The organism is Pseudomonas poae (genome assembly GCF_001439785.1).
Taxonomy (GTDB): Bacteria; Pseudomonadota; Gammaproteobacteria; order Pseudomonadales; family Pseudomonadaceae; genus Aquipseudomonas; species Aquipseudomonas poae.
Genome location: NZ_JYLI01000020.1, coordinates 1 through 57,501, shown reverse-complemented (window position 1 = coordinate 57,501; position 57,501 = coordinate 1). Strand labels below are relative to the sequence as shown.

The following is a 57,501-nucleotide window of genomic DNA, read 5'->3' as shown; positions in this document are numbered from 1 at the left end:
ACACCACAACGTGCCGGTGATTGGCGTGCGGTTCATGGACATGATTGCCGAAGGCAAGATGCAGCACGAAGAGCTGGAAGACATCGGCAGGATCATCGCTGGCGATGCCCAGGGCCGTCGCAACGATGACGAGATCATCATCATGTCGGTCGGCGGCATGCCGGTCGAGGACGTGGCGTGGGGCACGGTGGTGTACCGCAACGCCATCAAACAGGGCATCGGCGTGAAGCTGAACCTGTGGGAAACCCCTGAGCTGCGCTGAGCCGTTCCTTACCCAACTGAAGAGACCTTCGACATGACCAAGATCATCAAGCTCAAGACCGGTTCGCCGTTCGAAGACCAGGCCAGCTATTCACGCCTGGTGGTGGTGGACAACTGGATCTACGTATCCAATACCGCTGGCCGCAACCCGCAGACCAAACTGATCCCCGAAGACGTTCTGGAGCAGACGCACCAGGTCTTTGCCAACATCGAGTCGGCCTTGAAGGCAGTCGATGCCAGCCTGGCCGACGTGGTGTGCTCGCGGGTGTTCATCCAGAACCCCAGCGACGTGCCAGCGGTGATGGGGCTGATCGGCGAAAAGTTTCGCGGCGTCGACCCTGCCAGTACCGTGACCTGCCCGCCGCTGGGCTCGACGGTCTACAAGGTGGAGCTGGAGGTGACGGCTTACCGCAACGCCTCCAAGGCGCAGGTGGAACTGATTCGCCTGGCGCAGTAATCCGCGACGCGGCCGTGCATTCGTGCGGCCGACTTTCATTGTTTTGCGAGTCTTGATCATGGCCCCGACTATTGCGCCCGTGAACACGTCCACCGAGTTTCCCTCTGCCACGTCCGTCGTCATCATCGGCGGCGGAATCATTGGCTTGACCGCCGCGCTGGCGCTGGCTGAGCGCGATATCCCGGTGGTGGTCCTGGAAAAGGGCCGTATCGCCGGGGAACAGTCCTCGCGCAACCTGGGCTGGGTGCGCAAGACCAGCCGCCACGCTCACGACATTCCGCTGGCCCTGGCCGCCGACCGCCTGTGGGCGCAAATGCCTGAACGGGTCGGCGCGGACGTCGGCTATCGGCAAGAGGGCATTATGTTCGTCGCCCGCAACGAAGCGCAGATGGCGATGCATGAAGGCTGGCTCAAGTCGGTCGAGCATCTGTCCCTGGATTCGCAGTTGCTCAGTAATCGCGAAATCGCGCAGCGCGTGCCCGGTGGCCAGGGCGAGTGGGCCGGCGGGATCTACACCGCGTCCGACGCCCGCGCCGAACCGACCCTGGCCAGCAGCGCGATTGCCAAGGCGGCCATGGCCCTGGGCGTGGTGATTATCGAGCAGTGCGCGGTGCGCACGCTGCAGATGTCGGCCGGCAAGGTAAGCGGCGTGGTCACGGAAAAAGGCGAGATCCGCTGCGACCAGGTCTTGCTCGCCGGTGGCATGTGGTCGCGACGCTTTCTGGGCAACCTCGGCGTGTCATTGCCGACCCTGGCCCTGACCTGCTCGGTGCTGCGCACCCACCCCATGCAAGGCCCCACCGAAATCGCCGTGGGCGCGCCGGATTTTTCGTTTCGCAAACACAAGGACGGCGGCTTCATCATCACCCAGCGCGGCAAGCTGGATGCATTCCTGACCCTTGACCACCTGTTGCTGGCCAGGCAATACATGCCCCAATTTCGTGCGCAGCGCAGCGTGTTGAACGTGTCGTTGGGCAAATACTTCTTCAGCGACCTGGCCCTGTCGCGACGCTGGTCGGCCGACAGCATCAGCCCGTTCGAACGCGTGCGCACCCAGGACCCGGCCGCCAACCCACGGCTGAACGACGACGCGATGAACAACCTCAAAGCCGCCTGGCCGGTGTTCGAGCAAGTCCGAATCGCCCAGACCTGGGCCGGCACCATCGACGTCACACCGGACTCCAACCCGGTCATCGGCCCCGTCGAAAAGATCCCCGGCCTCACCGTCGCCACCGGCTTCTCCGGCCACGGCTTCGGCACCTCACCAGCCGCCGGCCAACTGGCCGCCGACCTCATCAGCGGCCATCCCCCAATCATCGACCCAAGCCCGTACCGCTTCGACCGTTTCTAAAAACGCTTTTGATCTGGCTTTTGATCTGGCTGTTGATCTTGATTTTGATCTCAAGCGCCCCGTCAACCACGCTGGCCGCACGCAGGCTTGAATCCGTGGGTAACCCGGCAGGACGCCGGGTTAGCCGCACTGGGCCAGGGATGGCCCATTGCGGCGGCCCACGGATTCAAGCCTGCGTGCGGGCACACCGAGCGTGAGCGAGGTGCCGAGTGGTGGGGCAAGAGCCCTTTTGGTTACTTTTGGGGCTCTTTTCCAAAAGTGACCCGCCGTAAGGGCGGAACCAATCTCCGCCATCACCGCAGCAACGGATATGTACACAGTCAAACCGCTATCGCAGGCAAGCCAGCTCCCACATTAAAACCGTGCCAACCCCATAACCGTCCCCAAGACACTCGATCACCTCCACTCCGGCGGACCCAACCAATGCCCCCAACCAGCAGCTTCTTCACCAACCGCACCGGCCTCAACCTGCACGTCCTGCGCTGGGGCCACCCAAGCGACACCCCCCTGGTCCTGCTCCACGGCCTGCGCGCCTACGCACAAACCTGGGAATCACTGGTCCAGGCGCTCGGCCCCGGCTTCTGCGTCTACGCCCTGGACCAACGCGGTCGCGGCCTGAGCGACTGGGCACCGCCCACCAGCTACCACACGCAATCCTACGTCGACGACCTGCAAGACTTCGTCGCCCACGCCGGCCTCGAGTACTTCTTCCTGCTGGGCCACTCCCTGGGCGGCGCCAACGCCCTGGAATACGCCCGACAAAACCCCGACCGCCTGCTGGGCCTGATCATCGAAGACATCGGCCCCGGCTCCTCCAGCCAGGGCGACGGCGCCGCGCGCATCCGCCGCGAGATGAACCAGACCCCGCTGAACTTCGAGAGTTGGGACGCTGCCCGCGCGTTCTGGCAGGCCTCACGCCCCGGCTTGTCGGAGCAGGGCCTGGCCTCCCGGCTGGCACACTCGATGAAAGAAAGCGCCGGCGTTATCACCTGGCGCCACGATCAGCAGGGCATCGCCGAGGCACGCCTGAGCATCGAGCCCACCGATTTATGGCCGGCGGTGCGTGCCCTCGATTGCCCGACACTGTTCATACGCGGCGCGCGCTCGGATTTCCTGCCGGCGGCAACGCTGCAAGCCATGCGCGAGAGCAACGCACGGGTGCGCACCGCCGAAGTGGCGGATGCCAGCCATTACGTGCATGACGACCAGGCCGAGACGTTCAACCGGCTGGTCATCGCCTTCCTTGACGAGCTGTTGGACGTCTAGGTTTTCTTGTCCGCCTTCGTCGTCCGGCTGTCGGGCACCGCGCAGCCATCCGCGCCACAGCGAGCGCCGCCGTCAGGATGCGGCAGCCAGGCCAGGTGGGGGCGAAAGCGGCAGAACAGGCGATAGCCGATGTTCAGCAGCGGCCGTGTCAGCCGCCATGACAGCGGCGCGGCCCAGACACCCAAGCCAGCTGCCCGCCAGCTCCAGAGTGTTGCGTCCAGGCCGGTGACCCAGGTGCCATCGTCAAACCTGGCATGCAGCGATGAGGCCATGTCCGCCGCAGTGAACCCCAGGGGCGTCGCGTCGAATGCCTCAGCGCTGATGTCAACGAACAGCAGGCGGTCCGGCGCGGCATGGGCGCTGAGCAGCTTGATCTCGCGTGCGCAAAGTGGGCAATCGCCATCAAAGTAGAGCGTCAAAGGCCATTGGGCGTTCTTGTACAATGCAATTCACCTTGTATAAGTTATTGGTCACGATAGGCGCAAAGAATCGCCGTTGCAACGTGCGCCGACATTCCATCAGCCGCTTTGCACGGGGCCTCAATAAGCCGTTGGCCTTGCCGATAGCCTGAGTATGACCCCAGAGGCGCTGCCCCATGTTTAACTCCAAAATCAAGCAACAGCTCAATGTTCAGGCTGCCGAGCTGGCGCAACTGCGCCAACTGCGCGACGGTCTGGACCGCGAAATGCTGACGTTGAGCATTGATCCGACGCTGAATATAACGGCCTGCAACGACAACTTCGCCAACGCCCTGGGCTACACCCAGGAGCAGCTTCTGGGGCGGGCAATGGCCGATATCGTTCCGCAGTACGTCGCCAGGCTGCCGTGCTATCAGAACTTTCGCGCCGCCGTCAGCGCCGGGAGGTCAATCACTGACGAGTACCGCTACCTGCATGCGGACGGCTCGCTGGTGTGGATTCACGCCCACTGGCAGCCCATCACCGATACCAGTGGCAGTTTGAGCCACATCACCTGTTACGCCACCAACATCACTTCGCGTCTGGAAAAAGCTTCGGAAAACACCTCCTTCATCGATGCCTTGCTGCGTTCGACGGCGGTGATCGAGTTTGACCTTTCCGGGCATGTGCTGATGGCCAACGATCAGTTCCTAAAGGCGATGGGCTACAACCTGGCCCAGGCCAAAGGCAGTCATCACCGTATTTTCTGCAAGCCGGAAGAAGTCGCGTCACACCACTACAAGGATTTTTGGGCCACTCTGAACAAGGGCGAGTTTGTCGGCGGGCGCTTTGAACGCATCGACAGTCGCGGTGAAACGGTATGGCTGGAAGCGACCTACAACCCGGTGTATGACACCGAAGGCACGCTGTGCAAAGTGGTGAAGTTTGCCACGGTGGTCACCGACCAGGTGGCCCGCGAACAACAGGTCAGTGAGGCTGCGCAGACGGCCTTTGAAATTTCCCGGCAGACCGACGTGACGGCCCAGCGCGGCGCCGTGGTGGTCAATGACACGATGCACACCATGCGCAAGGTTTCGGTGGACATGCAGGCGGCTTCCGGCGGCGTCGAAGCCCTGGGCAAACAGTCGCTGTTGATCAGTTCGATCATCCAGACCATCAGCAGCATCGCCCAGCAAACCAACCTGCTGGCCTTGAACGCGGCCATCGAAGCGGCGCGCGCGGGTGAGCAGGGTCGCGGCTTTGCCGTGGTCGCCGATGAGGTTCGCCAGTTGGCCGGTCGCACGAGCACGGCCACCGAAGAGATCGCCTCGGTGGTGTTGCAGAACCAGAAACTGGTGGATGAAACGGTCGCCGAAATGGCCAACAGCAAGTCCCAGGCCGAGCAGGGGCTGGAGCTGGCCACGCAGGCGGGCCAGGTGATTGTCGAAATTCAGGACGGCGCCAAACAGGTGGTGGATGCCGTGGGCAGGTTTGCGACGCAGGTGCGTTAGCCGCCGCGCCAGGCCCTGTAGCCGCCGTTTCGCTTGTTACGGCGGGCTTAACCGCTGGTCGTGAGACTCAGGTTTGTTTTGAAATTTTGCCCTCTCCCGATGCTTCACATGAAGGTAGGCGCGCATTCCAGAATGCCGTCACTTTCAGTAAGCCTGAGGAGATTGTTCATGTTTCTACATAACAAACGACTTCAATACACGGTACGTGTGGCCGAGCCCAATCCGGGCCTGGCGAACCTGTTGCTCGAACAGTTTGGTGGTGCCCAGGGTGAATTGGCGGCTGCGTCCCGCTATTTCACCCAGGCGTTGGCCGAGGACGATCCGGGGCGCAAGGATCTGCTGATGGACATCGCCACCGAAGAGCTCAGCCACCTGGAGATCGTCGGATCGATCATCGTGATGCTCAACAAGGGCGCCAAGGGCCGCATGGCCGAAGGCGTGGAGGAGGAGGGCGAGCTGTATCGCTCACTCAACGGCGCCGGCAATGACTCCCATATCACCAGCCTGTTGTATGGCGCCGGTTCGCCGTTGACCAACTCCGCTGGCGTGCCGTGGACCGCGGCCTACATCGACACGATTGGCGAGCCGACCGCCGACATGCGCTCCAATATCGCGGCCGAAGCCCGCGCCAAGATTGTTTATGAGCGTTTGATGAACGTCACGGACGATCCTGGCGTCAAGGACGCGCTGGGCTTTTTGATGACGCGGGAAATTGCGCATCAACTGTCCTTCGAAAAGGCCCTGCATGCCATTCAGCCCAACTTCCCTCAAGGCAAGTTGCCAGGCATGCCTGAGTTCACTCAGGTGTACTTCAACATGTCGCAAGGCGCGCAGGATGTGCGCGGCCCGTGGAATCAGGGTGAGGAATGGACGTTCGTCGAGGACCCGCAACCGGCGGTCGATGGCGGCGACGGCACCGCCAGCGTGCAGTTGGACGCCAGCGACGAGGCGCAATTGGATGCGATGAAAATTCGCACACTCTCGGATCCTTCCAGCGACCCGATGACCGGCGCTGACCTGGGGTCGGGGCTGCAGCCCAAGCCAGATCTCTGACCTGGAGCAACCGCACGCCTGGCGGCGTGCGGTGCTGCGCTCTGCGCGCGAGCGCAGCACAGGGTCGCACTCCGCGGCGTTTTCACGGTCCATGAAAAACGCACCATTCTCCCGGAGGTGAACCTTGGCACAAAAGAACAAGCCCGTGGTTGAAAGTGCCGATATGGCGACGCTGTCCTCCAACCGCAAAGACCTCTTCCTGGCAGCCATGGAAGCCAGCCACAGCGCGATGATCGTGACTGACCCCGCACAACACGACAATCCGATCATTTTTGCCAACCAGGCCTTCGTGGACCTGACCGGTTTTGAACAGGACGAAATCATCGGCCGCAACTGCAGATTCCTGCAGGGCCCGGAAACCGACAAGTGCGCTCTTGCGCAAGCGCAACAGGCGATCGAGCGCCACCATGAAGTGTGTGTGGAAGTGCTCAATTACCGTAAGGACGGCTCGACGTTCTGGAACGAAATCTTTATCGCGCCGCTGTTCAACGAGGCGGGGCAATTGGTGTACTTCTTCGCCTCGCAGCTGGACGTGAGCCGCCGCCATGATGCCGAGCAGCGGCTGCGCAGCGCCCAGGACATGGAAGCGTTGGGACAACTGACCGGCGGCATTGCCCACGATTTCAATAACCTGCTGCAGGTGATGTTCGGCTATCTCGACGTGATCCAGCAGAGCGCGAAGCGCCCGGACGGCGATCTGCAGCGCATCTTCAAGAGCGCCGCTCGCGCCAGGACGGCAGCGGAGAAGGCGCAGACATTGACGCAACAGTTGCTGGCATTTTCGCGAAAACAGCGGCTCGACAGTCGCGTGATCAATCTGAACGGTCTGCTCACTCGGCCCGATTTCATGCGCCGTGTCGAGCACGATGGCAATGTACAGATGGACCTCGCGCCAGACCTTTGGAACTGCCGCATCGACCCGGCTCAGGCAGAACTGGCGGTGCAGCACCTGTTGTCGAACGCCCTGGATGCGCTGGAGGGCTGCGTCGATCCGAAGGTCACCGTCGAGACGTGCAACGTCGAGTCTCCCGGAAATGGCGTGCCTGAGGGACGCTACGTCAGCCTCTCGGTGACCGATAATGGCAGCGGCATCGCCCCGGACATCCAGGAAAAGGTCATTGAGCCGTTTTTCACCACCAAGGAGGAGGGCAAGGGTTCGGGGCTGGGGCTCTCGATGGTGTACGGGTTCGTCAAGCAATCGGGCGGGACTGCCCGGGTCCGTTCGTCCCCAGGCGTCGGGACGACGATACGCCTCTACTTCCCGGCCGACGACAGCCAGCCCTGGGTCGAGCCACCGCCGTCCGATGCCACCTCACTGCGCGGCAGCGAGCGTATCCTGATCGTGGAGGACCGACCCGAAGTGGCCGAGCTGGCCCAGATGATACTGGCTGACTATGGCTACCGGACCGCGACCGCGACGCATGCCGAGCAGGCGCTGGCGATGCTGGAGAACGCCCGCTACGACCTGGTGTTCAGTGATCTGATCATGCCGGGCGCCATGAACGGTGCGGCACTCGCGTGTGAGGTGTCCCGGCGGTACCCGCACACCCAAGTGCTCCTGACCACGGGCTACGCGAAAGACTCGCTGGAGCGCGCGGATATACAGGTGCATGAGTTCGAGCTGCTGGCCAAGCCGTATCAGCCCCCGGACTTGCCAAGGAAAATCCGCGAGATGCTCGATTCCCGGCGTGCCCACTGATCCCCCAGGCTCATTGGCGGCGTGCCGCCAGGCCGAATGCTGTGGCGGGGGCAACTTAAAAAAAGCCCGTACCAGGTACGGGCAAACAGGAGTTTTACCAAGAGCCAATTGAGTGAACAGGCTCTGTATTAAGAGTTGAAAGAGGCTGTCCCGGTTTATTGTTTATTGCAGGTTGCCGACGAATGGTTGTAAGCGAGAAGATAAGTAACTCGTTGTACATGGCGTTGATTAATGTATAGGAAAAAAATCTGAACCTTCGATCTGGGCGAGTAACAAAAAAGTAACAGACGGAGTCGCCATGAAAAATTCCCTATACATCATCGAGTACGAACTTCATCAACAGCCTAAATCGTTCATTATAAGGGCAGAAGTCATGAATAATGCCGAGGCTTGGCATTGGGCATGTTGTGACGCGGGAATTGGTATTATTCCACGCTCGCGCAATGAGAAAATCAAACGGATCAGCAAACCCCTGGCGGAGCGTTATGGCCTTGAGAAGGTCCGTTGGCGTCCTTCAAGCAGTGTTCCGTTTATTGCAAAACCCTACGTGCCGCCACCGCCTGATTAAGGGCGGTATTGTCAATAAGCACTACTGTTTTCTTCGGCGCTCCTGCAACAAACATAACTTTTGAACGCTGCGCTGAAGTGCATGAGTCAGCACATCGTTTAAATAAGCCTGCCTGCACTTGGAACACAGCAAATCCGCCGCCGTGGACACCAGATAGGTCGGCTCTTCGGCAGCCGGTGTGTAGGGTTGTTTGCAATTAACGCAGCAGCGGTTCGCTTGTAACTCGGGCATCACGGTTCCTCCTTGAATGAATGCACACTCACAATCAAGGAAGACGTGGACGTTTTCAAGCGCAAAAACGAGAGAAATTCAAACGAGCGCTTAGTTGATATTTTAGTGCCACTATTGCAGCGCGCGTTGGCACGCAACACAGACTAACTGTGAATGAAGCTGCTCACACACTCCGTCTGGATCACCGGCGCCTCGATCCCCTGTATCAGCCCGCTGGTCATGGCCTGTTGCGGGTCGAGAATACGCGGCGCGGCGATCAGGTGCTTTTCGGTGTCCAGTGGCTCAAGCGCGTTCTGGGTGCGTTCGGCCACGATGCGTACGTACAGTTGCAAATCATAGTCCAGGCTCATCGCGTATTCGGACATGCGCGAATGGTCCACGGCGCCTTGCACATGCCAGTGAAACGGGTGGAACAGGAATTTGCTGTGGGTGCACGCGGTCCTGCGTTCACCGGCGAGAAAAATGATATTGCCCATCGACTCTACGGTGCCCAGGTTATGGGTATGCACCGGAATGGGCAAAGACAGCAGGAAGTTGTACATCGTGAAGCCGTAGCTGCATTCACCGCCCATGGTCGCCATGTTCAGCACCAGGCGCGAGGCCTGGGCCTGCACGGCCAGGGAGGCTTTTTCGATCAGTTGGCTGCAGGTCGATGCGGTAATCGGCGCAGTGAAATTGATGATGTGTACCGGCATGGTGTCCCTCTTCGATCAAAACAGGGGAGCTGGGCTCCCCTGCGTCAGGCGCGTCAACTGTTGCGACCGCCGCCATGGCTGTTTTCACCGCCTTTGCGGCCCGCTTCGGAGGCTTTTTCACGGTCATTGGCGAAGTTGCCGCCACTGTTGTGGCCCCCTTTGCTCCCGGCCTCGGCGGCGCGCTCGGGATCGTTCTTGAAGTTGCCGCCGCTGTTCTGGCCCCCTTTGCTGCCGGCTTCGGCGGCGCGCTCGGGATCGTTCTTGAAATTCCCGCCGCTGTTCTGACCCCCCTTGCTGCCTATCTCCTGATAGAACTCTTTGTCATGGGAGGCAGAAGTGGCTTCGCCGCCTTTCTTGCCCGCTTCATTGACGCTCATCTGGCCTTGCTTGTCTTGATTGCTCATGTTCGGTTACCTCTTCGTTATGTCGGTTGTGCAACGTTTATTTCGATCTGCACGGCACTTACACATCAGGAGGATGTGCTCACTTACTTATAAGTGCCTTTCACACAGCGGTGGCGTTAGCGATGCGCCAAGAGTGGCGTCGGCGTACTCCGCGACTGGCTGACGTTCAAAGCATGTTTCTGTATTAAAGCGTTTGTTTATATCAGTGTGCGTTTGCACATTGGCACGGGGTTCGCGATGCCGCTCGTGTCGCGAGTAAACAGTTGACGCGCGCATGATTAATGCCTCTTGGTAATAAGGAAGGGGCAGCGATGCCGCCCCCAACTTCATTCGCTATTGAGACTTGCGGCCACCACCGTGGCTGTTCTGGCCACCTTTACGGCCAGCTTCCGATGCTTTTTCACGGTCATTGGCAAAGTTGCCGCCGGACGCCTGCCCACCTTTCTTTCCCGCCTCCGATGCTTTCTGATGATCGTTGGCGAAGTTGCCGGGATTTTTATTACTCGTGGTCATAGTAATTCTCCAAGTAAAATGTCGTTTCGCTAGTTATCCGTTTATGCACCGGACATAGATTCCGATACGTCGGAAACGGCGAATGTTTTGAAAATTTTTCGGTATGGCGATGAACGGTAGTTTGGTGAAAATACTTGTACACGTTGTTCGCTGTGCGCGCCGCTTCGTATAAGTTTTATTAGCGGTTAGCCAAAATTTGATATTGAATTAATGGCATGCGCTGCCGCTTCGCTTAGTTGCTATAAGAGCGCCGAGAAAGGTATCCAGTAAACAGGGTTGTAGCGTGGGTTTCGCTGACCTCGACGACTGATCAGCTCGACCCTGCGAGGGTGCCACCCGTGGCCTATCGCCGGGCATTACGCCAACCACAGCGTGTTTGATGTGCACAGAAGCAGGGCGTCGCTGTGCCTTTTGGTAGCACATGGCCCTATCCGCCTGGGCCAGCGCTCCGGGTATGAAACCGAAGAACGCATCCAAATCAGTCAGTTAACCCAGCAACGCTATTATTGGCACGCACTGTGCTCTGCTGCATCCATGGATAATTGGATACAAAAATACAAAGAGGCTGCCAATGCAATTTGCCCCCGCTTATGGTGATCGCCAGCCTCTCACTGCCGAAGAGGAGGCCTACAACTTTCTTCTCGACGCCATCTGCGGCGGTCGTTTACGCAAAGGTGATCGCCTGATTGCCGAGGATATCGCCGGCGAGATCGGCATGAGCCGCATGCCGGTGCGCGAAGCATTCCGCCGTCTGGATGCCCAGGGCCTGGTGACGCTGCGGCCCAATCGCGGTGCCATCGTCAGCGGCCTGGATATCAATGAGCTGCATGAGGTGTTCGAGATGCGCAGCGCTCTTGAGGGCCTGGCGGTGCGCGTCGCGGTCAGCCGCATCGGTGAGCGCCAGATGGCGGCGCTGGAGCGGCTGCTGGACGAGATGGATGACTACCGCGATGAGAGCGCCGCGTGGGTACGTTGCCACCGTGCCTTTCACGAATACCTGTGCGGGCTCAGCGGCCGGCCGCGCTTGATGAAGCAGATTTCGGCGTTGTATTCGCTGGTGGAAGCGCCCATGCGCTTGTGGCTGCATCACAGCGAAAAACCCCTCAGCGCGCGCCAGGAACACGCGGTGATTCTTGACGCGATTCGCGTCGGTGACGCCGCCCTCGCCGAAGCCGTGGTGCGCGAACACATCGAAAGCACCGTGCCGCTGCTGATTCAATTTCTGCAATTGGAAAAATAACAGAGGCGGGTCCGAACCCGCCCACGTTTAAACGTTGCTTCCTGCCCCTTTCTTCAACGAAGTGGAGTGTCTGGTCATGCATAAACAACACCGCGCCTTGCTGGTGGCTGTCACCCTGGGGCTCTGCACACAGTGGGCCTGCGCTGCAGCCCAGGTGCCTGAGCGCTTGAAGAGCGTCGACAAACTCACCTACTGCTCGGGCATGGATTCTCCGCCCCTGGTGTCCTTCGACGAATCCCAGAAACCACGCGGGCTCACCGTCGACCTGGGCCTGGAAATCGCCAAGCGCCTGGGCAATAAAACCGTGCAATGGCGGGTCATTCCGTTTTCCGGCCTGGTGCCAGCGCTGCTTGCCCAGCAGTGCGACATGATCGTCGACCAGTTGTTCGACAAACCCGAGCGCCGCCAGGTGATCGACATCGTCAACTACATGTATTCCAGCCAGTCGGTGGTGGTCCCCAAGGGCAATCCCAAAGGCATCCAGACCCTGGATGATCTGTCCGGGCACAAGGTCGCCGTGCTCAACGGCTCCACGATCAAGACCCTGCTCGACGCGCAGAACGAAAGCCTGGCCAAGACCGGCAAGCCACCGATGAAACTGGTGGTCTACAACACCGACACCGATGCCTTCCAGGCGCTGCGCATCAGCCAGGTCGACGCCTATGGCACCACCGTGGAAACCGCCGGTTACTACGCGGCGATGGCCCCGGAACTGTTCCAGGAAGGCGTGCCGGCCTTCAGCCGAATCCTCACCGGCCTGGGCATGCGCAAGGACGACCCGCAACTGACCGCCGCCGTGCAGCAGATCATCAGCGACATGCGCAGCGACGGCAGCTATGTGCAATTGCTCGACAAATGGCATGTCAGCAGCGACACACTCGACTGAGGTGCCATATCGATGAATTTCAATTGGGATGTGTTCTGGCAATACCTGCTGCAGCCCAGTGGGGTCTACCTCACCGGGCTGTGGTTGACGTGCCTGATCAGCGTGCTGGCGATGCTGCTCGGCTGTGCGCTGGGCCTGGCGGCGGCCTTGTTACGGTTGTCGAAGAACCCGCTGCTGCACCTGCCGGTACGCCTCTACGTATGGCTGATGCGCGGCACGCCGTTGTTGGTGCAGATCGTGTTTTTGTACACCGCACTGGCAGCGGGTGGGATCTTCCGCTTCGAGGACATCGAGCTGTTCGGGCTGATCATCCCCGGTAATATCCAGGCGGCGATCATCGCCCTGGGCCTGAATGAAGGCGCGTACATGGCCGAAATCATCCGCGCCGGCATCGGCGCGGTGGACAAGGGCCAGTACGAAGCCGGACGCTCCCTGGGCATGGGGTTCGGCAAGCTGATGCGCCGCATCGTGCTGCCCCAGGCGTTTCGGGTGATCGTGCCGCCACTGGGCAATGAGTTCAACGTGATGCTCAAGAACACCACGCTGGTCAGTGTGATCGGCGTGCAGGAATTGTTGCTCAGCACGCAGATGGTGACCTCGGCGACGTTTCGCGTATTCGAGTTGTACCTGGTCGTCGCGATTTACTTCCTGACATTGACCACCCTGTGGGGCTTTTTCCAGCGCTGGCTCGAAAACCGCTTCGGCCAGTCCGATCGACCGTCGGCGCCCCCTCCGGCCGCCAGCCGCATGTTCGGTCGCAGCACCCTGAAACTGCTGAGGGGACGTTAACCATGGCGCACCAAAGTGAAGAGCTGATCATTGAGGCACTGGATGTTCAGAAGTCGTTCGGCGAGTTGCAGATCCTCAAGGGCATCTCCCTGCAAGTGCGACGCGGCGAAGTCGTGGTGCTGATCGGCGCCTCCGGCTCGGGCAAGACCACCTTTATCCGCTGCATCAACCTGCTTGAAGACATTCAGGGCGGGCGCATTCGCGTCAACGGCCGCGCCATGGGCTATCGCGAACGCGCCGATGGCAGCCTGGTGCGCGATTCGGAGCGCAACATCGCCCGCCAGCGCCGCGACATCGGCATGGTGTTCCAGCGCTTCAACCTGTTCCCGCACATGACCGCATTGGAGAACATCATCGAAGCGCCGATCCAGGTGCTCGGCGTGCCGCGTGCCCAGGCGCTGGAGCAGGCCCGAGGCTTGCTGGCGCGGGTCGGCCTGGCGGACAAGGCCGGCCACTACCCGTCAATGCTCTCCGGTGGCCAGCAGCAACGGGTGGCGATTGCCCGTGCGCTGGCGATGAAGCCTCAAGCCATGCTGTTCGACGAACCCACGAGCGCCCTCGACCCGGAAACCGTCGGCGAGGTGCTGCAGGTGATGAAGGAATTGGCGGAGGAGGGCATGACCATGGTGGTGGTCACCCATGAAATGGGCTTTGCCCGTGAAGTGGCCGACCGCGTGGTGGTGCTCGATCAGGGCGAATTGATCGAACAAGGGCCGCCGGAGCAGATTTTCAGCCATCCCAGCCATCCGCGAACCCGGGCGTTTCTCAGTCGCGTGTTATGACCTTTTTGGAAGAGCCTTTGCCATGTTGACATTTTCCGCTCACGAATACCCCTATCCGTCGCAACGCCAAAGTGTGTTCGCCAAGCGCGGCATGGTCGCCGCCTCCCAGCCACTGGCCGCTCAGGCCGGCATCGAAGTCATGCAAAAGGGCGGCAATGCCATCGATGCCGCCATCGCCACCGCGGCCGCGCTGACCGTGGTCGAACCCACCGGTTGCGGCCTGGGCGGCGACGCTTTTGCGCTGGTGTGGTGCAAGGGTCAGTTGCACGGCCTCAATGGCAACGGCCACGCGCCGGCCGCCTTGAGTATCGAGGCGGTCAAGGCGGCGGGGCATCAACAGATGCCGCTGTACGGCTGGACCCCGGTGACGGTGCCCGGTTGCCCGTCGGCGTGGGCCGAATTGTCCAAACGCTTCGGTAAATTACCGTTCACCGATTTGCTGCAGCCGGCCATCAGCCTGGCGCGCGACGGTTTCCCGTTGTCGCCGGTGGTTGCGCATCAATGGCAGATCGCCTTGAACGAATTCGGCCCGCAGCGCGATGACGTGCTGCAAGCCTGGTTCGACACCTTCCTGATCGACGGGCGCGCGCCCCAGGCGGGCGAGATTTTCCGCAACCCGGCCCAGGCCCGCACCCTGGAAGAGCTCGCCGCCACTGGCTGCGAAAGCCTGTATCGCGGCGCTCTGGCCGAGCGCCTGGATGCGCATTCACGCGCCAGCGGCGGCTACCTGCGCGCCAGCGACCTCCAGGATTACCGCGCGCAGTGGGTGGAGCCGATCCACGTCAATTACCGTGGCGTCGACGTATGGGAAATTCCGCCGAGTGGCCAGGGCCTGGTCGCACTGATGGCGCTGAAGATCCTCGAAGGCTTCAGCTTCGATCACCGCGACAGTCAGCAGACCTGGCATCGCCAGTTGGAAGCCATGAAGCTGGCCTACAGCGACGGCCTGCATTACATCACTGACCCTGCGCACATGCGCGTGGCGGTGGCCGACCTGCTCAGTGACGACTACAGCACCCGTCGCCGTGGCCAGATCGGCGAGCAGGCCCAGCCGCCCAAACCCGGCGACCCCCATGCCAGCGGCACGGTGTACCTGGCGACCGCCGACGCCGAAGGCAACATGGTGTCGTTTATCCAGAGCAACTATCACGGCTTCGGCTCCGGCGTGGTGCTGCCCGACAGTGGCATCGCCCTGCAGAACCGCGGGCAGGAGTTCAGCCTCGACCCGACGCATTCCAACTGCCTGGCACCGGGCAAGAAAACCTTCCACACCATCATCCCGGGCTTCCTCACCAAAAACGGCGAGGCCCTTGGCCCGTTCGGCGTGATGGGCGGCTACATGCAGCCCCAGGGCCATGTGCAGATGGTGATGAACCTGGTGGACTTCGGCCTCAACCCCCAGGCGGCATTGGACGCACCGCGCTGGCAATGGCTGGGCGACATGAAGGTCGGCATCGAACACGGTGCCTCCCGCGACCTGGTCAATGCGCTGGCGCGGCGCGGGCACAAGGTGCAGACCGACAGCGACCTCACCGACTACGGGCGAGGGCAGATCATCCTGCGCGACCCGGTCACCGGTGTTCTATGCGGGGGTACTGAGCCACGGGCGGATTCGCATATCGCGGTGTGGTGAGCGGCTACACAAGCGCTGAGCCAGGTGGCTGATAACGATGGGGTTGATGAGTTGTTCGATCTTCGCTGCAACGGGTTGGCGCTCGTTGAAGCAAGGATTGAACCTCACAACCCAGGCCTCTGTTCCATCTGCTATCTGACGCTCGACATCCTTGCTCGTGCAACGCGTCCTAAAGAGCCAGCGTCCATGATCAGAGGAGGCGCTTTATTAACTCGCTGGTAAATACCCTGCCGTTGTCAATTTCTCTGATATTAATCGTCTTTTTTTTATCAGATAAAAGCACCTAAATTCCCAGCTCCACCACGACCAAACCTGGCGAATAGGGTGTAGCCAGCTATCGACGGAGTTACGTATCGATTGTCAGCCGGATCGGGTGGAAATTGCTTGGTCGAGCACAAGGCTCCTTAAGTCTGGATGCATCCCACACGTTCTTAAACTCTATCTTGGCAGGAAGTTCCATGGCCCCTCGAACTGTACTTATCACTGGCGCAGCAGGTGGTGTTGGCCGCGCGTTGGTTGAGCGTTTTTTAAATGAACACTTCAAGGTTTTCGCAACAGATCTGGACGCGAAAAAGCTCGCAGACCTACAGGTTGTATATCGGGTGTCAGGCATTTTTTGCGGTGATATTCGTCAACCCGCTGTGTGTGCTGCGGCCGTTAATGCAGCCGTTATGGCGATGGGCCGGCTGGATGTATTGATCAACGCTGCGGGAGTATGGCGCGAAGGTCCGGTTGAAGCGTTTACCGAAGAGGATTTCGACCTCGTTCTGGACGTGAACCTAAAGGCTACGTTCTTCATGTGCTCAGCCGCTATTCCCCATCTGAAATTATCCGAAGGTTCGATCCTGAATATTTCAAGCGATGCTGGCCGGCAAGGCAATCGAAACGCCGCAGCTTATTGCGCAAGCAAGGGCGGCGTGACTCTGCTGACAAAAACCCTGGCATTGGACCTGGCACCGTTTGGCGTGCGCTGCAACGCTATTTCCCCAGGTGATATCGAAACCCCAATGCTCAAATTTCAAGCCACTCAATATGGACAGGGAAACCCTCAGGCCTACTATCAGGATCTGTTGGACAAGTACCCGCAAGGTGCCCGCGCCCGATTTATCCAGCCGGAAGAAGTTGCCGAGCTGGCGTTTTTCCTATCCCAACCCGGTGCACGATCCATCACTGGTGCGGACATGGCGATTGATTGCGGCGTTTCCGCTGGAAACTGACAGTGGCCCATTGAGGCCTATCTTGGGCGAGGGATTATGATCATGTCGAAAGGCGGAATGGGTGAGTCGGCGGTGGCTGTTTTTACTGCGAGTGGGCGTCGATGCAAGCCTCAATGTGCACGTTTACTCATCAAATACGACGAGGCTCCCCCTCCGTAATTTCGCGTATCAGGCTCAGGTAACGAAGCGCGCCCAGTCCCAGGGGCCGGTTTTTTACCCAGATGATATCGACCCATAGCCGCATCTGACTCGGCATGTAGTCAAACACCACCTCCGTCAATGCGCCTGACGCGATGAGAGGATGTACCAGCGATTTTGGAAGATAGGCCCAACCCAATCCTTGCTGCACCAGGTCCAGCGTGGCCAGATAATTGTCGCTGTGCCAAATCCGCCGCGACAGCACAACACGTGGATCAGAGTCTGCAGGTCCTCCTGTGGCGACGATGATCTGCCGAACGTTTACCAGTTGCTCCTCACTTAAGGGGCTTTTCTTGCCGGCTGCCGCAGGGTGATCTGGAGCAGCAACCGCTACCAACAACTGGCTTCCCGCTTCAAGAAATGTTTCCCGCTCGTCAAGCCCTGGTCGTTCAAATCCAAGCGCCAATTGCACACGCCCTTCATGGAGCATGCGCATTGCTTCCGGATGGGACGCGGAGCGAATCTCGATTTCAAGCGTGGGAAACTCCCTGGCGATAATCGACAGCGGACGATTCCATACGCCTGTTTGCAACTCCGGCGCCATCGCGAAGACCAAGCGCTCCTCCAGCCCCTGATGTAGCTGGAGGGCGTGCGCATCCAGCAGGTTTATCTGGCTCGCGACTTGTCGTGCCTGGGGCTCAAGTGCTTTGGCGGCGGCCGTAGGAATGGCTTTGCGAGTTGATCGGTCAAACAGCAACAAATCCAGCTCTGCTTCAAGCTGCGACACCGCCATGTTGACGGCCGAGGGGACCCGGCCCAATTTTCGCGCCGCCGCCGAAAAGGATCCGCTGTCGATGACCGAAAGGAAAATTTTAAGTGACTCACTGGTAAACGCCATGGGGGTTGTCAGTTTTTCTGATGATGATTGTCTTTGTGTATCAGATTTATTCGCCTAGTTTCTACTCTCTTTCAAACTAAATACGTGGGGCACCCATGTTGGATACGCAATTGAGAGGGCATGTTGCACTCGTCAGTGGTGCCGGGAGTGAATCCGGGATCGGCATGGCTATTGCTCGCAGGCTAGGTGCATCCGGGGCGAAGTTGATCATCACTGCCAGCAGCAACCGCATTGCGGATCGGGTTGAAGAGTTACGTCTTGAGGGATTTGACGTTGAAGGCCGGCCAGCCGACCTCACTGACGAACGTCAGGTGCGCGAATTGAGCCTGTGGGCGGAGTCCGTCTGGGGACGGGTCGATATTCTGGTGAACAACGCCGGCATGGCCATGCAAGGAAGCCCCGAGATGTTCTCGGAATTGGCAACGATGGAACTGCAGGAGTGGAATCTTTCACTGGGCAGAAACCTGACCACGGCCTTTCTTCTGACGCGAGCCGTTCTGGCCGGTATGAGGGCGCGAAATTACGGGCGCATTGTGAATATCAGTTCCATCACAGGCACCCGCTGCAGCAATCCGGGCGAGGCGGCTTATAGCGCCGCCAAGGCCGCGATGGTGGGCATGAGCATGGGGCTTGCACTGGAAGTTGCCAGGCAAGGGATCACCGTCAACAGCATTGCGCCTGGCTGGATCACGACGGGGTCAACCTCACCCGTTGAAGCCGAGGCGGGGCGCTTCACCCCGATGGGCCGGGCAGGCACTCCTCGCGAAGTGGCTGCGGCGGTTGCATTTCTGGCGTCGCCTGAATCCAGTTACATCACCGGTGAAGTCATTGTAGTGGACGGCGGCAACTGCCTGATCGAGAACAAGGCTGCGCGAGCCTGAGGTCAGGAAAAAGGACTGTTGAGTGTTCCTGTCCGAGCGGCCACGACGTTTAACCGATATTTGTCATCAACACAGGGTGTTTGATCATGTCGAAAAGTGGAATTAGTGAATCAGCGATTGCTGCGTTTACCGCCTGCGAGCGTGAGCGTTTCATAGAAAGCAACCCAACGTCGATGGCGCTGGCCAAGCGTGCCAGGGCGAACCTCTTCAACGGTGTGCCCATGCACTGGATGAGCGACTGGTCGATGCCTTCGCCGCTCTTCGTGCAGCGCGCCAAAGGCGCACGCTTCACCGATGTTGATGACCATGAATACATTGACTTTTGCCTGGGTGACACCGGCACGATGTTTGGTCATTCACCTGATCCTGTTGCCCGTGCCATCGCCGAGCAGGCAAATAATGGCCTGACCACCATGCTGCCCGGCGAAGACGCGGTGGTCTGTGGCGAGTTGCTGGCTCAGCGATTTGATTTGCCTTACTGGCAGGTGACGGCCAATGCGACTGACGCCAACCGTTACGTGCTGCGCTGGGCGCGTGCCATCACCAAACGCAATGTCCTGCTGGTGTTCGACGGCTGCTATCACGGCACCGTGGATGACGTGATGGTGCGCTACCGCGACGGCAAGACAGTGCACCGTCCAGGGCTTGTGGGCCAGGCCTACGACTTGAGCCAATACAGTCGATCCATTCCCTTCAACGATGTCGCCGCACTGGAAGCTGCGTTGGCCCAGGGCGATGTGTGCGCGCTGATGTGCGAGCCGGCGATGACGAACATCGGCATGGTCCTGCCTGATCCTGGGTTCATGCAAAAGTGCCGAGAGTTGACCCGTCACTATGGCAGCCTGCTGGTCATTGATGAGACCCACACGATTTCCACCGGCTTGGGTGGATGCACGCGCCAATGGGCGTTGGAACCCGATTTTTTCGTGGTGGGTAAACCCATCGCAGGGGGCGTGCCTTGCGCTGTGTTCGGCGTGACGGAGGACGTTGCCCAGGCCATGCGCGACGTGCAGATGAGCGCAGAGGGCGGCGGCCACGGGCACAGCGGCATGGGCACAACGCTGTCCGCCAACGCGCTGGCGATGCGTTGCATGCGCGCCAGTCTTGAGGAGGTCATGACCGATGCGGCCTACCAGCACATGCTGTCTGTCGCCTCACGACTGGCGCAGGGGTTTCGCGCATTGTTCAAGCGCCATCAACTGAACTGGTCGGTTACCGAGTTGGGCGCTCGTTGTGAGTTTCAATTCTGTGCCACGCCGCCCAGAACCGGTGCGCAAGCCGAGGCGGCTTTTCATGACAGCCTTCAAATGGCGCTGCACCTCTACCTGATCAATCGCGGCATCCTGATCACGCCGTTTCACAACATGACGCTGTGCTGCCCGCAAACCAGTGAGGCGGATATCGACAGGCTGATCGACGAGCTGGATAACGCGCTGACCACGCTGCTTGCCCTGCCGGGAACTCGGTCACCTGCTCATAAGTGAACGGTGACGCCGCGACTTTCTTCAAATACTGCCAAGGCGCTTGAATGAGCGCCAAGAGGTTTGCCATGCAATTTGCTGATAGAAAAGAGGCCGAGGAGTATCTGGCCGCTCACCCTGAAGTGCAGAGCATCGAGTTGTTCCTGATCGACGCGAATGGCGTGCCACGGGGCAAACTGTTGCATCGTAATGAGCTGCTGGCGATCTACGACAATGGGCGGCCGCTGCCGAGTTCCATTCTCGCCTTGACCGTGCAGGGTGAGGACGTGGATGACACTGGTCTGGTCTGGGATGTCGCTGACGCTGATTGCTGGAGCTACCCCTTGCCGGGAAGCCTGACCCTGCAACCCTGGCGCACCCATCCCACCGGTCAAGTGCAGGTCAGCATGCACCCGACCCAAGGTCTTCCCGCCGCACCGGCGGACCCGCGTCATGTGTTGGTGAACACCATCGAGCGGCTCAAAGCCGATGGCTTTCATCCGGTCATGGCTGTGGAGTTGGAGTTTTACCTGCTGGACCAACAGCGCGACGTCAACGGTCGACCGCAGCCGGCGCAGCAAACCAATGGCGTACGTCCGGTTGCTCCGCAGGTGTATGGCGTGTTTGAACTCGAACAGGTTCAACCGTTTCTGGATGACCTCTACGCAGCGTGCGCGCTACAGGGCTTGCCGGTGCGCACGGCGATCTCCGAGTATGCGCCGGGCCAGCTCGAGTTGACGCTGGAGCATCGTTTCGATGCACTCCAGGCCATTGATGAAGGCGTACGTTACAAGCGCCTGGTCAAAGGTGTGGCCAACAAACACGGGTTGCAAGCGTGCTTCATGGCCAAGCCATTCAGCGACCAGGCCGGCAGCGGTCTGCACCTGCACGTCAGCCTGGCCGACGAGCACGGCAACAACCTGTACGCGAGCGAAGACCCACAGGGCACGCCGCTGTTGCGTCACTCCATTGGCGGAATGATGGCAACCTTGTTCGACGCGCTGGCGATCTTTTGCCCCCATGCCAACTCCTATCGCCGCTTCCAGACCGGCAGTTACGCGCCACTGGCCAAAAGCTGGGGCGTCAACAATCGTACGGTGTCATTCCGCGTACCCGGTGGCCCGGCGATCAGTCGGCATATCGAACACCGCATTTGCGGCGCCGATGCCAACCCCTATCTCGCCGCTGCCGCGTTACTGGCGGGCATTCACCATGGCATCACGCATCAGAGCGATCCCGGCGCGGCGATTGTGGGCAATGGCTACGAGCAGGCGACCGATTTTCTACCCACCGACTGGCTGACCGCGTTGCAGGCATTGGAGCGTTCAACCTGGGCACGCGAGGCGCTGGGCGCTGAATTCATGAAGGTGTTCCTGGCGATCAAGTGGCGCGAGTTCCGTACCTTCAATGCCGAGGTCGGAGAGCAGGACTGGCGGTGGTACCTTACTCACGCATGAGTGTTGGCCCGTCAGCGTGTCTTGAAACGGACCGCTGAGGACACCCGTTTCCGAACTATCCAGAGATAAACCATGAACAATGCGCTCAAGTTTTACATTTATGGCCAGTGGGTCGACACCCAGTCTGGCAACACGCTGGAGGTGATCGACCCTTCCACGGAGCAAGCCTTCATCAGTATCGCGGTGGGCAACGCGGCGGACGTGGACAGCGCGGTAGACGCTGCTGCCAGGGCCTTTCCCGCGTTCTCTGTAACCCCCGTCAGCGAGCGGCTGGCACTGCTCAAGGAAATCCTGCGGGTCTACAACCTGCGCTACGAAGACCTGGCCAAGGCCGTCAGCCAGGAGATGGGCGCGCCACTGCATTTTGCCCGTGACTCGCAGGTCTGGAGTGGCCGGGCGCATCTGGAATCGACCATCAGTGCCCTGGAGACATTTCAGTTCAGTGAAGCGCACGGCATCACTCAGGTGATGCGTGAAGCCATCGGCGTCTGCGCCCTGATCACGCCGTGGAACTGGCCCCTGAACCAGATCGTCTGCAAGGTCGCACCCGCCATTGCCGCCGGTTGTACCGTGGTGCTAAAGCCCAGCGAAATCGCACCACTGACCGGCATCATCTTCGCCGAGATCATGCATGAAGCGGGCGTGCCGGCCGGGGTGTTCAACCTGCTTAACGGCACCGGGGCGGATGTAGGCCAACATATGGCCAGCCACCCGAAAGTCGATATGGTCTCGTTCACCGGCTCCACCCGCGCAGGCATTCTGGTCGCCAAGGCGGCGGCCGACACGGTTAAACGCGTGGCTCAGGAGTTGGGCGGTAAATCGGCCAATATCCTGCTGGAAGACGCAGACTTTGACGTGGCGGTGGCCAAGGGTGTGCAGCGCTGCTTTGCCAACTCGGGGCAATCCTGCAATGCGCCGACACGCATGCTGGTACCGCGAGCGCAGCTTGCCCGTGCCCTGGAAATTGCCAAGGCAACCGCCGAGCAGTTGGTGACCGGCAGCCCGCTGGATGCCGGCACGAATCTCGGCCCGGTGATCAGCGACGCACAGTTCGCGAAGATTCAGAGCCTGATCGCCATTGGTATCGAGGAGGGCGCCACTTTGGTGAGCGGCGGCCTGGGCCGTCCCGAAGGCCTGGACAAGGGCTACTACGTGCGACCCACCGTGTTCGGCGACGTGACGGCGCAGATGACCATCGCCCGCGAAGAAATCTTCGGTCCCGTGCTGTCGATCATTGCCTATGACAGCGAAACGCAGGCCATCGAAATGGCCAACGACACCGTGTACGGCCTGGCGGCCTACGTACAGTCCGGTAATATCGAGCGTGCCCGAGCCGTGGCCAAACAGATGCGTGCCGGCTCGGTGTACCTGAACTACCCAAGCTGGGACACGTTCGCGCCGTTTGGTGGCTACAAACAATCCGGCAATGGCCGCGAGTACGCGGGCTGGGGCATTCACGATTTCCTGGAAATCAAGGGCGTGGTTGGTTGGAGCGAGTGACCACTGAGCAGGTAATAGTTTCATTTGCGCCGAGAATGCCGCGAACCGCTATTGCTGCCCCTATGACCACAGCAATAAGCCCTGTCGCCTCTATGGGCGTTGGGAACCTCCCAATAAAGAGCAAACCAAGGACAGCGGCGAACAAAGATTCCAGTGAAATCAACTGACCGGAAAGCACCATCGGCAGCCGTTTTGTCGCCGCGTTCCACATGCTCTGGTCTTTACGGCTGCTGACGAAGTCTTCCCCGTATGCAGTCCGAGTTACCTTGCCACAGGCGAGTTGCTTGGCCCTGAAGCACTTTGTCTGCACAATCTCTTACACTATCGCTCTACGTCCCCTGACTTTATGGTCTGGGAAGAGTGGTTGAAGATGTTTGGAAAGACGATCGCGAATCATGTGCCTGGTACGGTGTTCGATAGCTACCCGCTGATGCTTCAGGCGGCAGTCGCGGGACATGGCATCGCATTGGGATGGCGTCGAACTGCCGGAAAGCTCATTGAGGAGGGCGCTTTGGTGCGACCTTGTGCAGAATATGTTCCTCTGCCCCATGCCATTTCTGTTTATAAAGAAAATGGCGGGGATGAACGGATTGAAGTGCAAGTGCTACTGGCGTGGCTCCAGGAGCAGTTGAGCACCTAGTAGCTAGGCAGTAAATGGGTCAGGTAAATGCCAACCGATGGTGTATGAAAAAACTTGCGACAAGGGCGATAGCGTCAAATGTTTCTGAATCTTGAAGTTCGCAGCTACGAGCGGGAAGCCCCTCATCACCATCACGAGCATGCTCAATTGGTGCTGCCGATTCGTGGCCGAATGGAGATCGATGTAGGGGGGCGCGGTGGCTACATCGATCAGTCACTGGCGGCACTTGTGACACCCGGCGCGGTGCATTCGCAGCATACGCACGCCGATAACCGCTTTCTGGTTCTGGACTGTGCGCCGACGACCCTGGAAACGCTAAAGATCGAGCGTCTGGCTCAGAGAATATACGTGCCTATTCCCGCCGCAACGCGTCGGCTTATGGAGTTCGCCGAGCTGATAGGGAACGCGCAACTGTCCATCGTGGCCTCACAGCTGGGCCCTTTGCTTTTTTCTTCCCTTGGCGCTGGTGCTCCTCGCGTTTCCGATCCCCTGGAGCGATTGATCGTCCGTCTTCGGGCCAATCCTGGCGCGAACTGGAGTAACGAAAGCATGGCTCAGGTCGCCAATATGAGCCTGAGTAAACTGCACCAGCGGTTTCGTCAATTGTTCGAAATGACCCCTCAAGCGTGGTTGACTGAGTTACGCCTGCAGGAAGCTCAACGATGGTTGCGCGCAACTTCGCTACCCATAGCCGAGATTGCCTTGCGGGCAGGTTTTTCCGATCAGGCCTCACTGACCCGTGCCATGCAGCGAATAACCGCCATAACGCCGGCTGCTTATCGTAAAGCGCAGAAACAGCCTGGGTAAAAGACTTCACAGCTACCGACAATAGTTGCCGAATCAGTTGCAGCAGACTTCATCCACTACGTTGTGGAGTACGGGTGAAATGTTTGCTGATCGGTCGTTGCTCAAGGGCATTGTTTACGGCGTGTGCGCAGGACTGTGTTGGGGCGTGATCTTCCTTGGCCCCCAACTGACTCCCGGTTTAAGCGGCCTGGAATTCGCAGTTCTGAGATTTCTTTGTTATGGCGTGGTCTCGGCGGTTTTGCTGATGCCGCGCTGGCGGCGCGTTTGCGCCAATCTGACCGTGGCTGACTGGAAATCATTGTTCTGGCTCAGTCTGATAGGGAACCTCATCTACTACACACTGGTGGGCACCGGTGTGCAGTTGGTTGGCATCGCCACAACGTCGCTGATTGTCGGACTCATCCCGGTGTTCGTCACCCTGGCGGGTCGTCATGACGCCAACGCCGTTTCGTTGTACAAGCTCGTCCCTTCGCTATGCTGCGCGGTGGGAGGGGTCATGCTCATCAGTTGGCATGCCCTGATCAATGGCGACAGGCTGGATACGCTTGCGACCATCGCCGGGATTTCATGCGCGGTGGGTGCTCTTGTCACGTGGAGTTGGTATGCCGTAAGCAACGCTCGGCGGCTGGTTCAGGTAGCCAGCGTCTCCTCCCATGACTGGGCACTGCTGACAGGGGTGATGACGGGCGCTCAGTCACTGCTTGTGGCGGCGCCTGTGCTGGGCTTGCAGGCCGCAACCCATGGCAGCGCCCAATGGCTGCATTTTTTGCTGGTGGCAGGAGGCGTAGCCATCTTGTCTTCAGTGGTGGGTGGCGCATGCTGGAACCAGGCGAGCCGACTCCTACCGTTGGCACTCAGCGGACAAGTGCTCGTGATTGAGACGTTAGCGGCGCTGGTTTTTGGGTTTCTATGGGAGCAGCGGTTGCCCGACGCCTATGAAATAGCGGCGATTGCACTGCTTGTTACCGGTGTCGTCTGGTGTCTGAACTGTCATCGTAATCCGGGCTATTCTGCGGCTGTTTAGTGAGCCTTCACCGTTAAGGAGTCGAATCATGTTTGCCGGTTTCCAGAAAGAACAACGCCAGGTAAACGGCGTGAACATCAGTTACCGCATTGGCGGCAGTGGCCCCGCGCTGCTGCTGTTGCACGGCCATCCGCAGACCCACGTGATCTGGCACAAGGTCGCTGCGCAGCTGGCGGGCGTTTTTACCGTCGTCGCCGCTGATCTGCGCGGCTATGGCGACAGTGACAGGCCGCCTGCCGATGCCGAGCATGCAGGTTATCGCAAGCGTGAAATGTCGCTCGATGCTGTTGAGCTGATGAAATCGCTGGGCTTTGCGCAGTTCAGGGTCCTTGCCCATGACCGCGGTGCGCGCGTGGCCCATCGCCTGGTCCTCGACCATCCGCAGGCGGTGCAGCAGATGGTGCTGCTGGACATCGCGCCGACCCTGTCGATGTACGCGCAAACGGACGAAGCCTTCGCCCGCGCCTATTGGCACTGGTTCTTCCTCATTCGGCCAGCGCCATTGCCGGAGGGGCTCATCGAGGCAGACCCTGAACTCTATTTGCGCAGTGTGATGGGCAGCCGTAGCGCCGGCCTCAAGCCCTTCACCGACGAAGCGTTTGGCGAGTACCTGCGCTGCCTGCAACGTCCGGGCAGTGCGCGGGGCATTTGTGAGGATTATCGCGCGTCGGCCGGTATCGATCTGGAGCACGATCGCGCCGATATCGCGGCGGGTAATCATCTGACGCTGCCGCTGTTGGTGCTCTGGGGCGAGGAGGGTACGGTGGGACGCTGTTTCGACCCGCTGGAAGAGTGGCGCAAGGTCGCCCTGGATGTTCGCGGCAAGGCGCTACCTTGCGGCCATTACATCGCCGAGCAAGTGCCTGATTTGCTGCTCGAAGAAGTGCTGGCGTTTTTTGCTGCACCGCTCTAGGTCAGTGGCCTGACTGGCCAGCACGGCGCACCTCTCGCTGCTCACTTGAGGGCCGCGAACGGCAAGCGTTCCGCCAGCGCCTGGGCAAGGTAACGGGCGAAGACCGAGATGCGCTGGGGGATATGCCGTCGGTGCTGATACACCGCAAAAATATCAGCCTGGGGTGCCTGGTGATCGGTCAGTACCGCCTGCAGGCGGCCACTTTCAAGATGCTGCTGAACATTCCAGCGCGACCGCAGAATCAATCCATGGCCGTCCAGCGCCAGACTTAACGCGACCTCGCCGTCATTGCTCGACAACGTCCCGCTGACCTTGTGCGAGTACTCCTGGCCATCCTTGCTGAAACGCCAGATCGCGTAGTCGCTGCCAAACTGCCGCAGAACAATGCAGTTATGCCGTGCCAGATCCGCCACACGCGTCAGTTCAGGCATACCTTCAAGGTAGCCCGCAGAGGCGCAGAGAATGCGTGGATTCTCCAGCAGACGAATGCCAATCAACCGTGAGTCCGGTGGCTCGCCCATGCACACGCCGATATCGAATTGATCGTCCAGCATGCTCAGGGGCTGGCTGGTCAGCTCAAGAGAAATCTCAAGTTCCGGGTGCAGCCGGGCGAAGCTCGAGACCACGGCGGCGAGGTGTCGCCGCCCGAAACCCAGCGTGCCATTGATCCGCAACCGGCCTTGCAAGGTGGGCTGACGGCTGCCGAGCGCGCTCTCCAGTTCCTCGAGCTGGCGCAGAATCGGGCGACTGCCCTCCAGATACAGCACGCCCTCGGGCGTCAGCGACAATCGACGCGTGGTGCGCTGCAACAACTGCACCCCAAGCCTGGACTCGAGTTGACTCAGCCGCTTGCTCACGGCAGGCAGCGACAGCCCGAGATGGCGTGCCACTTGCGTCAGGCTGGTGCGCGTAGCCACCTGCTGAAAGAAGCTCAGGTCATCGATCATGCTCATGGATTCTTTCCTGAAAACTAAGAATGGCTTTCCATCAAGGCTAATTATTAATTCCAGCACACTGCATACACTGAGAACCCTGCCCCCATCAACCCTGGAGTCGAATCCATGAGCAAAACCCAGTACAAAATTGCAGTGATCCCCGGCGACGGTATTGGCAAGGAAGTGATGCCCGAAGGCGTGCGTGTGCTCGACGCTGTAGCGGCCCGGTTCAACCTGGAGCTGCAATGGGACTGGTTCGACTTCGCCAGTGCCGATTATTACCTGGCGCACGGCAAGATGATGCCGGACGATTGGTTCGACACCCTCAAGGGCTACGATGCGATCTACTTCGGTGCCGTGGGCTGGCCGGACGTGGTGCCTGACCATATTTCCCTGTGGGATTCGCTGCTGCAGTTCCGCCGTGAATTCGACCAGTACGTCAACCTGCGGCCCTGCCGGCTCATGCCCGGTGTGAAGGCGCCACTGGCGAACCGCAAGCCCGGCGACATCGATTTCTGGGTGGTGCGCGAGAACACCGAAGGCGAGTACTCCAGTGTCGGCGGCAAGATGTTCCCTGGAACCGATCGCGAAATCGTGCTGCAGGAAACCGTGATGACTCGCGTCGGCGTCGACCGTATCCTCAAGTTCGCCTACGACCTGGCACAAAGCCGTCCGAAGAAGCACCTGACCTCGGCCACCAAGTCCAACGGCATCGCGATCACCATGCCTTACTGGGATGAGCGCGTCGTGGAAATGGGCAAGAAATATCCGGACGTCAACGTCGACAAGTACCACATCGATATTCTTACGGCGAACTTCGTCCTGCACCCGGACTGGTTCGACGTGGTGGTGGCCAGCAACCTGTTCGGCGACATCCTTTCCGACCTGGGCCCGGCCTGCACCGGCACCATCGGCATCGCCCCCTCGGCCAACATCAACCCGGAGCGCAACTTCCCGAGCCTGTTCGAGCCAGTGCATGGTTCAGCGCCCGACATCGCAGGCAAAGGCATCGCCAATCCGATCGGGCAGATCTGGTGCGGCGCGATGATGCTCGAACACCTGGGCCATCCCGAAGCCGGCGCCGCCGTGCTGACAGCGATCGAAACCGTGCTTGCGATGGGCCCGGAGCATGCGCCCTTGACCGCCGACATCGGTGGCACCGGCAACACCGAATCGCTGGGCAAGGCCATTGCTGCTGCGGTCTGAAGCCGGGGACAGCGTGTAATCCGGATTCTCGCCTGGTCACTGCAACCGTCGCCTGAGCATTTACTCGGGCGCGGTCTGCCCTCCAATGTCCAGCGTCTCTTCGTGTAGCGCCTTGATGAGGGTGCTTGCAGCGGGGGGTCTCGGCCCGTTACGCAGCAAAATGATACCCACCGGCGGTAATTCGATCGGCACCTCCAGCGCCAAGGTGTAACCCAGGCCTAGCTGCACCCCAGCCAGCGCCTGATGGTAATGGGCGTAATTGCGAACAGGGGGCGGCGGGGGATTTTCGACACGGCGCATGAAGGACCCAATGAGTTCAGCGGTAAGTGAGGTGACGCGTGGTCTCGCTGCCGGGAGGGTAAAGGGCACAGGGCTGCTGTTGAAGGTGCGATCCGGCCGGGCAACGGGTCCGCACCGGCCATGTTCGCTCCTCTCTCTTTACACGTTTGGAGCCGGGGTCAACCGATCCAGATGACTGATAATCATCGAGGCAACCATGGCACACACGCTCTTGGGGTCCAGGGACTCATCAAACAACAACTCGATCGTTGCGTGGATCATCTCTACCGCCACCCTGGCGGCGGTGGCGAGTTGCTGTGGATCTGCCTGCGGGAACACCTGCGCGAGGATTTCTGCCTGTGCGCTTGAGACCAGCCGGTGGGAGTCGATCCTCACATGCTCCAGCGCCGGTACCGCGCGCAGCCCCTTGAGAATCCACATGCCGCCCAAGGTGGCATCGGTGACCCGGTAGGTTTCCAGGATCAGTTCGGCGAGCGCCGATTCCAGATCCTCGGGCGGGCCGGACAACAATTGCGGGGTAATCCAGTGGTCGATCAGGCCGTTCTGTTTTTCCAGCAGACGCTCACCCAGCACGCTCAGTAGCGCGTATTTGTTCGGAAAGTAGCGGTACAGCGCTGGCGGCGTGAGCCCTGCACATTCGCAAACCAGGTTGGTGGACAGACGTTCGATTCCCACATCACACAGGGTCTGTGCGGTCGCGACCAGGATCCGCTCGTAGGTCTCGGTGCTGCGCTGTTGCGCAGGCGATTTCTTTTGGTCTTGGATTTTCCCGGCGGTAACGGCGCGGGCGCTGGCAGTGTTGGGCTTGGCCATAGGCACCTAGCAAAGAAAGGTTGAAGAATCAGCTTATCAAAATGAAAAAAAATGTTGCTGAGCTAGAAAATGGTAGTTATAACTATCGTGTAGCGATGACTATCATAACCGATGCGTCGCTAGTGTGACGGTCTCTTAAAACAAAAAATACAGGTGATGACTATGAACGCTCGGCAATGGCTGTTCCTTTCACTGGCACTGGCGTGCTCTTCCATCGGTTATGCGGCTGCGGGTCCACAGGAAGCCAAAGGTCTATGGCTTACCTCGGAAAAGGATGCGGTGGTCAAAGTCGACGATTGCATCGATAAACCCGGCGCGCTGTGTGGAAAGGTGGTCTGGGTCAAGGACATGGCCTCCACCACCAGCGATTGCGGCGTACAGATAATGCAACTGGATCGTTTCGACCAGGACGCATGGCGCGATGGTTGGGTGTTTGATCCCCGCGATCATAAAAAATACAAAGGCGTCGTTCGGGTCAAAGAGGGGATCCTCAATGTCCGGGCTTTTGTCGGTACCGAGATACTCGGCAAGACAGAGCAATTCGAACGTGTTGCCTCACTGCCTCCTGCACCGGTTTGCACTTTGTAAATCCGACCTTTCTTGTAGGAGAGCACCATGCGTGCAACGACACACCATTGTCTGATGGCTGCTTTGCTGTGGCCTATCGTCAGCCCGTCCCTGGCATTCGCCGACGAAATGGCCAGCTATGCCATTGATGTCACAGCCAAGGCTGTATCCGATGTCAGGACCCGGGGCGTTTCGGATTCGTTGAACCATCCCGGCGCCCGCGTCACCGTTCAGTTTGCCCATGAAAGTGGTCTGGTCGCGCTTGCCGAGTTCACCACGGTCAGCAAAAAACAATTCATTGATGGCGACGGAGTGGGCGTTTTACTGGCGGGCGGTTATCGGTTCGGCGATCCGGAAGCGTGGCATTACGGCTTGGGCCTGGCCGCGGAAATGTTCCCTGGCGCGCAGTTCAAGGCGCCGAACAAATTTGACTTTGAAACCTTCACTCCCACCGATGAGCGCACGACCAACTACAACAGCCAGTTTGCAGTGTTGGAAGTTGGCTACGGCGCGTTGGAAGGTCGAGTCGCTCGGGTGCTGTCCAAAACCTACCGTGGAGCCAACACCGGCGGCGTGTGCGGAGCCCAGTTGCAGTTTCGCGACGACCCCACCAAGGGCCTGGAATGCTACGCCAAGGGCGACCGTAACTCCCGTGGCAGCATGCTCTATGACCTGGACTACAAATATGCGCTGGGGATGAACACCACGCTGAAGCTGCACGCTGGTTACCAGCAATTCGTCAATTTTTCCGAGGCGGATGCGACCGACTATGACATCGGCCTGAGCCACCGCTGGTTGGGTCTCGACTGGGGCATCGACTGGATAGCGGTCAAGACCAAGGCGCGGGAACTGTACATGGTCGAGGATGACGGGCATGTGCGTTCCACGGATGACAACCGTTGGGTCGCGTCGATTTCGCGCACTTTCTGAGTAAACCTCTATGACTTCGCTTTTCTTATCCCGGACGCCTCAGGCGGCCACCGGTCTGGAGCAACTCGTCCTCGCTGTGGACCTCGGCACCTCCGGTTGCAAGTGCGCCCTGGTTTCACTGGAAGGCGATATCCGGGCGTGGGCGTTTCACAGTGTGCCGTTGCATGTGAGCGGGTTGAGCGTCGAACAGGAACCGCAGGATTGGTGGAATGCTTTCCTGCTCGGCGCCAACGAACTGTTGAGCGCCGATCCCGTCAAGCGGCGCCAGGTGATCGCCGTGTGTTGTTCGACACAGAGCGAAGGCACGGTGTGCGTGGATCAGGACGGCGTGGCCCTTGGGCGTGCAATGTTGTGGTTGGATAAGCGGGGGGCCGGCGCCGTAAAAAAACGCATGGGAGGAGGACGGTTCAGCCTGGCCGGGTACGGGCCACTCAAGCTCTGGCGTTCACTGCGCCTGACCGGTGGCGTGGCCTCGTTGTCCGGCATGGATTCGGCCGGGCACATGGCTTACATCCTCGATCATGAGCCACAGCGCTATGAGCGAACCCACAAGTTTCTCAACGTGCTCGACTACATGAACCTGCGCCTGTCGGGTCGCTATTGCGCCACCAGCGACTCGATGTTGACCGCATGGATCACCGATAACCGCGACCCTCACCGCATCCGCTACGACGACGGGCTGGTCAAGGCACTGGGAATAGAGGCCGGCAAACTGCCTGAGCTTGTCCGCTCCACCGATGTTATCGGCACGCTGCGCCCGGAGCTTGCCGAGACTCTCGGACTGGCGCGCACTACGCAAGTGGTGGCCGGTGCCGTCGACACCTCGGCGGTGGCCGTCGGCGCCAGCGTCAGCGATTTTGCTCCGCACCTCTATTTGGGCACCTCGTCGTGGGTGGGGGCTCACGTTCCTTTCAAGAAAACCAGCGTGCGTCACCACATAGCTGCGGTACCCAGTGCCGTCAACGGTCGTTACCTGGCGATGGCCATGCAGTCGGCGGCGGGCGCAAACCTTTCATTCTTGCGCGACAAGGTGCTGTACCACCCAGATGAGCTGCTCAGTGATGAACAGCAGCCGGACGTCTATGCCTTGCTTGACCGGATCGCAGCACGCGTGCCACCGGGGTCGAGAGGATTGATCTACACACCCTGGCTGTGTGGCGAGCGCTCACCAATCAGTGATCCAAGCCTGCGCGCCGGTCTGTTCAATCTGAAGCTGGAGCACTCGCGGGAGGACATCATTCGCGCCTTCATGGAGGGCGTGGCCCTCAATACGCGCTGGATGTTCGAGCCGTTCGCGCGTTTTCTCGGCCAGCCCAGCGATGTGATCGTGGCCACCGGTGGCGGTGCCCAATCGGATGTGTGGTGCCAGATCATGGCTGACGTCTGTGGGCGCGTTATCCAGCAGCCGCAGAACGCCATCCAGACCAATGCACGCGGGGCGGCGTTCATTGCGGCGGTGGCGTTGGGCAAGCTGCAGTTCCACGACCTATCCAGCCTCAAACGCCCACACCGCCTGTTTGAACCGTCCCGCGTGACTCGCGCGCTGTACGACGATCAATTCGCCACCTTCCAGGAGGTTCGCAAACGCCTCGCGCCCCTTTACCGACGCCTGAACCCTCCACAGGAGACTGCATCATGAGTCATGTGCAAGAACAAATTGTCGAGCTCTCGCAGCATTTGTGTCACCGCGGATTTTTTGCGGCCACGGGCGGCAATCTCGCGTTGCGCATCGATGCGCAGCACATCGCGGTCACGCCGTCGGCCACGGACTATTTCACCATGCGCCCCGAGGATGTCTGCGTGCTGCGTCTTAAGGATCTGGCGCAGCTCTCCGGTGAACGTGCCCCCACGGTGGAAAGCGGGCTGCATGCAAAAATCCTGCGGGCACGCCCGGACGTACAGTGCAGCATTCACACGCATCAGCCCGTAGCCAGTGCTTGCACCTTGCTCGGCGAACCGATGGATGTGCCTAACCCTGAACTGTGGCATTCCCTGGGTAAACACATTCCCCTGGTCGGGTACGCGCCTTCAGGCTCCAACTGGCTGGCCGGCAAGTTCGGCCGGGCCATTCGTTGGGATTACAACGCGTACCTGATGCGCAACCACGGGGTGTTGTGCTGTGGCCCGGATGTCGAGACAACCCTGTCGCGCCTTGAGGACCTCGAGACCTTTTGCCGTGACTACCTGTTACGCCAAATCACTGAACAGTCCCCGCATAAATCACAGTCACCTGCCGCCGTGGCACGCCTGGTCGACGCCCTCGTGCGTTCCGGCGCTGCCGAAGCCCATTCTTCTTCCGAGACCCCATCATGAACAAACCTCTTGATCCCATCACATTGCCTGCAGCGGCAGATTCAGCGGTTTCGCAATGGCCGGATGTCGACTCGCTGTATCGGCGTTTCGATGCGCTGGTCAAGCAGCCGATTCGCCCCTTGAAGCGTGAGGCGCTGAACAAAGTCATGGGTTACTTCGACGAGCGCTGCCAGGGTTCGAGGCGGCTTGCTGAGGAGGCCAAGAAATTCATACCAGGGGGCGTTCAGCATAACCTTGCGTTCAATCACCCGTTTGCACTCGCCATCGCTCAGGCCAAGGGCGCGCATCTGACCGATGTGGACGGCAACCGCTATATCGATTTTCTACAGGCCGGCGGGCCGACTTTGCTGGGTTCCAGCCATCCGGCGATTCGTGAGCAGGTCAACCGGGTCCTCGACGACTGCGGTCCGGTCACTGGCCTGCTGCATGAATACGAGGTGAAGCTGGCGCAGTTGGTCTGCGAAGTGATGCCCGGCGTCGACATGGTGCGCCTACTGGGCTCGGGTACCGAAGCGGTCATGGCGGCGGTGCGCCTGGCGCGGGCCTATACCCGCAAGAAATGGGTGATCAAGATCGGCGGGGCGTATCACGGTTGGAGTGACCAGTTGGTGTACGGCATGCGGTTGCCGGGCACCGGCCGCATGGAGGCCGTTGGCATTCCGCGCGGCGCCACGGCTAACACCCAGGAAAGCCCGCCGAATAACCTGGACGCGTTGCGTCGGCGCTTGCAAATCAACCGCCTGCGCGGCGGCACGGCGGCGATCATGGTGGAGCCTTTTGGCCCGGAAAGCGGCACGCGGCCGGTGCACCCGGACTTCAACCGCCAACTGCGCAAACTGTGTGACGAGTTCGATACCCTGTTGATTTTCGATGAAGTGGTCACCGGCTTCCGCGCCGGCTTGGGCGGCGCACAAGGGTATTTCAACGTGATGCCGGACATCACCGTATTGGGCAAATGCTTGACCGGCGGCTACCCGATGGCGGGTGCGATCGGTGGGCGCAGGGATGTGATGCAATTGCTCGCCGGCGGCATCGGCACCAGTGCCCGGCGCGCGTTTGTCGGTGGCACGTTGTCGGCCAATCCGTTGTCCTGCGTCGCGGGTTACTACGCCTTGATCGAGGCGCGCAAACTGAATGCGCCGGCGTTGGCGGGACGCGCGGGTGACCGTATGCGCAAGGGGCTGGACGAAATCATCAACCGCCGTGGCTTACCGTATGTGGCCTATAACATGGGCTCGATCGTGCACCTGCAAACCTCAGGCGTGTTGTTGCTCGATACCAGCAATCCGCTCAAGTTGCTGCGTGCACGAAACGAAGCCAAGTCGCGCAAGCACATGATGGAAGAAATGGGGGCAGCTTATACAGCCCACGGGCTGATCACGCTGGCCGGCAGTCGGATCTATACCAGCCTGGCTGATACCGACGACGTCATCGACGACGCGCTCGAGCGATTCGACGCCGTTTTTCAACTGGTGTGAGGTGAGCGTGATGCAGGATGTACTGCGGCAACAATGGCTGGAAATCCGGCAACGGCTGGTGGGTCTGGTGCAGGAAGGGAGCAGTTTTTCCTTGCGCGTACCGGGCGAGCAAAGCATGTGGTGGGGCCAGTTGGATGACTTGGCCCCCACTCACTTCGATTGGCCGGTGCAGGTACCGGGTGACAGCCAGACCCACCAGGCGATCTACCGTACCCGCAGTGACGTCGGCGCCATTTTGCTGGGCGGAGGGGACTTCGCCCAGCGCTTGGCAGACTTTGGCGGGGTCATGCCCATTCTGTTTGATGAGCAGGCACGGCATATTGGCCACATGGGGGCGCCGGCGGCGTCAGTCCACGACATTCCCGGCGCCTTGCAGCGGGGTGGCAATGCCGTGTTGATCAAGGGCGTGCCCGCGACCCTGGGCACCACCGGTACCCGGATGGCGATGAATGCTCAGCTGTTTGAAAAGTGCGCGAAGGCCTTCACCCTCGCTAAAGCGTCTGGGGCCAAGATGACACTGTTGCCCTGGTGGGTGGTGCTCGTCGCCAACGGCCGACTGATGAAAGATGAAAAACGTGCGACGCAATGTTTTGCCCGAGGCGAGATTCCGCCCGAGAACCGTGGTTACTGAAAACCCTTCAAGAGGTGTAACGCCATGCACATGTCGTCCGCTGTTTCCCGTAAACACCTGAGTGTCGCCTTGGCGCTGGGCTCGATCGCCGTGCTGATGGTGGGGCTGCAACCCTTGTTGCTGGGAGAGTTGCTGGCGCAAAACCGCCTGTCACTTGAGGGCGTCGGCTTGGTCGCCATGGGTGAAATTCTGTCGTTGGGACTGGGCGTAGTACTGGGCGATTTGCTGCGTTCGGTGTTCAGTCTGCGGGTGCTCACGGTCGTCGCCATCCTGGCAGCATCGGGGATGGACCTGATCACGGCCAATACCACTGGCGATGGCGCCCTTGCGCTGACGCGGGCCCTGGCCGGATTGGCCGAAGGCCTGTTGTTATGGGGCACCGTCAACCTGATTGTCCAGGGACCCGCGCCTGATCGTCTGGCGGGCGTGTTCATGGTGGTGCAGACACTGGGCCAGGCAGCGGTAGCCGCCATGTTGGCGTACTGGGTACTGCCCATAAAGAGCACATCGTCTTACGGTTTCGTGTTTCTAGGAGCCCTCACGGCTGCTTCGTTGCTGTTGGTCCGCTGGCAACCCGTTCGGCTGGCCAATCAGCAGGCAACAACGACTACGGCTGGGTTCGGTTGGGGCTTGAATCACCTGCTATTGCTGGGGCTGGCCTTTATGCAGCTCAGCGCCATCGGTGGGCTTTGGGCTTACCTTGAGCCGCTGAGTAAATACGTGGGACTGGATGCGCAAAGCGCACAATTGCTCGTTTCTGGCACGTTACTGATGCAGGTGCTGGGCGGGTGCTTGGGGATTATCCTGGTGCGCCGAGTCTCGGACTATTCAATGTTGGCGGTCGCCGCATTGCTGTTGGGCGGCATCGCGCTGGGGATGTATTTTTCGGCTGATCTGGGCGTTAGGGTATTCCTGCTGTTGTGCGGCGCGTTTGGCTTGGTCTGGCTTATGCTGACGCCGTTTCAGGTGCGTATTGCGCTGCAGCTTGACCCCTCTGGGCGAATCGCGGCACTGGTGCCCGGTATGCAATTGTTAGGGTGCGCGTTCGGCCCCTTGATGGCGTCGCAGTGGGTGGTTGGGGAGAACGCCGAGTATGTGTTGCTGGTCAGTGCCACATTCTCGCTGATTGCACTGACCCTGGTCGGTTTGCTACGCCGGTGCCCCGCGAGTGAGCCCGTCAGCTTTGCGCGCAAAGTGGTGCTGGTGGTAGGCGCGTCCTCCGGCATGGGGCGGGGCCTGGCGGTGCGTCTGGCACAGGAGGGGGCCTGGGTGGTGGCCACGGCGCGTCGCAAGGAGCTGTTGAATGACCTGCAACTGGAAATCACACTCCAGGGCGGCAAATGCCATGTCTCAGCGGTAGATGCCCTGGATGAGCATGCGGCGGCCGGCCTGGTGGATGAAATCGTCGAGCTGTATGGCCGCCTCGACGTGGTCGTGCTCAATGCCGGCGGAGCACCTGCGCTGGATATGCGCGAGATGAAAGCCGCAGACGTCACGGCGTATATGCGCTCGAACTACGATGTGGTGGTCAACTACCTGTTCCCGGCCCTGGAGCAGATGAGCCGCCAGGGGCATGGTTTTGTGGTGCACACCAACTCCCTCGCAGGTTTCCTCGGCGTTACCTTGCAGGGGCCCTACTGCGCCGCCAAGGGCGCACTGCGCTTGTTGATCGATACGTGCCGCATCGAATTCGGTGGCCGTGGCATTCGGTTTCTTTCGCTCTACCCAGGGTTTGTCGCCACCGCCCAAACCGCCAGCGATGGCATGCCGGCGCCACTGGAAATTTCCGAAACCGAGGCGGTCGACCATATGCTGTACGCCATGCGCGGTCAGCGTTGGGACTACTTGTTTCCCTGGCCGATGAGGTGGGTGATCCGCCTGGCCAGGGTACTGCCCAAGTCGCTCACGTTGTGGGTGCTGCGAAAGGAGCTTCCAGGCGCGCAGACGGCTGACCGGCTTTGCGAGCCAGCCGTGTCGCTGCATAAGACCGGATGATTCTCAGCGCTGGCGCTGTTCGCTCGGCAAGGTGCCCGTCCACCGTTTGAACGCCCGGCGCAGCACACCACCACGGCTTCATTGTGCTGGGGTTGCTGGGTCCAGTGTTGAGTGGCGCTGGCGTGCTCAAGCATGGGTCGAGACTCGTGGTTTATGAACAGGGGAGTATCGGGCCGTAGCCTGTCCGGCAAAGAACCCTTTCTGTCCGCCAAAGGCCCGTGCCTGGATCATGCGTGCTTTACATTCCAGGTTCAAAGCCTATCTAACAATAAATGAAGGAATCAGCCATGAGTGCACTCGGTAAAGCCCAGGTGATCGATCAAGGCGACAACGTTTGTATTATCGGTTCGGGGGCGGGCGGGTTGAGTGCGGCGCGCGCGTTGAAGGCGCAGAACATCGCCTACGATCAGTTCGAGCGGCACGCGGATGTGGGTGGCATCTGGGATATCCATAACAGCGGTACGCCGATGTACGAGTCGGCGCACTTCATCTCTTCTCGTGACTTGTCCGGCTTCGTCGGATACCCCATGCCACGGGATTATCCGGACTACCCTTCGCACCGACAGATCGCGCATTACCTGCGCAGCTTTGCCGACGCCTTTGGCTTGCGCGAGGCAATTCAATTCAATACGTCAGTCAGCCTGATCGAGAAGGACTCGGAAAACCGCTGGCTGGTTACGCTCTCCGACGGCGTTGTAAAGCGCTACCGCTGGATAATATTGGCCACCGGTACAAACTGGAAACCGAGCCTGCCGTCGTTCCGGGGCGAGTTCAATGGCGAAATTCGCCACTCCAATACGTTCAAATCCGGACGCGAGTTCCAGGGCAAAAGGGTGGTGGTGGTTGGCGCGGGCAATTCGGGGGCTGATATTTCCTGTGAGGCCGCGACCCATGCTGACCAGGCCTTCATCAGTATGCGGCGCGGCTATTATTTTATTCCCAAGCATGTGTTCGGCATGCCAGTCGACAAGTTCAACGAGGGCCCGCATCTCCCGTTGTGGTTGGCCCGGCCGGTGTTCAAAGGGCTGCTGCGGCTGTTGGTCGGCGACTTGACACGCTGGGGCCTGCCCAAGCCGGATCATGCATTGTTCGAAACCCACCCGATCATCAATTCGCAACTGCTGCACCATTTGCAGCACGGCAATATTGCCGTGCGCAAAAACATTGACCGTTTTGAGGGTGACTTCGTGGTGTTCGAGGATGGCGCCCGTGAACAGGTCGACCTGGTGCTCTGCGCGACCGGCTACAAGTGGGGCGCCGAATGCGCCGAGGCATTTTTCGAGTGGAAGAACGGACGCCCGTTGATGTACCTGTCCATGTTCAGCCGTACCCATCGCAACCTCTGTGCGATTGGCTACCTCGACCAGAATTCCAGCGCGTTCAAAACCTTTGATACCCAGGCACTGACCCTGGCCGCGTATTTTCGCGCCCAGCTGGAAGGCTCGGCAACCGCGTCGCAGTTCGACCAGTTGATCCAGCGGGATGAGCCTGACTTGAGCGGCGGTATTCAGTTCGTAAAATCCGATCGCCACGCGGTGTATCTGGATGCGCGCGCGTTCCTTGCTTACCTGGAGAAACTGCGCGCCGACCTGAATTGGCCAGCCTTGGGTGATCATACCTACGACGCACTGAAACTGGCCCCCCGACGGGTCGTCGATACGCGTGTACCAACGCCTGTGTTGCAGGAGGCCGGGGCCCATGGCGAGTAATCGAATGTTTACCGGCTGGGTCGCCCTGATCACCGGCGGCGCGGGTGGATTGGGCCGTGCGATTGCCGCAGCGCTGATCGGGCGGGGTATCAAGTGCCTGTTGGTGGATATCGACGCTGAGCGCCTGGCCCAGGCAAGCAGGGCATTAGGCCCCATGGCGCTGACTTACCAGGCCGATCTCACGGACGCCCAAGCACTGGAAGGGCTGCTCAACCATGTGCGTGACGACTTCGGACGCCTGGACCTGTTGGTCAATAACGCTGGGATATTGAGCAACACGCCATTCGAAGTGCGCTCGATGCAGTCCATCGCCCATGAGGTGCAGCTCAACATGCTGGTACCGATTGCGTTGACTCAGGCGTTTCTCGGGCTGTTGCAGCAGGCGGTTGACGGTCGGGTAATTTCCATCGTGTCACTGGGCGGATTATTCCCCATGCCGGAAACCTGTATTTATTCGGCGACGAAGTTTGGCCTGCGCGGAGCGATGCTGTGCCTGGGGCTGGATGGCAAGCGTCTTGGCGTCAAGTTCACCATCGTCAACCCATCGGCTACTGAAACGCCGATGCTGATGCGCGAGGCGATTGAGGACGGCAACAAAATGCAGTTTCTGGACCCACCGCAGATGCCCGAGGACGTTGCTCAAACGGTGCTCAAGGCGCTGGACAAACCCCGCCTCGAGATGTTCGTAAGGCCGAGCGAGTCCTGGACCGCGCGACTGGCGATGCTGGCTCCAGGCATCTTGCCCCGTGTGTTGCCGTTGTTTCACCGCAAAAGCGAAACAGGCCATCGTAACTACCTGATATCACTTGAGCAGCGAGGCTTGATAAAGCGGGAGGGGCAGGGCTGGCGCTTGAGCTTGCCGGAGAACTGATCGACCGCTGCAGGCGCCGGACTAACGCACCTTGAATCAGGCAATTAAATTGCCGTTTCCTTCGTTTGGGTGGGGCATTTCTTTTTAGGTTTCATCAAGAGACTTTTTTGTGTCAGGAAAACGTATCCTCATTGTCGAAGACGATGCCGACAGCGCCAATATTCTCGAAGCCTATCTGCGCCGGGACGGCTTTGAGGTGGCCTTGGCCGAATACGGCCAGCGTGGTCTGGATCTGCACAAAAGCTGGCAGCCTGACCTGATCCTGCTGGACGTGATGCTGCCGCGACTGAGCGGCACCGAGGTGCTGTGCGCCGTGCGCCGCAGCAGCGACACGCCGGTGATCATGGTTACGGCCATGGGCGATGAGCCGGAAAAACTCGGCGCCTTGCGCTATCGCGCGGATGACTACGTGGCCAAACCCTACAGCCCACGTGAGGTGGTGGCGCGGGTGCATGCGGTATTGCGACGTACCCTGGGCAGCCAACCGGTTGAACAGCTACTGCGCCATGAAAAGCTGCGCGTTGACCTCACTGCCTTCACGGCGGCTATTGAGCACCTCGGTGCGCAACCTCAGTTGTTGGACCTGACGCCGACGGAATTCAAGCTGCTGGTGACGTTGCTCAAGACACCGTCCAAGGCGTTCACCCGGGATGAGTTGCTGGAAATCTGCCTGCCGGAAAGCGAAGCCCTTGCCCGGGTCGTTGACGCCCATGTTCACAACCTGCGACGCAAGCTGGAAACCCATGGCATCGCCGGGGTACTGGTGACCGTACGCTCCATTGGTTATCGGTTCAGGTAAGCCGCATGTTTGAGAAATCTCGGGTCAACGACAAACCGCTGTGGCGCTGGGTCGGTATGCGCATGAGCCTGTTGGCGATCGGCGCCGTGGTGGTAATTGCCCTGTGCATGTGGGTCAACTTCAAGCTTTCGGACTGGTATTTCTTGCAGCGCCTGCCGCCGCAAGCGCGTGAGGAATTGCTGCACCTGCGCGCCGAGCCGCAACTCAACGAGACACGCTTGCGCCAACTGGTAGCCGAATACTACCCGGTGGATTTTTTCCGGCCGGATATCCCCAATCGCGACTGGCTGATCCTGGCCTGTCTGGTGTTGGCGGCCATCCCGATCATCATCGTCTGTGGCTTGTGGTTTTCGCGCCCCTTGTCCAGCCAGTTCTCGGCGATAGCCCAAGGAGCGCGGCAGGTGGCCGGTGGAAACTTTTTCACGCGCCTGCCCATTCAACGACACACGCCCGACGAGCTGCGACGCCTGATCAGCGACTTCAACAGCATGACCACGCGGCTGGAGCGTTACGAGCGGGATGTTCGCGAGTCAAGCGCGGTCATCGCCCATGAACTGCGCACGCCCCTGAATGCCGCCATGGGACGCGTGCAGGGCATGCTCGATGAGGTGTTCCCCAGCGATGCAGCACAGTTGGGCATGGTCAAGCGTCAGCTTGATCAACTTAGAAAGTTGGTGGATGACTTGCACCTGTTGTCGATGGCCAGGGCGGGGCGGTTGGTGCTGGAACGCAGCGACTTTCCCCTCGCGGCCCTTGTGAGCGAACGACTGGCCTGGTTCCAGCCGCAATTGGATGACGCCTGTGTGTGTACGCATGTGAGTATTGCCGATGGGTTTCGTATCCATGCCGATCGCGATCGCTTGGGCCAGGTGCTGAATATCCTGATTGATAACCTGCTGCGCTACGCGGCAGGAGGCGGCGAGCTGAGCATCATGGCGCGGCAGGTCGAAGAACGGGTGGTGATTGAGATCGGGGACCGCGGCCCCGGTATCGAGGCGCAGCACTTGGACAGCGTATTTGATCGCTTCTGGCGTGCGGAGCGTTCCAGGGCGCGTTACTCGGGCGGCAGCGGATTAGGTCTCTCCATCGCCCGTGCGATCTGCCAAGCCCATGGGGGCGCCATTACCGCCAGCAACCGTACCCAAGGTGGCACCTTAATCAGGTCGGAATTTCCGTTGTAGTCATGACGAAAGTAACTGCGTTTAGATAGATATTTAAATGTAGTTAATAATGCCGTCAACGGCGTTAACTCCAGCGCCTGGTGCAGAATTGACGGGGGCATGAAGGTTGTATTGGCTTACCGTTCGTTTCGTGATTGGGGCGTGGCCAACCCGATGGCGAGTAAAGTGTTTAATCAACCAGGCGTATCCTCGATCATCAGGCCGGAAACCCACGCCAAAACGAACGCGTTAGAAAAGCAACACGTGTTTTTTTCGAGAAGGGGGGCTGTTGGGCACTAGGCTGGGGCGCATCCTTTTCGAACTATCCGATGCATGCCCTCAGATGTGCCCCCAATGCAGCAATCCAATGGAAGTGAATGGCGCTCCATGGTTTGTGGAATGGCAAAAAGGATCAAATGAACAGCCTGCCCGACGCCCCCTAGAGACTCTCAGGGTCCCCAAAAAACATTTTGACTTGGCTCTAGGGCGGTAGTTATAGCGTTAAAAACTTAAATTATGCCCCCAGTTTTGCCCCCACTCGAGCGCTTTACAGAAGGGATCGGGAATGGCGATTTCTGATATTGCCGAGGTGGCACAAAGTGGTCTTCAGTGGACATCCGCGCCGGGATGGCCGGAAGCAGGGCCGCTTCTGTCATAGAACCGATTGTTACGAATGATCGCAGAGATCAATGAATGTGTTGAACTGCTTGGGGGAAAACTCGGCAGGCTACGATCCGGCAAGGTGCGCTTCACCATCGAACTCACAATCAATATACCGCTCAAGTGTGCAGCCTAGCCGACGATATAGCTCCGGCTCCCCTTGCCAATCTATCTCCCGAGCGTCATGATTCGGGCTAAATGATGGCCTTTTGATTTCGGGCGCACGTTACGGAAAACGCATTCACTGAACCCTGTCAGGCCATCGTCGCGCTGCAAACGTAGCGATTAGGTGCACTGTTGGGAAATTTCAGGAGTCGTTCTAAAGCAACGATTTACGGATTTTTCTCAATGAAGTTTCTCAAAAAAATCTTCTCCGGTATCGCGAGATTTTTCGAAAGCCGGCCGGAAGAGTCTGTCGAGCCACTTCTCAAGCCCTTCGATGAAAACGAAATTCGCGAGCGCCTTGATGTCGTACGCAAGGCCCACGCGCACGGTGCTGCGCGCGTAGCCTGAGGACACATCATTGAGCGGTGTCTTGGTCACAACGCCGGCGGGCGCTGTTACGATCAAGCAGGATTTGCCGTCGGGGGCTGGTTCGATGACTTTGATGTCGCCTTCCACGGACATGATGATTTTCAACGCGCGTGCTACGTCATTGAAATCTTCGCCTTTGAGTCCAAGCAACCATTGTTCAGGGTTCGCCAGCAGGCGATCGGTTTCGAACAGGTTGACGATCCCGTGAGCGGGCTCAAAAACCGGCGGTGTTTTTTTCTGGTACTGGCGAAAAGCGCCGTAAGCAAACGCGGGCGGCACAAGGCGTGGCCCGATTTGTTTACAAGCGGCATTGTCAATGCTCAACACTTTGTCGCGCCCCTCGTCAAAGCCGAGTCGTACGCGTGCCGAGAACTGCGTGGGCACGTCATTTGAACCGAGTTGTGCTGGGGAGAGCACGAGTGAGCCTGGCGTCAGGTTCAAGGCTCTACGTGTTTCACGGGGGCTCAACGCGAGCGCAATCGCTTCGAGAATCGAGCTTTTGCCGGTGGCGTTCTCACCCAGTATCAACAGTGCCGGTTGCAACGCTGCGTTGTTCAACTGCGATTCGGCGGTGGGTGTATCAAGTTTCAGCTTGAGGTGCTCGATGACCTTGAAATGGTCGAACTGCATAGAGTGCAAAGAAGGATAAACCCGCGGTACGACGGCCTTCTGGGTGACAGGCTCGGACTGCAGGACGCCATAATCCGTGGGCGGGATTTCAATGGGACGGTGGCCGAAATCAGTATCTTCGATCCAATGCTTTAATTCTTTATGCACCTGCTTGTAGTCGCCCATAAAAAGCAGGGTTTTCAGTGTCCTTGCTACTCGGGAGCGGCCGGTAGGCATTTCCATGCCAACTCTCTGCGATAGGTACCGCGCAATGAGCCGGCATTGCAGGTACCACAGACCACCATATTCAAGTTCAAGGAAGTCAAACAAGTATCGAAAATCATCGGAGCGTAAATGCGCCCGGTTTTGATCGGCCGCCAATAGAGCCTCACGATACTCGCGAAGTTTGGCGGCTCGCGCACTATTCAAGGTGGGACGGTCCAGCCGGAAATTGGCGATTGTGGTATCACCCCTTTCACTCAGTGGCACCAGCTCGCCATCTATGGAGGGGAACAGGTGCCGTTCAAAGTTCCGGTCAAGGCACGGATCGAGCAAAATGGCCTTCTCGCGGGGCTCGGAGGTGCGCCAAGAACCGAGATCCTCTACGGCATACTGGCGTATTTGCTCCAGGCTTGGAATCGGCACACGTTTGCCGTCGACAGGAAAGAACGCAGGCTGGCGCGGAATACACTTGAGGCAGATGGGGTAGATATTTTCCCAGGCATTCGCGAGCCAGACGTAGTAGAGGTGAGAGTCCACTATTCCCATGACAGACGTAACGGATGACGCCGCTCGAAATCGATAGGGGGCGGTCAGATCCCGGCTTTCGCAAAATGCGCATTTGCCTTGAAACAGGTGCCCCAACGCATCATGAATGGGGCCGACCTGGCTAAGATTCAGAGTTAGCTCTTCTCCGGAAATGCGGGTTTGTGAGCGTTCCTGTGTGTCGAGCGTGAAGAGTTCAAGCAGATCCTTTCGAGCCACCTTGAACTGGTTTTCGCGGAAAACAGGTGGGGGTATTTCACTGCGGGCAAATCGTTGCATTGCTCATCTTCCCTGATGCGGCGAGAAACGGCTGATGTCGTCGCCAAATGGATGGCGCGAATATAGCACAGGGCCATCACCGAAAAGCCGTCGAACGCACCCCGCACCCCGCGTACAGGTGGTCTTGGTTAGACATATCGCTTAGGGCGATGGCGGTGCGCTATCATCGGGATCCTGGAAGCAGGCCAGTCCTCATCGGCTGCGGGGGGGCGTCCTCGGAAAATTTATAGACAGTTAGGAGACAAGGATGCTCAGGCCTGCAGTGGTTTTTTTTCATTCAATTCATGATCGCGGCACTGCAGTGATTCGGCTGGTCATTCGACAGTACAAACGATACACCACGGCGTTGCGCAAGGCGCTGCAAGCGGCGCAGGAATTTTTGAGCGTTCCGAGTGGCACTACAGTCTTTGAGCCGTTGACGCCTGTTCTGTTAGATCTACCTTCGTCGCGTCGCTATGAGCGTGAGCTGTTGAGTGCGCTGAGCAATGACCAAGTGCGTAATATCGCGATCACCGGTGAATACGGTGCCGGCAAGAGCAGCGTTATTCGTACATTTGTGGATCGGCATCCGGAATTCAACTTTGCGTTTATTTCATTAGCCGCCTTTGGCAAGGAGCGGGACCTGGGCGTGGACACCACAGTCCCCTCGGCGCTCGCGGCTAATGATCAACCCACTCCACTCCCGCCAGAAAAACAAACCGCGGCACCTGCAAATGACTCCGATCTCTCAACGCGAATCGAGGAAGCCATCGTTCAGCAGTTGCTGTATGCCGTGCCATCAAAGCAACTGCCCAAAACCCGCTTGAAACGCATCATTCAAGCCTCACTGTCTGCGCTTTGGGCTCACACTGTGTTCTTCGTTCTGTTGGTGGTGAGTGCCCTAAGGCTGTACCTGCCCGTGGCAGAGAAAACACTCACCATAATCCCTGAGTGGCTACTTGGATGGCTTGCACTGCTTCCGGAAGGGATGGCGGTCACCGTGCTCGGTGTGGGTGGCGTGTACCTGGTGTTCTCTGGATTAAGGTTGCTGTCCTCGTTCAGCATTGACGGCCTCACCATCAAGGGCGGGAAGTTGGAAACGACACATCACGGTTCGGTGTTGCACAAAAATGTTGACGAGATTATTTACTGTTTTGAACGCAGCGATATCAACGTGGTGGTGATCGAAGACCTGGACCGCTTCGGCATTCATGATGTGTTCACGCGCTTGCGCGAGATCAATTTCATTATCAAACAGTCACCGCAGATTCGGCGGCGCGTTTATTTTTTGTATGCGCTACGTGATGAGATGTTCGCGGTGGGTGAGAAGACCAAGTTTTTTGACCTGATTATTCCCGTCATACCGGTGGTCAACTCGGAAAACTCACGTGAGAAGATGATAGAACTGCTGCGGCAGCGAAAACTCAACGGGGCGTCGTTAGACGCTGGGTTGAGTCCTCATCTGCTTGAAACCGCGTGTTATTTTATTGATGACATGCGTTTGATCAAAAATATCGTCAATGAATTTGACATGTTCTCCAGCATCTTGAGTGCTGGCTCGGGCTTAAAGCTTAACCCCAATAAACTGTTTGCGATCATCGTGATTCGCAACTTGCACCCGAATGAATATGCCGATTTGGTAAAGCGTTGTGGCGCTATCTACGAAACCATTCATGGTTTTCGTGAGTGGCGAAGCCAACTGCACCAAGGGGCCGAAAATGTCTATCAGGCATTGCGAGAGAAGCGCGAGCAGAAGGTGGAGGAGGTGGCTGCTAGTACAGCTGAGCTTCGCGCATACGTTTGGTTAGAGTGTCAGAAAAGAGCCGGTAGTTTTGGAGCCACCCATATTCAGGTGCGCAATGCTGACCGATATACGTTGAGTCAATTCGTCAGTGACGAAGGCTTTGACGCGGTTTTTTCTCAAAGTGCCCAGTTGTTCATGATCGCCGTTGATGAATATGGACGACTTTACAGTCAGTCACCCAAGGCACTCGACCCGCAGGAGCTTCTGGCTGCAACGACGTACCAAAAGCGCTATGAGTTGCTCCAAACAACGAAGGGTAGCATTGAAAAAAAGATGTCCGAGCAGCGTCTGGAGTCGGGCCGGATCAATCGCCTGTCCTTTCGTGGCGCGGCCAAAAAAGCCTATGGCGAAGTGATCCTTCAAAAACTGGCGGGCCTGGATATTGTTATTTACCTGATGCGCCATGGCTACCTTGATACCGACTATCCGGATTACTTCGGTTACTTTTACCCAGGTTCGCTCACGGCGGAAGATAAAAACCTGATTCTGGGGCTCCGCGGCGGCGTCACGCCTGATGTTACGACAGTCATCAGCGCGCCCAGGACTGTGGCGGACAAACTGGATGTCGACGACCTTAGCGATGGAAGGGGCATCATCGCGACGCTGATCGATTACTTGGCTAGCTGTTCGTACACTGAGCCCGGTGGGAACCACGAGCGCGAGTTACTCGCGACCATTCTCGGGAGCGGATTCAAAGATGATCTGAATAGGATGGCGGAGGCCGCCGAGCTGCTGATCCTGGGACCAAGCTCGAATCGCTTTGTTCAAACTATATTTTTACTTGAGCCCAGATTGTTTCGTGCGCTGTTGACGGACGCCGCTCGCTTTGAGCCTGTGCTCTCGAAACAATATCTGGTTAGCGCCATCTGCGACGCGTTGACCTCCGACCAAATGCAGACGCTTGATGATCAGCCGAACACTGAAATTCGTGAGGCCATTGAGGGGCTTGAGGATAGCTCGCGCTTGATGCCGCGACTTGAATTGGGCATGGCAGGCTGGGGGTGGTTGAAGACCTTGCCCATTCAGTTCAGTCGCTTGGGCGACACCACGCCTCTGAGCGATCTGCAGCAATTGATCGAGTGGCGTTGTATCAACTTCAACCTGCACATGCTTTTACTGATTTGTCAGAAGGGTGACCCTAAAACCACTTCGGACCTACAGAGCACACCCGCTATCGATAGATCGAGCGTCAGTTACCGCAGGCTAAAGGCGCTGAATATCACGGGCCTTGATGAGCAGTTGCTTGAATCGCCTGACGCGCTGGCAAGTGTTCTGTTGAGTCAAGTGGGCGAGTTGGACGAATCATCCGCATCACTTTCAGTGCTGTTGCGATTACTCGACGATGCCCTGGAAATTAACAGCATGCGTCAGCTGTTTGAGCGCACAACCTGCAAGGTTGAGCGTTTGGAGGATGTACCTCAACTATTGTGGGCGGACGTGCTGTCAACCGATCGAGTGCTGATGGGGGTTGACGCCGTCTGGTCATACTTCAACAATTTATTGCTGCCGGCGCTTACCGAGAAAGGTTTAGAGCAGGCAGACATGGATACCTTCGCGGATTTCATCAAGCGCCACACAAAACCGCTGAATCAATATTTATGGACAACCAATCAGGCTCGACATTTAGATTTGCAGAGTTATCTACTGGGCTCATCAGAAGTCGATAACGAAACCCTTGTCGGTCTGTTCGCAGGGCTTACCCTGGATAACCCGGCGATCCTAAGTGGTGCCTTAGGCAAATTGCCGACAGAGCGCTGGGCAATGCTGGTGAGCGCTGATTTCTTGGCATTTAATGCCGAGATCCGAGAATGTGTCCGCGCATACGACACAAACCTGGAGGTTCCTTTTCTCCTCGCTCACTGGGGGCAAGCGCGGGAGCAAATTGACTTCGCCCAATTGCCCATAGAGGCAGTACTCAGGCTCAGTCAAAGCAGCGTGCCGACACTAGATGACAAAATCAACATGTGGACTGCTGTACCGCTCGAAACGTTTGATACCTCCAGCGTAGCCACCATGGAAATTGCCCGGCTCTGCAGTTGGCTCAACGCTGGTACGTCGCGTTTCCCCGCCTCGTTTGCCCCCATACTTAGAAAGCTCATGGCTGAGGATGGACTGTCGTCAGAACAGCGACAGGAAATACTCGTCCAATGTTTAGCGTCCAGCACGTGGGTAGAGGTGACAGCCCTGCTTGGGCTGCTAGCGGAAGGTTTCGACCGGTTAGCGCCCAATGTGAGAAAGATTGAGGTAGCGTCCAGTGCAGCCAATCTACGATTGCTGGAGGCATTGCAAGCACGAGGTTTTGTTGGCAGCGTGACGGCGAAGGACGACTTTCTCACAGCGAACACCCGACCGAGTGAAATGAAGGACACGGCAAGCGCCGAATAGACAGCTTTGTTAGCTCGGTTACATCAGCGTGCTTCTTGAATGGCGCTGAGAGGGTTGCCTATACAGGCATCAATCACGGCGTCGGAGTGGGCGCGCCGCGCCGCGTGAGACTTTAAGGGGGTCTAGAAAACTCGGGCCGATTCACAGCAAAGCGCCGGCATTCCAGCTGGTAGGTTCCAGCAGCTTGAATTTTAATTAGGCTAGGAACGCGATCTACCAGCAGCTATCGCGCTGACAACTAGGTCAGCCGAGGCTTCGACGGTGCCCACGTTTTGGCAGGTAAACCATCCATACCCCTCTACGGCACGCTCGAACGCCGCGGAGCAGGCTTCGTGCTCGCTGTAATTCTTGATTACCACACTACTTAGGCCCCTGGCGCGGCCGGCGGCCCGCTCCCATGATATTTTCGGTGGGGCTAGAACGCCCACGTGCAGGTCAGGCGTCACCACGCTGCGATCGAGGTTCATCCTAAGAATGTCCGGAAAATTAACGAGTCGTCGAAACGCAGCGTCTGACGGATACCAACGGTCGATGAGGACGACCGCGTTATTCGGTTGTTGCAACACTACATTGCTCGAGATCCAGGCTCGGCCATCGGCAAGACGCTCACAAACCCGAAGCTCCAAGTCAGTGCTCGGGTTGGCCGTAAGCGACTTGATCATCTCCAAGGTTTCGGGTCGATAGGGATCGAGTTCCTTTTCACACAGCTCGATTACCTGGTGCTTGCCGCAGGCGCGTAATCGCTCGGCAACCGCATTAAGAACTGTGGTCTTGCCGGTAGCCTTCGGACCGTCAAAAGAAACAAAGAATGGATCCATCAAGCGGCAGCCTCCCCTGACTCCTCAGGCTTCGCACCAGCCATTTGGGAGGGTTGCCCGCTGATACTGCCGTCTCTGTAAAGCGAGATACCCACACAGCCGCGGGCGCGGGCCTCAAGGATGGCCAACGCGATGTCATCTATCGTACTGCTGGCCGGCAGGTTAATCGTTTTTGAGATGCCTCCATCAATGAATGACTGAAAGGTGGCTTGGGTACGGATATGATCGGCCGGGCTCAGATCGTGCGCGCGCACCATCGCTTGGCTGATTTTGCTCGGTATCAGCTTGAGATCCTCAGGCTGAGCCCCATTCATCAAAGACATGGCAATTTCATCGATCATGGATTCAGACAAGCTGTGCTCGCGTAGTAGTCGGCGGAGCGTGGGTTGAATTTGGTTAATCACACGACCTTCGACGGTCTGGCGGGATACATAGCTGAAAAGGGGTTCAATACCGCCTGATACGTTACCCAGTAAGCTGAGGGTCCCGTTCGCAGCGATCGCCATCAGCGAAGCATTTCGGCGCAGCGGCTCGCCGGCTCGAAGTAGGGAAGGGTCACAGCTACCGCGGGTAGAGGCCAATACTTCGCTGGTAGCCTTAGCGGTAGCCTGCACTAGGCCCATGATAGAGGCAGCGAAATCCAGCGATTCCTGACTCCCATACCGTATTCCCATCATCAGGAGCGCATCGGCGAAGCCCATAATACTGAGGCCGATCTTGCGGCTCTGCATGCAGCGTTCACTAACGGTCGCCGAAGCGTGTTCCTGAATGTCGTGGAGGTTGTCAAGGCACCGCACGCCCATTTCAACCGCGGCCTTGAACCGATCAGCATCGAATACGCCTTGGGTGACAAAGCGAGAAGCGTTTAACGAGCCAATCAGCGACGATTCGTTTTCCCGCAGCAATGACTCTCCGCAGACGTTCAGGATCAGGCGTTCACCATTGGGTGATCGCAGTGACTTGTGCTCGCCAAATGCAATTGCCGGCCGCCCAGTGTTGTAGATCGAGGAGCACACGGATTGCCAGGTGGCTACCGCATTCGGCTGTTGCTGATCCAGGGCCGCGAAAAATGCGCCATCCAACTCGACATTGGTATGAGTTATCTCCAAGGAACTGCTCATGTCGATGAAGTGGCTGACAAGCGGATGGTCAACGTGGAGTGTGACTGCGCTATGTGCCTTGCGCTTGCGATTAGGATTCAGCGCCGCTGTCTGGTTTTCAATGAACCGCGTCATGGCCACAGGGTCGGCAACCGATGTCAGGTCGTATCCGATACCTCCGCAACCATCATGAATCTTACCAGCAACAGCCATGGCCTCGGCATCTACCGGTGGGGCCAATACGTGACAGGCGAATAGATTTGCAGAGCTATGGTGCTCACTGTTCATCATCACTGGTGAATTGGGCAGAAACGCACCGTCGCTCAAAAGCTGGTGGAGTTTCTCACCCAGGGCGATTGCCTCAGCGTCAGAGGCGTGCCGACGCTCAACATCGGTGAACATGCGAACTACCCGGCGAGGAAGGTCGGCCCAGTCACAACTGTCTGTATTCTCAAAGAAGCGAGGGGCGAGCACATCAAGGTAGGGGTTTTCGTGCGTCCAAGCCGGGCTGGTAGGGCTGGCGATTTTTCTAGTCTGATCCATAGATACCTGATGACCCCGTAGAGGGGTTCAACTCCTGTTTTAGTTGTGTGAGGGCACCACCGTCTAGCCGGTGACAAAATCCTTGGCATTTGTTGCTATCGGCATCAAAGGGATAATGCTGAGGAGGGGGTGCCTGTGAGCCTGAGATCCCGCCCAGGCTACCGCGTCGTCTGAAACTTCAATACGGCGCAAGGCGGACCAAGCCAGCTGTCCATTCATCCCATGTGGTGACCGTCTTAGAGAGCTCGATCATTTGCTCGACATCGATGCCTCTATTCAGGCATTCCGAGACCTGCAGATCGAGCCAGGTGCTTTTCAGGTTGACAAGGCGCTTGCGCAAGATCCCGGCCAGATAGCTGCGCCGACCCGCAAGGCTGCCCTGCTTGACGACCATATGCTTGGAGAGTGCGTCGATGAGCTGCCCTTCAGCGATCGCCTGTGGTTGCTTGGTTATTTCACTCAGACCTGGAAGTAACTTTGCCGCGCCGTAGCGTTTCACAAGTTCCTTCACCCTTTTTTGACCGAGATCGTTGAGCGATCTGTCTTTCAGGTGCAGCACCTCATTGGCCGCCTCTAGGACTGTTCTTTCCTGGGCCGCTACTGTGGTCGACCGCTGGACCTCGATTGATAGTCCATCAAGGATGGCTTGTAAGTAAACCATCTGGTCTGGTGTCGAGATTTGGATGGCTTGGCGTATTGCTGCCACATTGGCTTGTAGTTCTGGGGATAGGCCCCGGCCGCGCAAATTGTGTTCGAAAGCGAATGTGACCAGATGTTCAGGTGCCTTGAACAGGCCCCATTCCGTTAAGGTCCGTACGCAAGCAGCCTGCTTGTCATCGGGCACCTGTCGAACCAATTTCATAAGGTGCTCAGGCACCCCACGGTCGATTAGGATCTGAACATCTGGTTCGAACTCAGGGTCTAGGCTTGAGCAATATGGATCATCCTCCATGGCCTGCTCAAAGATGAACCTAGCCATCGAATCAACTGCTACGCCATCGAATGGAATCGAATCCGGAAAAAGGTTCGCGACCTCTGCTGTTGGCTGTCTGTTGAACAGATCCACTACAAATGGACGCAGTATGGCCTGTTCGGGTTCCGTTGCCATCTCTACCTCCAACTCCATGAGCACGCGATCCCTTGATGCGCCGGCAGGGAGTACCTGTACCAGTTTTGCTGCCAGTTCACCTATGAAATACGGACTGGTGCTCCACGTTCCTTCGTCCCAGGTCCTACAAGTGATTTGAAAAAAGGGCTCGTTAATGTGCTGCTGATAGTGAAGAGTCTGGTCATTAGGAGTTGACCAGAAAGCATGCAAAGCTTTCTCAACTGTTTCAGGCTTCTTATCGGCCAGCGCGGTGATGAGCTGGACCTCGGGATGGAGGCGGGCGGTTGAACGAATTGGTTCAGGTGCCTCATCCAAGATGCTTGGATCACGCGCTTGAACAGAGGCAATAGCAACTGTATTGCTAAGATATGGGTGGTTCGGAAAGCGCCGACACAGCTCAGCGACGAAGGCTCGCGCCGCCACTGGATTATTAACGCGCACCGCTGCGACAAAGCCGAATCCCAGTACAGGACATTTCGGAGGGTCTAGTCTGCTGACAAGATCTACCAAGGCGGAAGTGTGGAGCTCTTTGAATCGGGCCTTTTGACTCAGCGCAAATGCTTCAAGGCAGAGGGAGTAGGGTGATTCTGAACTTCTGAGGCCTTGCACCGCTTCAAGGCAAACCTCAGGGTAGAGATCCTCACTGAAACGGTAACGTGACAAGGAGGCCGCTATGTAGATGGTCGCGGCCAAGAGTGCATCCCTTGAGCGCAAATCTTCCCGGCCAGTAACCGTCAGTGCGAAATCCTTGAGCCAAGCATCGTCCACCTCTGAACGCCACATAACACCACCGAAGGCACGTAGCTGCATCAGCAGCCCTTCGAAGGATGTCTCGTGATAGTCAAGCGTGAGCTCATCCCACGCTTCATCTATCCCTCTTGCCCACATCGCGTAGCTGAGCTTTTCACGCTGCCGGCGATCAAGCGGGCCAAGCCCTTGATAGGCCGTCACTGCCTCTACATACTCGCCAGCGATTAGCAGCCTGTCAGCTTCTGCCTCTGGAGAGTCACCCTCAATGACCAGTTCTGCATGCGAGTGGCGGATCAAATGCTGGATGGTAGCCACGCCCTCGATGACGATCTTGCTGCTCTGCTCCGCGGAACTCATTGGTGCTCCCTACGATGTCACTGGGAAAAACAATCAAAAATGAAAGGGGGGATGCGGTGCGATACTCAGGGTTATCTCGCATCATCCCTTCGTGCTTTAGTGCAATCTAGGGTAACGAGCAGGGCCGAAAGAACAACGGGCCCGCTGGAAAATGCGTCCCTTTCGCTGCGGAACTTTCACCTTGTGGCTAAGAGGTTACTACCAATGTGTTTTGGCCCGCCTGGTGGGCCATAGGGTCCGGCCGGTACTGTACCGAGACCCATAGATCATGCACCAGGATGCTCGTTTGAGTAATGCAATGAGGAAATACACGCCGATCGCTGACGAGCGGACGGCTCTCGAAATCTCGGAAGCGATCGTTGCTAATTGCGTAAGAGGTTGGAGAGCTGGCTAGTTCAATAACAGTTTCATCCGCTTTCTGACCTTTGCCGACCTCAAAAATCTGAACATCACTGGGGAACAGACTTAAAAGCTCGACTGCCGTGGTCCCAGTCCGGCGAACGTAGCCCGGGTCGAAAACAACGATAATCTCAGCGTTCGGATGCGCTGCGCGGATAACTGGAATGAGCGCTGCGAGAGGGCCTGGCCCTATGAATTTGCTTGGGCCACCTTTCAATTTTGTGAGGTACGACAGATTGTTGCCATCAATGACAATGCGGTTGATGACCCTAGATTCCCTCGTCCATAGGTCATTTAGGCGCTCTCTGCATTTTGCTATTTCCCTCTCCAGCTTTACGACATCGGCTGCCTTGATTCGAAGTACGCTGTCAGTGTTGTAGCTGCCGAACATCGCTTGACACTGCGTACGGATCTGGCTGACTGCTGCGCGATTAGATTTGCTCTCTTGAAACCGTTTATCAAACGTTTGCGCGAGGTCTCTGGTTTCTATAGCTGTGGCCAGCTCTGACTTTAGCTTCGCAAGCTGCTTCAACGGCTCGACTAGGTACTCATCAAACCGGGCCGCGCCGGCTTCAAGCTTTCTCACCTCAGGAAGGAGTTTATTGATCTCCCTGCTGAGCTCAGCGATTTCAGTGTCAGCATCAATCCAATCCAGCACGGAATGCAGTTGGATCTTATGGCGCAGATCAATGATTGTGTCGGAGAGGGTGGCGAGTGAAGCCTTCACCACCTCAAGCTTCTCTTCTCTCTCTTTAGCATCCTTTTGAGGGGCGGGGCTCGGCCGCGTGCCGGCCATCGTCATGCGTATCCTGTCGAAGATAGAAATGCTTTGGTGAGAGAGTATGTGTGCAAGTTGAACGTGATCGAAGGCCCAGATCTGCCTCTTGAGGTCTTCAACCTCATCCTGGGCCTCTGACAGCGATACTCTCGCAGTGTCCACGTCGAATCCATGGAGCCAAGCCAGCACGTCAGTCTGTTCCTGCTTGCTCCACTCGAAGACCTGCAATGCTGATTTAGCGTCTTGAAGGCGCGCTCTATAAGGGTTGTATTCCATTGGTCCTCCGAATTGACCGTTTCAGCCAGATGTCTATGGATGACGGATGGGGCAGCTAAATATATGGATTATCCCGGAGGCAGACGAGGATTGAATAGTCCAGGTACGCCTTAACCATTCATCTCCAGCCCTGAGGGCACACAGCCTAATGGGACTTCTCGCTAGGAGGAGTCAATGCCTATATCAAGTTGATTCAGGTCAACGAAATTCCAACATGCTGCTTTTGTACGGAGTTGATACGACGGTGCAACTCAAGTGCCGAGGCGTGGGCTTGTGCGTCTAGGTCCGGGCAGAGGGCTTCAACGCCTAATTCTTTGTCCCCGTCGACATAGAAATTAACGCCCTGTTCATCGCCGAAGTCCTGAGCATCGCACAAGCCGCCGTCATGGAAAGCCCTGAGTGTAGTGGTTGTGACGTAGTCGCCCATCATTCTGCTCAGGTAGATCCAGGCCTATGTTTCGACGGTGGGGGGTAGGATATGCCCTGAATCACGAGTCTGCGCATGAAGATGACGTCGCCCACGGGTACAGCCCTACGGGACCAATATTCGGTCACTGTCTCAAGCCCGAACTGCTTGGCAAGCTCAGCCACCATGGCAGCAATCGTTGGGTCGTTGCTAAAGCCGCGCATTGAAAAAGAGCCGTCATTTTCTGCTCCCTCTTCATAGCGTCACAACAGACTCTCGGGCGCGGCAAGAAACATTTTGACTGGGCTCCAGGACAATGTTTTTAGGTCGATAACACTTTTGTTTGCCCCCACTTTTGCCCCCATTCGTACCGGGTGTGCGAGTGATCGCGAATGGCGATCTCCGACGGACTTTGCTATTCCTGGCCAGTTAAGCCGTTGGGCCAGGTCGCTGATCAGTCGTTAGGCAAGTGCAACTGCACTTCCATGGCGTCATGAAGGAGTCTGACGACCTCGATCACGTCGTCGTTTGCCACACGATAGAACACGATATGGCGTGGGCTTTTGATCGTTCCATGGGTTTGTTTGGCCTGCTGGCGTGAATAGATGAGGTGATAGCTACGAAGGCCCGGTGCAAGCTCATCGCGGTCGTGGCTGCCAATGCGATAGGGCGTGGCGGCAAGCGCTTGCAGCGCCGTGAGGATCAGCGCCTGGTAGCGCTGGCGCGCTTGAGCGCCGAACTGCGTCTGGGAGAGCCTAAGGATGTCGACCATGTCGGCGCGCGCCGGGTTGGAAATCCGATACTGCGGCATGCTCAGTGTTTCTCTCTCGCGGAGAGGGTTGCCTCCAGGCTCAAGCCCTCGAGGTAGTGCTCCAGATCCCCTTCGTTAACCTGAGTAAAGCGCCCGTGCTCAAGATCCATGATGCCGATCGAGGTTGCCTGACGTAGTGCCTCAATTTTGGCGGTGTCTTCGGCGACGCGCTGCTCCAATAAACGTAAACCTTCTCGCATCACTTCGCTGGCATTCTGATAACGGCCGGACTGCACCAAGTCATGGATAACCTGTTCCTGGTGAGGGGTGAGCACAACGTTTCGCGTCGCCATAACTAGCTCCAGTTCTATGCAAACAGGTACTTTTGATTGTTGGCATATTATGCCATTTTAGCTTAGGAGAATAGCTTGGGGCCGACATCCGGCGATCAGGTGATGGCTGACTCGGCGCCAATCAGCAAGGTTCAAAGTCATCCGTCCATAATAAAGCAACCTGCAGATTGATTTGAAGATTGATATGCCTGACTGTGCGTGGGAGGAGGCGCGCGATGTGTGCTCCTCGATCCGCCCTGAAATCGATCGGCATGTTCGATACCCATCAATATTTGCGTTTAGAGGCATCAAGAGAGGTTCCAATGCCCTACGAGTTAGAAAATCGCCTGGTGATCGGCGTCGCTTCGCGGTCACAGCAATCCAGGGCGAAGGTCACGCTCAGTTTGGCGCCGTCCTCACAGCGGAACTCAAAGCCGTCCGAGCACCAACGCGTATCACTGGTTTGCACCGCAATACGACCCTCGTGCC

At 58.4% G+C, this 57,501-nt stretch carries 51 protein-coding genes and 3 pseudogenes (1 of these 54 only partly in view); 36 read left to right on the top strand and 18 right to left on the bottom strand.

What is annotated here, in order from left to right; translation table 11 throughout:
* The 4 genes from TU75_RS20930 to TU75_RS20915 all read left to right on the top strand — a co-directional run.
* Positions 1–262 carry the 3' portion of an ornithine cyclodeaminase family protein gene (locus TU75_RS20930; protein WP_003234971.1) on the top strand. It extends 878 nt beyond the left edge of the window, so the window shows 262 of its 1,140 coding nt (coding positions 879–1,140); the start codon falls outside the window, past its left edge; its stop codon occupies positions 260–262.
* 33 nt (positions 263–295) lie between these two features.
* A complete protein-coding gene (locus tag TU75_RS20925) occupies positions 296–718 on the top strand; it encodes a RidA family protein (RefSeq protein WP_003234973.1) in 423 nt (140 codons plus the stop codon).
* 58 nt (positions 719–776) lie between these two features.
* Positions 777–2,069 (top strand): NAD(P)/FAD-dependent oxidoreductase, encoded by a 1,293-nt coding sequence (locus tag TU75_RS20920; RefSeq protein ID WP_060549991.1) that lies wholly within the window; start codon positions 777–779, stop codon positions 2,067–2,069.
* Between the two features lie 423 nt (positions 2,070–2,492).
* Positions 2,493–3,335 (top strand): alpha/beta fold hydrolase, encoded by an 843-nt coding sequence (locus TU75_RS20915; protein ID WP_060549990.1) that lies wholly within the window; start codon positions 2,493–2,495, stop codon positions 3,333–3,335.
* Here TU75_RS20915 and TU75_RS20910 read toward each other — a convergent pair.
* Positions 3,332–3,778, bottom strand: coding sequence for a thiol-disulfide oxidoreductase DCC family protein (locus TU75_RS20910; RefSeq protein WP_015371959.1), 447 nt, complete (start codon positions 3,776–3,778; stop codon positions 3,332–3,334). The two genes, TU75_RS20915 and TU75_RS20910, sit on opposite strands and share 4 nt — an antisense overlap.
* 152 nt (positions 3,779–3,930) lie before the next feature.
* On the opposite strand from TU75_RS20910, the pseudogene TU75_RS28685 reads away from it, so the two are divergent.
* From TU75_RS28685 to TU75_RS26995, 5 genes and pseudogenes are all read left to right on the top strand, one after another.
* Positions 3,931–4,707 (top strand): annotated as a pseudogene (locus tag TU75_RS28685) (PAS domain-containing protein); the annotation flags it as partial.
* Positions 4,708–4,806: 99 nt separating this feature from the next.
* The gene (locus TU75_RS28680; RefSeq protein ID WP_413469901.1) at positions 4,807–5,244 is read left to right on the top strand and encodes a methyl-accepting chemotaxis protein; all 438 of its coding nucleotides are present in this window, start codon (positions 4,807–4,809) and stop codon (positions 5,242–5,244) included.
* A 168-nt stretch (positions 5,245–5,412) separates the two neighbouring features.
* Positions 5,413–6,297 carry a manganese catalase family protein gene (locus TU75_RS20900; RefSeq protein ID WP_060549988.1) on the top strand — a complete coding sequence of 295 codons (885 nt, stop codon included), beginning with the start codon at positions 5,413–5,415 and terminating at the stop codon, positions 6,295–6,297.
* A 124-nt stretch (positions 6,298–6,421) separates the two neighbouring features.
* Positions 6,422–7,996 carry a histidine kinase famiy protein gene (locus TU75_RS20895; RefSeq protein ID WP_082630512.1) on the top strand — a complete coding sequence of 525 codons (1,575 nt, stop codon included), beginning with the start codon at positions 6,422–6,424 and terminating at the stop codon, positions 7,994–7,996.
* A 298-nt stretch (positions 7,997–8,294) separates the two neighbouring features.
* Positions 8,295–8,564, top strand: coding sequence for a DUF6555 family protein (locus TU75_RS26995; RefSeq protein ID WP_080627570.1), 270 nt, complete (start codon positions 8,295–8,297; stop codon positions 8,562–8,564).
* A 21-nt stretch (positions 8,565–8,585) separates the two neighbouring features.
* Here TU75_RS26995 and TU75_RS26990 read toward each other — a convergent pair whose 3' ends face one another.
* The 4 genes from TU75_RS26990 to TU75_RS20880 all read right to left on the bottom strand — a co-directional run bounded on the left by TU75_RS26990 (position 8,586) and on the right by TU75_RS20880 (position 10,407).
* Positions 8,586–8,795, bottom strand: a complete 210-nt coding sequence (locus TU75_RS26990) for a hypothetical protein (RefSeq protein ID WP_080627569.1) — start codon at positions 8,793–8,795, stop codon at positions 8,586–8,588.
* A gap of 143 nt (positions 8,796–8,938) precedes the next feature.
* Positions 8,939–9,490, bottom strand: coding sequence for an ATP-dependent Clp protease proteolytic subunit (locus TU75_RS20890; RefSeq protein WP_003236563.1), 552 nt, complete (start codon positions 9,488–9,490; stop codon positions 8,939–8,941).
* Positions 9,491–9,543: 53 nt separating this feature from the next.
* Complete coding sequence (locus TU75_RS20885; RefSeq protein ID WP_015371963.1) at positions 9,544–9,894, bottom strand: con-10 family general stress protein; 351 nt, start codon at positions 9,892–9,894, stop codon at positions 9,544–9,546.
* Positions 9,895–10,227: 333 nt separating this feature from the next.
* A complete protein-coding gene (locus TU75_RS20880) occupies positions 10,228–10,407 on the bottom strand; it encodes a con-10 family general stress protein (protein WP_003236559.1) in 180 nt (59 codons plus the stop codon).
* Positions 10,408–10,978: 571 nt separating this feature from the next.
* Between TU75_RS20880 and TU75_RS20875 the strand changes: the two genes are divergently transcribed.
* The 6 genes from TU75_RS20875 to TU75_RS20850 all read left to right on the top strand — a co-directional run bounded on the left by TU75_RS20875 (position 10,979) and on the right by TU75_RS20850 (position 16,954).
* Positions 10,979–11,647 (top strand): GntR family transcriptional regulator, encoded by a 669-nt coding sequence (locus TU75_RS20875; RefSeq protein ID WP_015371964.1) that lies wholly within the window; start codon positions 10,979–10,981, stop codon positions 11,645–11,647.
* A gap of 76 nt (positions 11,648–11,723) precedes the next feature.
* Positions 11,724–12,533: an ABC transporter substrate-binding protein gene (locus tag TU75_RS20870; protein ID WP_003236555.1), complete on the top strand. Its 810-nt coding sequence runs from the start codon at positions 11,724–11,726 to the stop codon at positions 12,531–12,533.
* A gap of 12 nt (positions 12,534–12,545) precedes the next feature.
* Positions 12,546–13,322, top strand: coding sequence for an amino acid ABC transporter permease (locus TU75_RS20865; RefSeq protein ID WP_003236553.1), 777 nt, complete (start codon positions 12,546–12,548; stop codon positions 13,320–13,322).
* A gap of 2 nt (positions 13,323–13,324) precedes the next feature.
* Positions 13,325–14,104, top strand: a complete 780-nt coding sequence (locus tag TU75_RS20860; protein WP_060549987.1) for an amino acid ABC transporter ATP-binding protein — start codon at positions 13,325–13,327, stop codon at positions 14,102–14,104.
* 22 nt (positions 14,105–14,126) lie between these two features.
* Complete coding sequence (locus tag TU75_RS20855; protein ID WP_060549986.1) at positions 14,127–15,737, top strand: gamma-glutamyltransferase family protein; 1,611 nt, start codon at positions 14,127–14,129, stop codon at positions 15,735–15,737.
* A 458-nt stretch (positions 15,738–16,195) separates the two neighbouring features.
* Positions 16,196–16,954: an SDR family NAD(P)-dependent oxidoreductase gene (locus TU75_RS20850; protein WP_060549985.1), complete on the top strand. Its 759-nt coding sequence runs from the start codon at positions 16,196–16,198 to the stop codon at positions 16,952–16,954.
* A gap of 130 nt (positions 16,955–17,084) precedes the next feature.
* Here the strand turns inward: TU75_RS20850 and TU75_RS20845 are convergent, their stop codons facing one another.
* Positions 17,085–17,990, bottom strand: coding sequence for a LysR family transcriptional regulator (locus TU75_RS20845; protein WP_060549984.1), 906 nt, complete (start codon positions 17,988–17,990; stop codon positions 17,085–17,087).
* Between the two features lie 95 nt (positions 17,991–18,085).
* Between TU75_RS20845 and TU75_RS20840 the strand changes: the two genes are divergently transcribed.
* The 4 genes from TU75_RS20840 to TU75_RS20825 all read left to right on the top strand — a co-directional run bounded on the left by TU75_RS20840 (position 18,086) and on the right by TU75_RS20825 (position 23,288).
* A complete protein-coding gene (locus TU75_RS20840; RefSeq protein WP_060549983.1) occupies positions 18,086–18,871 on the top strand; it encodes an SDR family NAD(P)-dependent oxidoreductase in 786 nt (261 codons plus the stop codon).
* Between the two features lie 86 nt (positions 18,872–18,957).
* Positions 18,958–20,355, top strand: a complete 1,398-nt coding sequence (locus TU75_RS20835) for an aspartate aminotransferase family protein (RefSeq protein WP_060549982.1) — start codon at positions 18,958–18,960, stop codon at positions 20,353–20,355.
* A 65-nt stretch (positions 20,356–20,420) separates the two neighbouring features.
* A complete protein-coding gene (locus tag TU75_RS20830; protein ID WP_060550019.1) occupies positions 20,421–21,788 on the top strand; it encodes a glutamine synthetase family protein in 1,368 nt (455 codons plus the stop codon).
* A gap of 72 nt (positions 21,789–21,860) precedes the next feature.
* Entirely contained in the window at positions 21,861–23,288 is a 1,428-nt protein-coding gene (locus TU75_RS20825; RefSeq protein WP_060549981.1) for an aldehyde dehydrogenase family protein, read from the top strand.
* On the opposite strand, the pseudogene TU75_RS28165 reads toward TU75_RS20825, so the two are convergent.
* A pseudogene (locus TU75_RS28165) lies at positions 23,260–23,496 on the bottom strand (DMT family transporter); the annotation flags it as partial. The gene TU75_RS20825 and the pseudogene TU75_RS28165 overlap by 29 nt on opposite strands.
* Between TU75_RS28165 and TU75_RS20820 the strand changes: the two are divergent.
* From TU75_RS20820 to TU75_RS20805, 4 genes are all read left to right on the top strand, one after another.
* Positions 23,452–23,928 (top strand): LysR substrate-binding domain-containing protein, encoded by a 477-nt coding sequence (locus TU75_RS20820; RefSeq protein WP_331716369.1) that lies wholly within the window; start codon positions 23,452–23,454, stop codon positions 23,926–23,928. The pseudogene TU75_RS28165 and the gene TU75_RS20820 overlap by 45 nt on opposite strands.
* A 78-nt stretch (positions 23,929–24,006) precedes the next feature.
* On the top strand, positions 24,007–24,735 hold the full coding sequence (locus tag TU75_RS20815) for an AraC family transcriptional regulator (RefSeq protein WP_060549979.1): 729 nt from the start codon (positions 24,007–24,009) through the stop codon (positions 24,733–24,735).
* Between the two features lie 79 nt (positions 24,736–24,814).
* Positions 24,815–25,759: a DMT family transporter gene (locus TU75_RS20810; protein WP_003236533.1), complete on the top strand. Its 945-nt coding sequence runs from the start codon at positions 24,815–24,817 to the stop codon at positions 25,757–25,759.
* A 28-nt stretch (positions 25,760–25,787) separates the two neighbouring features.
* Complete coding sequence (locus TU75_RS20805) at positions 25,788–26,672, top strand: alpha/beta fold hydrolase (RefSeq protein WP_060549978.1); 885 nt, start codon at positions 25,788–25,790, stop codon at positions 26,670–26,672.
* Positions 26,673–26,713: 41 nt separating this feature from the next.
* On the opposite strand, the gene TU75_RS20800 is transcribed toward TU75_RS20805, so the two are convergent.
* Positions 26,714–27,625, bottom strand: coding sequence for a LysR substrate-binding domain-containing protein (locus TU75_RS20800; protein ID WP_060549977.1), 912 nt, complete (start codon positions 27,623–27,625; stop codon positions 26,714–26,716).
* 108 nt (positions 27,626–27,733) lie between these two features.
* Between TU75_RS20800 and TU75_RS20795 the strand changes: the two genes are divergently transcribed.
* A complete protein-coding gene (locus TU75_RS20795) occupies positions 27,734–28,813 on the top strand; it encodes a tartrate dehydrogenase (RefSeq protein ID WP_003236525.1) in 1,080 nt (359 codons plus the stop codon).
* Between the two features lie 438 nt (positions 28,814–29,251).
* On the opposite strand, the gene TU75_RS20790 is transcribed toward TU75_RS20795, so the two are convergent.
* Positions 29,252–29,926: a TetR/AcrR family transcriptional regulator gene (locus tag TU75_RS20790; protein ID WP_060549976.1), complete on the bottom strand. Its 675-nt coding sequence runs from the start codon at positions 29,924–29,926 to the stop codon at positions 29,252–29,254.
* 162 nt (positions 29,927–30,088) lie between these two features.
* Here TU75_RS20790 and TU75_RS20785 point away from each other — a divergent pair, with 162 nt between their 5' ends.
* From TU75_RS20785 to TU75_RS20735, 11 genes are all read left to right on the top strand, one after another.
* The gene (locus TU75_RS20785) at positions 30,089–30,514 is read left to right on the top strand and encodes a DUF2147 domain-containing protein (RefSeq protein WP_060549975.1); all 426 of its coding nucleotides are present in this window, start codon (positions 30,089–30,091) and stop codon (positions 30,512–30,514) included.
* Between the two features lie 27 nt (positions 30,515–30,541).
* Positions 30,542–31,423, top strand: coding sequence for a TorF family putative porin (locus tag TU75_RS20780; protein ID WP_060549974.1), 882 nt, complete (start codon positions 30,542–30,544; stop codon positions 31,421–31,423).
* A gap of 10 nt (positions 31,424–31,433) precedes the next feature.
* Positions 31,434–33,062: a xylulokinase gene (locus tag TU75_RS20775; protein ID WP_060549973.1), complete on the top strand. Its 1,629-nt coding sequence runs from the start codon at positions 31,434–31,436 to the stop codon at positions 33,060–33,062.
* Positions 33,059–33,736, top strand: coding sequence for a class II aldolase/adducin family protein (locus TU75_RS20770; protein ID WP_060549972.1), 678 nt, complete (start codon positions 33,059–33,061; stop codon positions 33,734–33,736). The genes TU75_RS20775 and TU75_RS20770 overlap by 4 nt, the downstream gene beginning before the upstream one ends.
* Positions 33,733–35,214 carry an aspartate aminotransferase family protein gene (locus tag TU75_RS20765; RefSeq protein WP_060549971.1) on the top strand — a complete coding sequence of 494 codons (1,482 nt, stop codon included), beginning with the start codon at positions 33,733–33,735 and terminating at the stop codon, positions 35,212–35,214. Before TU75_RS20770 ends, TU75_RS20765 begins: the two co-directional genes overlap by 4 nt.
* A gap of 10 nt (positions 35,215–35,224) precedes the next feature.
* Positions 35,225–35,845 carry a hypothetical protein gene (locus TU75_RS20760; protein ID WP_060549970.1) on the top strand — a complete coding sequence of 207 codons (621 nt, stop codon included), beginning with the start codon at positions 35,225–35,227 and terminating at the stop codon, positions 35,843–35,845.
* 24 nt (positions 35,846–35,869) lie between these two features.
* Positions 35,870–37,840, top strand: a complete 1,971-nt coding sequence (locus TU75_RS27900) for an SDR family NAD(P)-dependent oxidoreductase (protein WP_060549969.1) — start codon at positions 35,870–35,872, stop codon at positions 37,838–37,840.
* 287 nt (positions 37,841–38,127) lie between these two features.
* Positions 38,128–39,549 carry a flavin-containing monooxygenase gene (locus TU75_RS20750; RefSeq protein WP_060549968.1) on the top strand — a complete coding sequence of 474 codons (1,422 nt, stop codon included), beginning with the start codon at positions 38,128–38,130 and terminating at the stop codon, positions 39,547–39,549.
* Positions 39,539–40,420, top strand: a complete 882-nt coding sequence (locus TU75_RS20745) for an SDR family NAD(P)-dependent oxidoreductase (RefSeq protein ID WP_060549967.1) — start codon at positions 39,539–39,541, stop codon at positions 40,418–40,420. Before TU75_RS20750 ends, TU75_RS20745 begins: the two co-directional genes overlap by 11 nt.
* 109 nt (positions 40,421–40,529) lie before the next feature.
* A complete protein-coding gene (locus TU75_RS20740; protein ID WP_060549966.1) occupies positions 40,530–41,219 on the top strand; it encodes a response regulator in 690 nt (229 codons plus the stop codon).
* 5 nt (positions 41,220–41,224) lie between these two features.
* Positions 41,225–42,400, top strand: coding sequence for a sensor histidine kinase (locus TU75_RS20735; protein WP_060549965.1), 1,176 nt, complete (start codon positions 41,225–41,227; stop codon positions 42,398–42,400).
* Positions 42,401–43,384: 984 nt separating this feature from the next.
* Here TU75_RS20735 and TU75_RS20730 read toward each other — a convergent pair.
* Complete coding sequence (locus TU75_RS20730; RefSeq protein ID WP_231981982.1) at positions 43,385–45,226, bottom strand: ATP-binding protein; 1,842 nt, start codon at positions 45,224–45,226, stop codon at positions 43,385–43,387.
* A 247-nt stretch (positions 45,227–45,473) separates the two neighbouring features.
* Here TU75_RS20730 and TU75_RS20725 point away from each other — a divergent pair, with 247 nt between their 5' ends.
* The gene (locus tag TU75_RS20725) at positions 45,474–49,394 is read left to right on the top strand and encodes a YobI family P-loop NTPase (protein WP_060549964.1); all 3,921 of its coding nucleotides are present in this window, start codon (positions 45,474–45,476) and stop codon (positions 49,392–49,394) included.
* A 200-nt stretch (positions 49,395–49,594) separates the two neighbouring features.
* Here the strand turns inward: TU75_RS20725 and TU75_RS20720 are convergent, their stop codons facing one another.
* From TU75_RS20720 to TU75_RS27465, 8 genes and pseudogenes are all read right to left on the bottom strand, one after another.
* Positions 49,595–50,212: a dTMP kinase gene (locus TU75_RS20720; RefSeq protein ID WP_060549963.1), complete on the bottom strand. Its 618-nt coding sequence runs from the start codon at positions 50,210–50,212 to the stop codon at positions 49,595–49,597.
* A complete protein-coding gene (locus TU75_RS20715; RefSeq protein ID WP_162276113.1) occupies positions 50,212–51,714 on the bottom strand; it encodes a hypothetical protein in 1,503 nt (500 codons plus the stop codon). Before TU75_RS20715 ends, TU75_RS20720 begins: the two co-directional genes overlap by 1 nt.
* Positions 51,715–52,033: 319 nt before the next feature.
* Complete coding sequence (locus tag TU75_RS20710; RefSeq protein WP_060549961.1) at positions 52,034–54,070, bottom strand: hypothetical protein; 2,037 nt, start codon at positions 54,068–54,070, stop codon at positions 52,034–52,036.
* A gap of 187 nt (positions 54,071–54,257) precedes the next feature.
* On the bottom strand, positions 54,258–55,523 hold the full coding sequence (locus TU75_RS20705; RefSeq protein WP_060549960.1) for a hypothetical protein: 1,266 nt from the start codon (positions 55,521–55,523) through the stop codon (positions 54,258–54,260).
* A 193-nt stretch (positions 55,524–55,716) separates the two neighbouring features.
* A complete protein-coding gene (locus tag TU75_RS20700; RefSeq protein WP_141719156.1) occupies positions 55,717–55,950 on the bottom strand; it encodes a hypothetical protein in 234 nt (77 codons plus the stop codon).
* Between the two features lie 433 nt (positions 55,951–56,383).
* Entirely contained in the window at positions 56,384–56,740 is a 357-nt protein-coding gene (locus TU75_RS20695; RefSeq protein ID WP_060549958.1) for a type II toxin-antitoxin system RelE/ParE family toxin, read from the bottom strand.
* A gap of 2 nt (positions 56,741–56,742) precedes the next feature.
* Positions 56,743–57,033, bottom strand: a complete 291-nt coding sequence (locus TU75_RS20690) for a type II toxin-antitoxin system ParD family antitoxin (protein WP_060549957.1) — start codon at positions 57,031–57,033, stop codon at positions 56,743–56,745.
* 340 nt (positions 57,034–57,373) lie between these two features.
* Positions 57,374–57,501: pseudogene (locus TU75_RS27465) on the bottom strand (IS3 family transposase); the annotation flags it as partial.

What these genes read in the sequence shown, in the direction of transcription:
- TU75_RS20925 (WP_003234973.1), top strand. Translation starts at nt 296, where the DNA reads ATGACCAAGATCATCAAGCTCAAGACCGGTTCGCCGTTCGAAGACCAG.
- TU75_RS20920 (WP_060549991.1), top strand. Translation starts at nt 777, where the DNA reads ATGGCCCCGACTATTGCGCCCGTGAACACGTCCACCGAGTTTCCCTCT.
- TU75_RS20915 (WP_060549990.1), top strand. Translation starts at nt 2,493, where the DNA reads ATGCCCCCAACCAGCAGCTTCTTCACCAACCGCACCGGCCTCAACCTG.
- TU75_RS28680 (WP_413469901.1), top strand. Translation starts at nt 4,807, where the DNA reads ATGCACACCATGCGCAAGGTTTCGGTGGACATGCAGGCGGCTTCCGGC.
- TU75_RS20900 (WP_060549988.1), top strand. Translation starts at nt 5,413, where the DNA reads ATGTTTCTACATAACAAACGACTTCAATACACGGTACGTGTGGCCGAG.
- TU75_RS26995 (WP_080627570.1), top strand. Translation starts at nt 8,295, where the DNA reads ATGAAAAATTCCCTATACATCATCGAGTACGAACTTCATCAACAGCCT.
- TU75_RS26990 (WP_080627569.1), bottom strand. Translation starts at nt 8,795, where the DNA reads ATGCCCGAGTTACAAGCGAACCGCTGCTGCGTTAATTGCAAACAACCC.
- TU75_RS20890 (WP_003236563.1), bottom strand. Translation starts at nt 9,490, where the DNA reads ATGCCGGTACACATCATCAATTTCACTGCGCCGATTACCGCATCGACC.
- TU75_RS20885 (WP_015371963.1), bottom strand. Translation starts at nt 9,894, where the DNA reads ATGAGCAATCAAGACAAGCAAGGCCAGATGAGCGTCAATGAAGCGGGC.
- TU75_RS20880 (WP_003236559.1), bottom strand. Translation starts at nt 10,407, where the DNA reads ATGACCACGAGTAATAAAAATCCCGGCAACTTCGCCAACGATCATCAG.
- TU75_RS20875 (WP_015371964.1), top strand. Translation starts at nt 10,979, where the DNA reads ATGCAATTTGCCCCCGCTTATGGTGATCGCCAGCCTCTCACTGCCGAA.
- TU75_RS20870 (WP_003236555.1), top strand. Translation starts at nt 11,724, where the DNA reads ATGCATAAACAACACCGCGCCTTGCTGGTGGCTGTCACCCTGGGGCTC.
- TU75_RS20865 (WP_003236553.1), top strand. Translation starts at nt 12,546, where the DNA reads ATGAATTTCAATTGGGATGTGTTCTGGCAATACCTGCTGCAGCCCAGT.
- TU75_RS20860 (WP_060549987.1), top strand. Translation starts at nt 13,325, where the DNA reads ATGGCGCACCAAAGTGAAGAGCTGATCATTGAGGCACTGGATGTTCAG.
- TU75_RS20855 (WP_060549986.1), top strand. Translation starts at nt 14,127, where the DNA reads ATGTTGACATTTTCCGCTCACGAATACCCCTATCCGTCGCAACGCCAA.
- TU75_RS20850 (WP_060549985.1), top strand. Translation starts at nt 16,196, where the DNA reads ATGGCCCCTCGAACTGTACTTATCACTGGCGCAGCAGGTGGTGTTGGC.
- TU75_RS20845 (WP_060549984.1), bottom strand. Translation starts at nt 17,990, where the DNA reads ATGGCGTTTACCAGTGAGTCACTTAAAATTTTCCTTTCGGTCATCGAC.
- TU75_RS20840 (WP_060549983.1), top strand. Translation starts at nt 18,086, where the DNA reads ATGTTGGATACGCAATTGAGAGGGCATGTTGCACTCGTCAGTGGTGCC.
- TU75_RS20835 (WP_060549982.1), top strand. Translation starts at nt 18,958, where the DNA reads ATGTCGAAAAGTGGAATTAGTGAATCAGCGATTGCTGCGTTTACCGCC.
- TU75_RS20830 (WP_060550019.1), top strand. Translation starts at nt 20,421, where the DNA reads ATGCAATTTGCTGATAGAAAAGAGGCCGAGGAGTATCTGGCCGCTCAC.
- TU75_RS20825 (WP_060549981.1), top strand. Translation starts at nt 21,861, where the DNA reads ATGAACAATGCGCTCAAGTTTTACATTTATGGCCAGTGGGTCGACACC.
- TU75_RS20815 (WP_060549979.1), top strand. Translation starts at nt 24,007, where the DNA reads ATGTTTCTGAATCTTGAAGTTCGCAGCTACGAGCGGGAAGCCCCTCAT.
- TU75_RS20810 (WP_003236533.1), top strand. Translation starts at nt 24,815, where the DNA reads ATGTTTGCTGATCGGTCGTTGCTCAAGGGCATTGTTTACGGCGTGTGC.
- TU75_RS20805 (WP_060549978.1), top strand. Translation starts at nt 25,788, where the DNA reads ATGTTTGCCGGTTTCCAGAAAGAACAACGCCAGGTAAACGGCGTGAAC.
- TU75_RS20800 (WP_060549977.1), bottom strand. Translation starts at nt 27,625, where the DNA reads ATGAGCATGATCGATGACCTGAGCTTCTTTCAGCAGGTGGCTACGCGC.
- TU75_RS20795 (WP_003236525.1), top strand. Translation starts at nt 27,734, where the DNA reads ATGAGCAAAACCCAGTACAAAATTGCAGTGATCCCCGGCGACGGTATT.
- TU75_RS20790 (WP_060549976.1), bottom strand. Translation starts at nt 29,926, where the DNA reads ATGGCCAAGCCCAACACTGCCAGCGCCCGCGCCGTTACCGCCGGGAAA.
- TU75_RS20785 (WP_060549975.1), top strand. Translation starts at nt 30,089, where the DNA reads ATGAACGCTCGGCAATGGCTGTTCCTTTCACTGGCACTGGCGTGCTCT.
- TU75_RS20780 (WP_060549974.1), top strand. Translation starts at nt 30,542, where the DNA reads ATGCGTGCAACGACACACCATTGTCTGATGGCTGCTTTGCTGTGGCCT.
- TU75_RS20775 (WP_060549973.1), top strand. Translation starts at nt 31,434, where the DNA reads ATGACTTCGCTTTTCTTATCCCGGACGCCTCAGGCGGCCACCGGTCTG.
- TU75_RS20770 (WP_060549972.1), top strand. Translation starts at nt 33,059, where the DNA reads ATGAGTCATGTGCAAGAACAAATTGTCGAGCTCTCGCAGCATTTGTGT.
- TU75_RS20765 (WP_060549971.1), top strand. Translation starts at nt 33,733, where the DNA reads ATGAACAAACCTCTTGATCCCATCACATTGCCTGCAGCGGCAGATTCA.
- TU75_RS20760 (WP_060549970.1), top strand. Translation starts at nt 35,225, where the DNA reads ATGCAGGATGTACTGCGGCAACAATGGCTGGAAATCCGGCAACGGCTG.
- TU75_RS27900 (WP_060549969.1), top strand. Translation starts at nt 35,870, where the DNA reads ATGCACATGTCGTCCGCTGTTTCCCGTAAACACCTGAGTGTCGCCTTG.
- TU75_RS20750 (WP_060549968.1), top strand. Translation starts at nt 38,128, where the DNA reads ATGAGTGCACTCGGTAAAGCCCAGGTGATCGATCAAGGCGACAACGTT.
- TU75_RS20745 (WP_060549967.1), top strand. Translation starts at nt 39,539, where the DNA reads ATGGCGAGTAATCGAATGTTTACCGGCTGGGTCGCCCTGATCACCGGC.
- TU75_RS20735 (WP_060549965.1), top strand. Translation starts at nt 41,225, where the DNA reads ATGTTTGAGAAATCTCGGGTCAACGACAAACCGCTGTGGCGCTGGGTC.
- TU75_RS20730 (WP_231981982.1), bottom strand. Translation starts at nt 45,226, where the DNA reads ATGCAACGATTTGCCCGCAGTGAAATACCCCCACCTGTTTTCCGCGAA.
- TU75_RS20725 (WP_060549964.1), top strand. Translation starts at nt 45,474, where the DNA reads ATGCTCAGGCCTGCAGTGGTTTTTTTTCATTCAATTCATGATCGCGGC.
- TU75_RS20720 (WP_060549963.1), bottom strand. Translation starts at nt 50,212, where the DNA reads ATGGATCCATTCTTTGTTTCTTTTGACGGTCCGAAGGCTACCGGCAAG.
- TU75_RS20715 (WP_162276113.1), bottom strand. Translation starts at nt 51,714, where the DNA reads ATGTTCACCGATGTTGAGCGTCGGCACGCCTCTGACGCTGAGGCAATC.
- TU75_RS20710 (WP_060549961.1), bottom strand. Translation starts at nt 54,070, where the DNA reads ATGAGTTCCGCGGAGCAGAGCAGCAAGATCGTCATCGAGGGCGTGGCT.
- TU75_RS20705 (WP_060549960.1), bottom strand. Translation starts at nt 55,523, where the DNA reads ATGGAATACAACCCTTATAGAGCGCGCCTTCAAGACGCTAAATCAGCA.
- TU75_RS20700 (WP_141719156.1), bottom strand. Translation starts at nt 55,950, where the DNA reads ATGGGCGACTACGTCACAACCACTACACTCAGGGCTTTCCATGACGGC.
- TU75_RS20695 (WP_060549958.1), bottom strand. Translation starts at nt 56,740, where the DNA reads ATGCCGCAGTATCGGATTTCCAACCCGGCGCGCGCCGACATGGTCGAC.
- TU75_RS20690 (WP_060549957.1), bottom strand. Translation starts at nt 57,033, where the DNA reads ATGGCGACGCGAAACGTTGTGCTCACCCCTCACCAGGAACAGGTTATC.